Source organism: Shouchella phoenicis (assembly GCF_047238345.1).
Lineage (GTDB): Bacteria > Bacillota > Bacilli > Bacillales > Bacillaceae_D > Shouchella.
In genome coordinates, this window is record NZ_JBDFMQ010000001.1 from 1,716,482 (window position 1) to 1,774,152 (window position 57,671).

The window sequence follows — 57,671 nt, forward strand, 5'->3', positions numbered from 1 at the left end:
AAGTGGCCCGCGGACTAGGTCTAGACGATGTTGGTTTAGAAAAGGATGTGGAAGACTTAAGTGGTGGACAACGAACGAAAGTGTTGCTCGCAAAGCTCTTATTAGAGAAACCAGACATTTTGCTATTAGATGAGCCGACAAACTATTTAGATGAACAGCATATTGAATGGCTCAAACGTTATTTACAAGAATATGAAAATGCCTTTATTTTAATTTCGCATGACATTCCGTTTCTTAATAGCGTTATTAATATTATTTACCACATGGAAAATCAAGAGCTTAATCGCTATGTTGGGGACTATGATCATTTTCTAGACGTACATGAAATGAAAAAGCAGCAATTAGAGGCGGCTTACAAGCGTCAGCAACAAGAAATGGCACAGTTAAAAGACTTTGTTGCTCGTAACAAAGCGCGTGTCTCAACGCGAAACATGGCGATGTCGAGACAGAAAAAACTAGATAAAATGGATGTTATTGAACTGGCAAAAGACAAGCCAAAGCCAGAGTTTAACTTTAAAGAAGCACGGTCAACAAGCAAGCTTATTTTTGAAACAAAGGAGCTTGTAATTGGCTATGATGAACCTTTATCCAGGCCATTAGACTTACGAATGGAGCGAGGGCAAAAAATTGCTTTAGTTGGCGCAAATGGAATTGGAAAAACAACGCTTTTAAAAAGTTTATTAGGCATTCAAACACCGATTTCTGGCTCTGTTGAACGTGGGGATTATCAAGAAATTGGGTATTTTGAACAAGAAGCGAAAGTTTCCAATAATACGTGTATTGAAGAGATTTGGCAAGAGTTCCCTTCTCTTGGCCAAGGAGAAGTTCGCTCAGCGCTAGCAAAGTGTGGATTAACAACGAAACACATCGAAAGCAAGATGGTTGTGTTGAGCGGGGGAGAAAAATCAAAGGTTCGCTTATGTAAGCTAATCAATCGCGAGTCAAATATCTTGGTTCTTGATGAGCCTACGAATCACCTTGATGTGGATGCGAAGGAAGAATTAAAGCGTGCATTGCGAGCATATAAAGGCAGTATTCTGCTCATTTCTCACGAACCAGAATTTTATCAAGATATTGTCACAGAAACGTGGAACTGTGAAAATTGGACAACAAAACTTGTATAAAGAATAAAGCTAAGACCGGCTGAGGTCTTAGCTTTTCTTTTACTCGAAAATGAGTTGGTAAAACGCTAAGTCAAGCCAGCGATCAAACTTATAGCCAACTTTTTCAATCGTTCCATTGTGTGTAAAGCCAAATTTTTTATGCAATCCGATGCTCTGTTCGTTCGTGGCATCAATCCCTGCGATCATCGTTTTATAGCCATCTTGTTTGGCTAACGCAATCATTTCGGTTAGCAGTTGAGTAGCAATTCCTTTTTTTCGTTGATTGGGATCTACATAAATGGAATGTTCAATACTGTATTGATAAGCAGGCCACGCTCGGAACGAACCATATGTCGCGAACCCAATGACGTGATTGTCTTCTTCAAAAACGAGAATAGGAAACTTGTCTTCGATCTTTTGGTTATACCACGTTTCACGCATCTCGAGTGTATGAGGCTCGTACGAATAAACGGAGGTTGTATGTAGAATCGCATGGTTGTAAATGGTAAGAATCTCTTGTAAGTCTTCTTTCGTTGCTTTTCGTATCATGTTGTCAGAAACACCTCGTTATTCTGTTTTTTTACTCATTATAACGGTCGAGTTGAAAAAAGAAAATAGGAAAACAAGAGCAGTCGAAAATTGACGTAAGGGATTATTAAAAATATAATGAATTTGAAAACAATATATGACTAACTAGGGGAGCCCAATGAGCTGGGCTGAGAGGAAAGCGCGATGAGACTTTTTGACTCTTTGGACCTGATCTGGGCAATACCAGCGTGGGAAAGTTATGATGAATCGTCTTCTTTCATTCATTGTGCCGGGGCTAAAACAGACTCGGCACTTTTTTGTTTAGTCTTGATTCTATTAGTGAGAAAAAAAGGTGAGGCAAATGTAAAGATTGGTAGTGTTGAGCGGTTGAGATGTGTATAAAACGAAAAGGATAGGAGCGAAAAAAATGACAAGAACCGTATTAGTAACAGGTGGCAGCAGAGGTTTAGGTGCAACAATTGTAAAAACGTTAGCCAATCAAGGGTATCAAGTTGTGGTCAATTACTATAAAAGCAAAGAAGCGGCAGAGAAACTAGTGTCTGAGATTGGACAAGACCAAAGTATCGCCATTCAAGCAAATGTGACAAACCGAGAAGAAGTAGACACCATGATGGCGCAAGCAACCAATTATTTCGGTCAGATTGATGTAGTGGTAAACAATGCGCTAGTCGATTTTAAATTTGATCCTTCTCAACAAAAGTCTTTTATTAACCTTTCTTGGGACGATTATCAGAAACAAGTCGATGGCACATTAAAGGCAGCGTTTCATGTTGTTCAAAGTGTGCTTCCTCAATTTTTAGAACGCAAACAGGGTTCAATTATTAGTATTGGAACGAACCTTTTTCAAAACCCTGTCGTCCCCTACCATGAATATACAACGGCAAAGGCAGGGTTGATCGGCTTTACGCGCAATCTCGCCTCAGAATTAGGTGTACACGGAATTAACGCAAATGTCGTTTCAGGAGGGCTTTTAAAAACGACTGATGCAAGCGCCGTGACATCGCAAGAGGTGTTTGATTTAATCGCGCAATCCACACCATTAAAGAAGGTAACAACGACTCAAGATGTTGCGAATATGGTCGCTTATCTAGCTTCAGAAAACGCAAGTGGAATAACCGGACAAACGATTACGGTAGATGGTGGTCTCACGATGAACTAAAACAATGGAGGGGAAGGGAATGCATACGTTCGAAAACCAGATGCATCTCGGTGTCTTACTTTATGGCTGTGGACATCATCAAGCAGCGTGGCTTATGCCCGATTCTTACATAGAGGACATTGGGAATATCTCTTACTATCAGACTCTAGCACGATTGGCGGAAAAAGGATGTTTTGATGCGATCTTTTTTGCTGACAATCAAGCGTTTCGAGGAGCCGAGCCAACAGATATGCCAGCTTTTTGGTTTGACCCGATTGTGAAATTAACGGCTATTTCTCAAGTCACGAACTATGTTGGGCTCGTATCCACGGTTTCAAGCACATTTGCAAATCCATTCACAGTATCAAGACAACTGCTAAGTTTAGATCATATTTCTAACGGTCGTGTAGGTTGGAACCTTGTTACTTCAATGACAGATGGTGAAGCGTTTAATCACAGTATGGAGGCGTTACCAGCTCGAGGAGACCGTTACAAGAAAGCGGATGAATTTGCTGCGTTGATGGACAAATTATTTCTTTCATGGGACGCAGATACGTTTCAGCCAAGTCGTGAAGAACACACATTGATTGACCCAACGAATATACAAGCCATTAATCACAACGATGATTTCTTTAAGGTGAAGGGTCCTTCTACTACACCAAGTAGCCCACAAGTAAAGCCCGTTTCAATGCAGGCAGGTGCATCACCGCAAGGGATTGCATTAGCTGCAAAATATGCGGATGCTGTCTATTCAGTTTCGTGGAATTTCAAGCAAGCGAAAGAGTATCGGGAAAAATTAACGAACCAATTAATCCAACATGAACGTGAAGCGAAGCAAATTAAGGTGTTTCCCGGGCTCGTCACGTATGTAGGCCAGACTTATGAAGAAGCGCTTGAAAAAAAGCGAGTGTTAGATAAGCAATTACCGATTGAGGACGCGTTGAAACAGCTGAGTATGTTTGTAAGACAAGATTGTTTTCAATGGGAACTGGATGAAAAAGTCCCTACTTTGCCGCCTTTAGAAGAATTTGATGGACCCATTGGGCGTTACGAAACAATACTTGAAATGATACGTGATAAGAATCCGACGGTTCGAGAATTAGTAGGGTATCTGAATGCGGGTGGGGGGCATTTTACATTAATTGGCACTCCGAAAGATATTGTTGACCAAATGGAAAGGTGGTTTGATGCAGGCGTTGCAGATGGATTTAATTTAATGCCTCCTACTTTACCAGGTAGTTTGACGGATTTTGTTGAGTTCGTTGTTCCTGAGATGCAAAAAAGAGGCCTTTTTCGAATGGCTTATAGTGGAAAAACGTTTCGTGAACATTTAGGATTAACAAGATAGACCGATCTTCAGAATGAAGGGAAGCTTCTATCTACAGTTTGCTATGAGAAGAAAGAGGCAAGTAAATGGATATTCAAAAAGCAACAGATTTAGAGTATGCGGAGTTAGCTGACATTTGGTATCGTAGCTCCATCTACGCGCACCCATTTGTCGATCGATCATTTTGGAGAGGGAAAAAAGAAGAAATGAAAACGGCTTATCTTCCTTTTTTGGAAACTTATACCATTCGGCAGGCGTCCGGCATACAAGGTTTTTTATCTATGGTAGAAAATGAACTTGCTGCACTATTTATTGAACCTGCGTCAATAAGAAAGGGCTACGGGACAGCGTTATTATCATAGATCAAGAACAGGCGAACATGTATTGAGCTAAGGGTGTTTAAAGAGAATCAAGCAGCCATTCGCTTTTATAAAGAGAATCATTTCATTTGTAAAGGGACTGAAATCAATGTAGATACAAACAAGGAAGAGTATCTTATGAAATGGTCTTTACAGTAGAAACCTCTAGAAAGAAGTTGAAACCATTCAGCTTCTTTTTTTTGAGCGCACATATTATGACAAAGAATAGACAGAGTAATAAATGTACGTACATAAGGATGTGAGGACGATAAATCGAGCCGTTTTTTTAGATCGTGATGGTGTGATTAACGAAATTTTAACCAAGAGAGTGAAGTTCGTGAATGAGCCAGCTGATTTTTATATACTGAAAGGTGTACCTGAGGCCATTAAGCAAATAAATGATGCAGGATTTTATGTATTTGTTGTAACAAATCAAGGTGGGATTGGATTAGGGTTTCTTAAAGAAGAGATGTTGCTTCGCATCCATCACAAGATGATAAGTGAATTAAAAGAGATAGGTGCGAGGATTGATGATGTTGCTTATTGTGCACATAAGCCGAATGCAGGTTGCTTGTGTCGGAAGCCTGGGACACAAATGCTTAATGAATTAGCTAACACGTATAATATCAATCTCAATCATAGCGTGATGGTTGGGGATCGAGAGCCTGATATTGAAGCTGGCAAAGCCGCAGGGTGCAAAACCGTTCTTGTAGGAGAGCGAATTCAAAAAAGAGTAAGAGCGAATGCAATGTTTCAAACTTTGCAGGAGGCTACACCTTGGATTCTTGATGAGCTTCAACGATAACAAAAAAGTTGGCTTTATAAGCCAACTTTTTTAATGATAATGATAACCAACATCTCGATCTCCTAAATCTTGAACAGGGCGATAGTTTGACGGATAAATGGCTTGAAAGCGATCAATCTGCTCGCGTGACAGCTCAATGGGTTCATCAATAACAGACCATTTTACACCTTCATCGCACGGTGGTGTGGTTAACGAACCATTGTATTGAAACGAACGTAAATCTGCAGGAATAAGATCATTTGGATGAAGTTCGACCGTTTCAGCTGCTATTTCTTCATTTGACGGCATAATGGACCAAACGTCTTCTAGCACATCATTATGTTCTCCTTCTTCCATTAGAACACCTAACACAGCTAGATTATCGTTCGCATCTTTGTGAACGAAGTGAAGTTCCATCTCAAATGATTCATCATCGACCGTATGTTCACTAGGTGTATGAAAGTGAAATTGAGCTAGCGTATACAACGTTCCAGACAAGCGCAGAGAACTGTCCGTTGTGCCATACACATCTGCTTGAATCGTGTGACCATTATTTGTAACAGTAAATTCAGTCTGCTCGTATGTGTTTATAAGTGGCCATTTTGCCGATGAAAGACTGTTATAGGAAAGGGCAATAGGCGATTGTTGCTCTCCAATTGAACAGAGCGCAAACGATTCATCCAGTTCTCCCCAATGGTCTGGACCAGTTGATCCTTCGTACGACCAAGAGGCCTGCAAGGCTTCTAATGGAGTTTGATAGAATAGATGACTAGCTTGAGCAGAATAAGGAAAAAGTGTTGCAGCTAACGTTGCGAGAGTGAGAAGAGAAACTAGTTTTTTAATTGAAAACGCCTCCTTGTTAAGATACGTCCAAATTATCCCTCAAGCGCGACGAATAATCTACACAATGCGCTATTTTCCCAACCCGTTTCTTTTATTCTAGCAAGGCTAACACTTGCAACGGCTGTTGATTGGCTTGTGCTAGCATAGATTGAGCGACGTTTGCAAGCAGGTTTTGCTTAGTGACGTTTATTATTTCTTTTGCTACATCTGTATCTCGTATACGTGACTCTGCTGCCTGCAAGTTTTCGCTCGACTGATGAAGGTTTGTAAGCGTATGTTCCAGCCGATTTTGCGTGGCACCTAGCAGCGAACGCTGGCCTGATACGTACACAATGGCTTGATCGAGTTTTGTTATGGCATCATTAGCCGTTTCTTTTGATAATACAGATAAAGTTTTGGACATTTCATTGTTTTCATCAATGATAATGGATTGACCAACTGCTAAAGGCTTTGAAGAGGTAAAAAAAAGTGTGTTTTCTTTGTAATACCCTGCTTCACGCTCTTCTGTTGCCTCGAACCAACTGGCTTGGAGAACGTTGCCTGTAGAGTCGATGACATCTAAAGTAGGTGTAACCGTTGTGACCGTCTCATCACTTAACGTAATCTGATAAGACTTGCCTTCCCAGTAAACTTGGTACGTACCGTTCTTTTCTGGTAATGAAGCAGCATATTTAAGCTCATCTCCTATATAATAACCGGCTCCGTTTTTTCCTTCAGCATCATAATAACCAACAATTTCATGACCAGGATCACTTGGCGTTGTCGCTCGTCCGATTTGGGTGACTTTATTCGTTTGAATCTCGCCTGCAATGCCTATAACGTTTGTTGATTCAACTGCTGTTAAACCTAACTGCTTTGTTGAGATGCCGCTAAGATGCAAGGAAATGGTTTGACCTGCATTTGCACCAACTTGAAAAGAGAATTCTTTTTGACCAGTTAAAAGCGAATGGTTATTGAAGGTTGTCGAATTAGCAATTCGATTGATTTCTTCACTTAAGCTGTCAACTTCTTGTTGAATACCTTGTCGGTCACTAATCGTATACGTGTCATTCGCTGCTTGAACTGCAAGCTCGCGCATCCGCTGTAAGATTTGATGGGTTTCATTTAAAGCTCCTTCTGCGGTTTGAATGAGCGATAGACCATCTTGTGTGTTGCGGCTTGCTTGATCGAGCCCTCGAATTTGAGATCGCATTTTTTCGGAAATAGCAAGCCCTGCGGCGTCATCTGAAGCCCGGTTAATACGCAAGCCTGTTGCCAGCTTTTCTTGTGATCTTTTTGCTAACGCTTGATGGCTTCCCAACTGTTGATGCGCATATACAGCTGACGTATTTGTAAAAATTTTCATAGATTTGTAACTCCTCATTCGGGTATTTTTATTCAGTCTGCCGTATAAAATATGAAATTTATGTTAAAAAAATGTACGTTTAGACCACTTCTATAGTACGATTAATTTTATAAATATCCTTTTAAAAATTAATAGGTTTCTTTTTTTTACTTCATTTATGCGCAATTTTACATGTTTAGAAAAACCGCAACAGTACCAATCGTTCAAACCTGTCATACGTTATAGCAAATGAAAACATGTTAGGGTGGTGGGGATGTCAAGGGAATCAACGGAAGAAAAACTACACTTATCACAAGACCTTATTTATTACGAAAGCTTACTAGGAACCATTGCGGCAACGTTATTCTTCTTTGGTGTTAAGTTAAGCAGAGATATATCGAGGGCGGCTGAAGACACAAACGAACTATCTGAAGAAGAGATGGAAGAAATCGTTACGTATACTGCTGTAGCTTCGACAAGAGGGGCACTTCGGGACTATGAAGATTTAAATGATGTGCTAACCTCTTTGAAAGAAGAATTAAAGCAAGTCGATAACGAAATAAAGGAAATGCGTGCTATTTTGAAAAAATATTATCGATAAGTGATAAAATCATTGTATTCAGACTAAACCGAGGCTAAAATGCCTTGGTTTATTTGGGAGGAAAAGTGGCATGGAAACGATCGTCAAGTGTAGCAATGTTACGTGGGTTAGAGAAGGAAAGAGCGTGTTAAGTGAAGTTAATTGGGAAATGAAACAAGGAGAGCATTGGTGTATTCTTGGTCTTAATGGTTCTGGGAAAACAACACTTCTTAATTTAATCAATGGCTATGTATTTCCTACATCAGGAGAAATCTCCGTTATGGGGAAAGTCTCTGGAAAAACAAATTTTCCAGAACTGCGAAAAAAGATTGGGTATGTGAGTAGCTCGTTAGATTCCTTTTTACCAATGATGCAGAGAGAAGCGGTGGAGGAAGTCGTTGTTAGCGGTAAATTCGCTTCGTTTGGCTTATACGAAAAGGTATCAGGCCAGGATTGGCAAACAGCTGAAGAGATTTTACACTCTTTACGGTTACATCATTTAAGGGGGAAAACGTTCGGTGTGCTCTCTCAAGGAGAACAACGAAGGGTATTAATTGGACGAGCATTAATGAGCAGCCCTGATATGCTCATCCTTGACGAGCCATGTACAGGATTAGACGTGCGTACAAGGGAAGAAATGCTGAGCTTGATGGCAGAAATAAAAGCAAGAGGCTGCCACCTTATCTATGTAACTCATCATATTGAGGAAATCTCGCCTATTCTCACACACGTGCTCATGATGCAAGATGGCAAAGTTGCTGCGTCAGGGCAAAAGCAAGAGGTATTGACTTCATCTTTATTATCAGAGGTATTCAAACTGCCTGTTGATGTAGAATGGATGAATGATCGACCTTGGCTAAAAATTGTTAGAGGGTAGAACGGCCGGCTTGAATACTTGCACCATAAACAATAAACGCGCTCAATATTAAGACCCACATTAAATCGCGATACACATCGAATGTAAGCGTAAAGAGTCGATGTGTCACTTCTACAAGAAGCCAACCAATCGGAAAGATAGGAAAGGCATGTTTAGCGGCGCGTATATAGATGAATTTCCCTCGCTCATCTTTTGATTCTTCTGATTTTGAAAATTGGTATTCTTTATAAATGAAATAAATAAACAGAATTAAGACGATAAGACCAATGTACATAGGCATAAATTTAATTTCTCCTTTTCTTAGAAAATGCGACAATATCTTCATCTAGCAGAAACGATAACATATCTATCTGATTATGTAAAAAATAGGTATAAAAATCAATTTTCTTTGAACAAGGCATAACGACGATCAAACTTTTCAACTTTACGTATGTTGTATGGTTGAGTGAATCTCAACAAAATACGTTGAAAAGGTTAGGTGTTGCACGATGGCAATTACAATTCCAGTACCAGGTTTAGGGAATGTTTCTGTATTAACAGGACCGGGAGATTCTGTTAGTTTACGAGGATGTCAGCAATTTGTTGGAACAGGTGAGACGGTTATTCAAGTATCACCAACGGCGTTATTCAATGTGTTCTGTCCAAATGGAAATGCGATTCGCGTTGTCTATTTAACAAATCTTCAAGATTTAAATTTAATCAACTTAATTGAGCAAATTCTTGATCTTAACGCACAAGTCATTGAAGCAACAACAGAAATTACCACACTTGTTGCGGTTTAAAACATCCAAAAATCCCACTAGCTTTTTGCTAGTGGGTATTCTTCTGGCTAGGGTTATGAACAATATACTAAGTTCCAAATTTGGATAATAAAACCAATTATTCAGAGGACGGGCAGACAGACTAACGTATTGCTGCATCTTACATATATTGTAGTGTTGAGTAAAGCTCAGCAAAACGATATGAAAAGGCTAGGTGTTGTATTATGGCAATTTACAATTCCAGTACCAGGTTTAGGAAATGTTTCGATATTAACAGGACCGGGAGATTCTGTTAGTTTACGAGGATGTCAGCAGTTTGTTGGTACAGGCGAAACCGTTATTGAAGTTTCTCCAACAGCATTATTTAACGTCTTCTGTCCAAATGGAAATGCAATTCGTGTTGTCTATTTAACAAATCTGCAAGATTTAAACTTGATTAATTTAATTGAGCAAATTCTTGATCTTAACGCACAAGTCATTGAAGCAACAACAGAAATTACTACGCTTGCTGCGGTTTAAATGAATCTATATTCCTCTACTAGCTTTAAGCTAGTGGGAGTTTCTCTTATTTAATCTATACATATGCCAAAAAAATAGGAGTGTGCCAGAGTTTCTAAAAATATACGCTAGTCTACGTATTTCCCAATTGCAAAAACAATGGACAAGCTTTATCGATGTGTCATTAAAAATAAGAATAAAAAAAGATTGATAATGAGAATCTTTATCAGTGTTATAAAGAAAAGGAGATGTTTGTCTTGTCAAATAAGTTAGAACGATTTGATATAACGATTGTTGGCGGGGGACCGGCTGGACTCTTTGCTGCATTTTATAGTGGGATGCGTTCAATGAAAACAAAATTAATAGAAGCAAGTCCAATGCTGGGCGGAAAATTGAATAGTTATCCAGACAAGATGATTTGGGATGTAGGTGGCATGCCGCCACTTCAAGCAAAGCAACTAGTTAAGCAACTTATTGAACAAGCCAAAACCTTCGATCCGGTTATTGTATTAAATCAACAAATCCAAGGAATTGAACGGACAAAAGAAGGCGATTTCTTAATTAAATCTTCAACCGGTGAACAACATCTTACTCAAACGATTCTGTTATCAATCGGCTACGGTGCCAAAAATGTCGTTAAATTAGATTTAAAAGATGCAGATAAATACGAAAATACTAACCTTCATTATACGGTGAAAAATATTAAGCACTATCAAGGCAAACGTGTCTTAATTTCAGGTGGTGGCGATTCAGCAGTTGATTTTGCAAACGCATTAAGTGAAGTCGCGAAAGAGGTAATGATCGTTCATCGTCGTCATGAATTTAAAGGGCATGAGCAGAATGTAAAGAAAATGCTCTCAAGTCGCATTCAAGTAAAACGACCTTTTGCACTGAAACATTTAATTGGAGACGAAAGAAAGATCCATTCTGTGGAAATTGATCAAATTACGAATAAAGGAATCTTTTTAAATAAGAACGAGCGCGTTCAAGTTGATGCTGTTATTGTAAACCATGGAATGAAAGCGGATATTGGCCAAATTAGGCATTGGGGTCTACACACTGACGAGAGACATATTCTCGTTAACAATAAATTAGAAACGGGAATAGACGGCATTTATGCAGCGGGGGATAGTGCGAAATTCGCAAATAAAATTAATTTGTTGGCAGGAGCGTTTACGGATGCAGCAGTTGCCGTTAACCATGCAAAAACGTATTTGAAGCCAGAAGCAGCGATGGACATTTTTATCTCTTCTCATAACCCAGTATTTGACAAAAGGAACAAAATGATTGAAAAGGCTGTAAAATAGCGAAAAAGGTCATTGACTTTTAGAGAGGGCTACACTACTATAATTGATATCGATTATCATTATCAATTATATAGAGATGTACATAGGAAGAGGAGAACGTATTATGATTAAGCTTACCGATTCATCAAAACTATTTTTATTTTCTGCGGCGATGGTAACCGCACTTGCAGGCTGTTCAGATAGCTCGGACGATACGTCTTCAAATGATACTAGCGCAGACGGAGAGAACGGAAGCGGTACAGAGGAGCAAATTGTCATTGAGCACGCGTTTGGTGAAACAGTCCTTGAATCTGCGCCTGAGCGTGTTGCGACAGTACAGTGGGGAAATCAAGACGTCGCATTAGCATTAGGTGTTGTGCCAGTCGGATTTTCAGCAGCAAATTTTGGCGTGCAAGATGACAGCGGTTTATTGCCTTGGACAGCAGAGAAACTTGATGAGCTAGGTGAAAATGATCCGAATGTATTCCAAGATACAGATGGACTTGATTTTGAAGCCATTGCAGATTCTCAGCCAGATGTTATTTTAGCAGCTTATTCTGGTATTACAGAAGAAGATTACAATTTGTTAAGCGAGATTGCTCCGGTTGTCGCTTACCCGACTTCCCCTTGGACAACATCATGGAGAGATCATGTTCTCATGAATGCAGAAGGTATGGGCATGAAAGAGGATGGCGAACAGCTAATTGAAGATACAGAAACCCTCATTGATGAAAAATTAGCAGACTATCCAGAAATTGAAGGGAAGACCGTTGCGTGGGTAAACTTTTCCGCAACTGATATGTCTGACTTGCATTTATATGCACCGGCAGATACCCGTGTTGCCTTTTTAACAGAAGAGCTGAATATGGAATTTCCACAAGAGATCATGGATGAATTGCCGAATGAAGATGATTTCTCGTTAAGCTTAAGCGCAGAAAATGCCGATATTTTAAATGATGTTGATGTTATTCTTGGTTACGGGGACGACGAATTGCTCGAGGCACTACAAAACGATTCACGTCTTGGCCAGATCCCTGCGATTGAAAGAGGATCTGTCGCATTTATTAATGGAAGTTCTGAATTAGGCGCAGCTGGAACACCGAATCCATTGTCAATTTCTTATACGCTTGACGAGTACTTAGAGTTAATTGGAGAAGCATTAAGCCAGGCTGAGGAGTAATTCTTGTGAAGGCAGTTGTAAAAAGGAATCGCTACTCACCGAAGCACGCAACGGCAGTAATCGTTTTTTTACTAGCGATGCTACTTGTTAGCGTGCTTTCCTCTGTTGCTTTTGGCTCTCGAGTCGTGACATTAGACGAAATACTTTCAGCCATATTTCACTCTGGCTCAGATTCTTATAGCGTAAGCGTTGTGCGAGAACGAGTGCCACGAACGGTTTTTAGCCTCTTGTGCGGAGCTGCTCTCGGTGTATCAGGTGCACTCATGCAAGCTGTGACAAGAAATCCGATTGCTGATCCGAGCATTTTAGGTGTAAATACTGGTGCAGCATTATTCGTTGTCGCTGGGTTAGCTTTTTTTAATATTAGTTCAGCCAATCAATACATATGGTTTGCGATCATAGGTGCCATGCTAACAGCTGTTTTTGTATATGGAATTGGTTCCATGGGGAGAGCAGGGGCTACACCGTTAAAACTTGTCCTAGCAGGCGTCGCTACAAGTGCTGCCCTTTCTTCGCTTGTTAGTGCCATTATGTTAAATCGGACGTATGTCATGGATCAATTTCGTTTCTGGCAAGTAGGAAGTGTAGGCTCAGGAAGTTGGGATTCTATTACGACGTTTTTACCGTTTCTTGTCGTCGGACTCACGTTAGGAATTCTTTCTTCTTCTGCGTTAAACGCATTGGCATTAGGTGACGATGTTGCAACAGGACAAGGCGTTCGAACGGGCTTATTACGTATGACAGCAGCGTTTGCTGGCGTTGTTTTATGTGGAGCGGCTACAGCACTTGCAGGCCCGATTGGGTTTATTGGGTTATTGTCAGCACACCTGATTCGCCTCTTATTAGGAGCTGATTTACGCTACATTATTCCTTTGTCTGCGATTGCAGGCGCTGTGATTTTAACAATTTCTGATGTCGCAGGGCGCTTGATTGGTAGTCCGGGGGAATTAGAAGCTGGTGTTATTACGGCATTTGTAGGTGCTCCCTTATTAATTTTATTTGCTATGCGCATGAAGGTACGTTCATTATGATGAAACATTCAATTGAAAACATCCAAATAGGTCGAAAAAAAAGGCTCTGGCGCTGGTGGTTTGTAAACGGCATGTTATTCATTACCTCACTCATTCTTTGTGCAGCAATGCTCATGTTGGGAAATACCATTTATCCAGCAAACGAAGTAGTACGAGCACTATTGGGAGAACAGCTAGGTAGCGTGAATTTTGCAGTAAATACCATTCGGTTTCCACGTATGCTGGCAGGATTATTCGCTGGATTTGCGTTTGGCATTGCAGGGAATACGTTTCAGACAATGTTACGGAATCCTTTGGCAAATCCAGATGTACTCGGTATTACGGCAGGTTCTAGCGCAGCTGCATTGTTTTGTATTCTCGTACTTCAAGCGAGCAATAGCGTCGTATCAATTGTTGCGATTGTTGCAGGTCTCCTGACCGTTATCTTAATCTATAGCTTATCAAGGGGCCGAACCTTTTCGGTTGGCCGGTTAATTTTAGTCGGTATCGGCGTCCAAGCGATGTTAAGTGCAGTAATCTCTTATTTGCTAATGGTTGGTGCCCAAGAAGATCTTCCTACAGCAATGCGCTGGTTAAGCGGAAGTTTGAACGGAGCACAAATGGATGCGGTCTATCCACTGATGATAACGGTCCTTGTTTGCTCACCTGTTGTGATGATATTAAGCAAACATTTGAGTATTCTTGAACTAGGTGAGCAATCGGCAATATCCCTTGGCTTGAATACGGATCGAACGCGCGTCCTTCTGATCTTTGCATCAGTCTGTATGATTGCATTAGCCACTGCCACCACAGGACCGATTGCATTTGTAGCATTTTTAGCGGGGCCAATCGCTAAGCGCTTAGTTGGAGCTGGACTATCAACGGTCTTGCCTGCAGGTCTCGTTGGAGTGAATTTAGTCTTAGCGGCAGATTTAGTCGGACAATTTGCTTTTGAAATTCGCTTTCCTGTTGGGATAATAACGGGCATATTAGGAGCGCCGTTCCTCCTTTACTTACTCATACGAATGAATCGGAAGGGAAGTTTATAATGACAACGACTCATCGTTTTGAAACGGAGAACATTGAAGCAGGTTACGATGGAACGATTATTTTAAATGATATTAGTTTAGTTGTGCCAAATAATAAGATTAATGTCATCATTGGTGCAAATGCGTGTGGAAAATCCACACTCTTAAAAACAATGGCACGATTACTCAAGCCTGAGTCTGGTTCTGTTACCTTAGATGGAAAAGACATTACTCAAATTCCACCTAAAAAGTTAGCAAGAGTACTTGGTCTCTTGCCACAATCTCCCATTGTGCCAGAGGGGATAACGGTAGCTGATCTAGTTGGTCGTGGGCGCTTCCCGCATCAGTCTATTTTTAAAGGTTGGTCAAAAAAAGACTATGAGGCCGTTACTGAGGCGATGGAAATGATGAAGATAACGGAACTCGCAAATCGGAATATTGATGAACTTTCTGGTGGCCAAAGACAACGCGTTTGGATTGCGATGGCACTGACGCAACAGACGGATATTTTGTTTTTAGACGAGCCAACAACGTTTTTAGATATTACGTATCAAGTGGAAATCTTGGATTTATTAACGGACTTAAATCGCAAGCACGGGACAACGATTGTTATGGTGTTACACGATATAAATCTTACTGCTCGTTATGCGGACTATATCTTTGCTTTAAGACAAGGAAAGCTTATTGCAGAAGGGTCGCCCTCAGAAGTAATCACGAGTGAACTTGTTAAAGAGATATTCGAACTTGAATGCAATGTTATTGACGATCCAGTTTCCAAAACCCCCCTTGTTGTACCAAAAGGGCGCTACCATGTTCATGTATAAAAACCCACGATGATGGAAGATCATCGTGGGTTTTTCGTCTAATAACCAGCAATCCAAGGAGATAACAGTAAGTTTCCATCACTCGTATTAATGACTTGCCCTGTAACTAAGCCGTTAGGAATATTCTGAGCACGAAAATTAATAGGTGGACCATCTTGGGTCGTGCCTAATCCCGTTGAACGTCCTGCAACAGCAGATCCATTTACTTGATTGTAAATAATAAAATAATAGACGGCTGCCTCAACTAAAAATACAGGTTGTTGTAATGGAAGTGCAAAAATACCTCCAGGAATTGTTGTGACAATATCGGTTGTTGCAACAATTGTTGCCTCTGTACTGGATGTTGATAACGCAACAGCCATTTGATAGAGACCCGTACCACTTCCAACTTGGACAATGTAAGATGCTAGATTCGATATTGTTGAACCATCTCCAAAAACGAGTGCACCAATCGCTTGATTATTGCCTGCCCCGGCGTTAAATGGAATCGTAACATTGATGTCACCTAATTTTACGGTCTCATAGTTTATAGCAGATGTTCCGCCGCCACTAGGTCCGGTTGGCCCTGTTATACCAGTTGAGCCTGTAGCTCCTGTCACACCAGTTCCGGTAGCTCCGATTGAGCCCGTTGCGCCAGTAAGGCCCGCTGGTCCAGTTGCACCGGTGTTCCCTGTTACACCTATTCCTGTAGGTCCAGTTGCGCCGGTCGGGCCTTGGGGTCCTAATGGCCCAGGCCCAGTAGGACCAGTGGGGCCTGTTGATCCCGTCGGAGAACCAGGTATACCTTGCGGGCCAGTAGGACCAGTGTTCCCTGTTACGCCAGTCGAACCAGTGTTTCCTGCTGGTCCAGTTACCCCGTCGATGCCCGTGACTCCAGTTGTTCCAATTCCTGTATTCCCAGTAGTACCTGTAGGTCCAGTCGGTCCAGTAGGTCCAACTGCACCTGTCTCCCCACGAGCTCCTGTTAAACCTCTAGCACCACTTCCTGGAGGACCAGTTGGGCCTTGTAAACCTGTAGCTCCTGATATTCCTGCTCCTGTTGCACCTGTATTCCCGGTAGCTCCTGTAGGCCCAGTCGGTCCAGTTGCGCCAGTTATCCCAGAAGGGCTGCCAGGTCCTGGTGGTCCAGTCGGCCCAGTTATTCCTATGCATGTACAGCGATTAGCATTTTTCTTGAAATGCGTTACACCAGTGCGACAACATTCACAAAAAGAATGATTTTGATTTTGAAAATAATGCATCATTTCCTCCTACTTGTTGTTTTCACATATCCTATGAAAAAAATAGGGGTTTGGGTAAACAATTCAAATATTTTTTTTATTAAAGATGCGTTAACCTTAAAAAATGCTTTATAAATGAGAGTGGCTATATTTGATGTTGGTAGCCTGACCTTAAAGGGTTGTTAAACGTAAACGTCTTCAAAAAGAGGAAGAAGATTTGCTAATGACTGGATGATAAACTTTAAGAAAAATCGTAAGCGGTGGCTTGGATTCTCACAAAGGAGCGTTTCGAAACGATTAAGCGGAAATGTTAAACATATGCACCGATAGCGGTTGATGAATCGCGTTCCCCCTCAATTTAAGCATTCTATAATTATTATCGGCTTCTATGTTTTTCTTGCAACGATGAGTAAGGAGACTCACCTTATTGAACGCCTAAAAAATCGCAATGCTTAACAACCATTTGTGAATTTGTTATCGCACATTCTTTTTTGTATACATAGTCTAAAAAAAGGGCGAATGAAGAGGGTGCAGCAACATTGAATTTCTACGAAGAGTGTTCAAATTTTCAGCGCTTCAAGCGAACATTAACAAATGGAAGGGAGTTGTACAACGGTTCGTTCCCTGCCAACGTGACAGGAGCAACTGGTGTAACCGGTCCAACCGGTCCTCCTGGTGGAGGAATAGGACCGACTGGTCCAACTGGCGCAACTGGAATTGGATTGACAGGAATTGTTATGTATAATGCCACACTTGCCCCTACTTATAAAGTAGGGCAAGTTGTCACTTATGATGGTGCCACATATCTCGTCATAACCTCACCACCAACCGGCTTGCCCAGCGAGTCCGAAGATTATCTGCTTCTTGCAGCTTCCGGTAACACTGGTTCAACGGGAATGACAGGAGCAACAGGGGTTGGATTTGAGAGTACGGTTCCTTATGATCCTGCTCGTGCACTTGGTTATGAGGTGGGTCAAGTTGTGACATTTGAGGGAAGTGCGTATGTCGTAAACACCGCACCTCCATTCGGATTGCCATCAACTTCACCTGATTACACCTTGCTTGCTATTAGCGGGTCAACAGGAATAACAGGAGCAACCGGATCGACCGGAGCAACAGGATCGACCGGAGCAACGGGATCTACTGGAGCCAACGGAGCAACAGGAGCAACCGGGTCAACAGGAGCAACGGGAGCAACCGGATCGACGGGACCTACTGGAGTGACAGGAGTAACCGGAACAACCGGGCCATCAGGAACAACCGGACTGACAGGAAGCACCGGATCAACGGGAACAACAGGATCGACCGGAGCCACAGGAGCAAGCGGAGTCACTGGAACAACAGGAGCAACTGGAGTAACGGGAGCCACAGGAGCAAGCGGAGCCACAGGAGCAAGCGGAGTCACTGGAACAACAGGAGCAAGCGGAGTCACTGGAACAACAGGAGCAACGGGAGCAACAGGATCAACAGGAGCCACCGGAATCACTGGAATTACTGGAATTACTGGAACGACTGGGGTCACTGGGACGACGGGATCGACGGGAGTCACCGGAACAACAGGAGCAACAGGATCAACCGGAGCAACAGGATCAACTGGAGCCACCGGAATCACTGGAATTACTGGAATTACTGGAATTACTGGAACGACTGGGATCACTGGGACGACAGGATCGACGGGAGTCACCGGAACAACTGGAGCAACCGGAATCACCGGGGCAACAGGAGTCACAGGAGTCACAGGAGCAACAGGGCCGACAGGAGGAACGGGAGTAACAGGAGTTACAGGAGGAACGGGAAACACAGGAGCCACAGGGGCAACGGGAATCACTGGAACAACAGGATTCACAGGAGCCATCGGATCAACTGGAGCCACCGGAATCACGGGATCGACAGGAAGCACTGGAACGACGGGATCGACCGGAGCCACAGGAGCAAGCGGAGTCACTGGATCAACTGGAGCCACCGGAATCACGGGATCGACAGGAAGCACTGGAACGACGGGATCGACCGGAGCCACAGGAGCAAGCGGAGTCACTGGAACAACAGGAACAACCGGATTAACGGGAACTACCGGAACTACCGGAGCAACTGGTTCAACAGGGTCAACCGGAGCAACAGGGGCAGCAGGAGTCACGGGAAGCACTGGAGCAACAGGAATCACTGGAGCAACCGGAGCAACAGGAACTACAGGCTCAACCGGAGCAACCGGAGCCACAGGAGTAACGGGCTCAACCGGAGCAACCGGAGCCACAGGAGTAACGGGCTCAACCGGAGCAACCGGAGCCACAGGAGTAACGGGGTCAACAGGAGTCACAGGAGCCACAGGAGTAACGGGGTCAACAGGAGCCACCGGAGCAACAGGATCGACCGGAGCAACGGGAATAACTGGAGCAACGGGAGTAACAGGAACAACAGGGTCAACAGGAACAACAGGAATCACCGGAGCAACCGGAGCAACCGGAGCCACAGGAGTAACAGGATCGACCGGAGCAACAGGAATCACCGGAGCAAGTGGAGCGACCGGACCAACAGGAATAACAGGAGCCACAGGAGTAACCGGGTCAACTGGAGTAACAGGAGTAACCGGAGCAACAGGAGTGACCGGATCAACAGGATCGACCGGATCAACGGGAATAACTGGAGCCACGGGAGTAACAGGATCGACCGGATCAACGGGAATAACTGGAGCCACGGGAGTAACAGGATCGACCGGATCAACGGGAATAACTGGAGCAACGGGAGTAACAGGAACAACAGGGTCAACAGGAACAACAGGAATCACCGGAGCAAGTGGAGCGACCGGACCAACAGGAATAACAGGAGCCACAGGAGTAACCGGGTCAACTGGAGTAACAGGAGTAACCGGAGCAACAGGAATAACAGGAGCAACAGGATCGACCGGATCAACGGGAATAACTGGAGCCACGGGAGTAACAGGATCGACCGGATCAACGGGAATAACTGGAGCCACGGGAACAACCGGAGCAACAGGAGCAACAGGAGTAACTGGAATAACAGGAGCAACAGGATCGACCGGATCAACCGGAGCAACAGGAGCAACAGGAGTAACTGGAATAACAGGAGCAACAGGATCGACCGGATCAACCGGAGCAACAGGAGCAACAGGAGTAACTGGAATAACAGGAGCAACAGGATCGACCGGATCAACAGGAGTAACAGGAGTAACAGGAGTAACCGGAGCAACAGGAGTGACCGGATCAACAGGATCGACCGGATCAACGGGAATAACTGGAGCCACGGGAGTAACAGGATCGACCGGAGCAACGGGAATAACTGGAGCAACGGGAACAACCGGAGCAACCGGAGCAACAGGAGTAACTGGAATAACCGGAGCAACCGGAGCCACAGGAGCCACAGGAGTAACGGGGTCAACAGGAGTCACAGGAGCAATTGGAGTGACAGGAGTAACCGGAACGACAGGATCAACAGGATCGACCGGAGCAACGGGAATAACTGGAGCAACGGGAGTGACCGGATCAACAGGATCGACCGGAGCAACGGGAATAACTGGAGCAACGGGAGTAACAGGAGCAACCGGAGCAAGTGGAGCAACAGGAATCACCGGAGCAACCGGAGCCACAGGAGCCACAGGAGTAACGGGGTCAACAGGAGTCACAGGAGCAATTGGAGTGACAGGAGTAACCGGAACGACAGGATCAACAGGATCGACCGGAGCAACGGGAATAACTGGAGCAACGGGAGTAACAGGAGCAACCGGAGCAAGTGGAGCGACTGGATTTACTGGAATTTCATCGGTTGAACCCTTTTTCAATAGCAATGTTCAAGCTCAAACAGTCGCGGCTGGCGCACCAGTCATATTATTAACTCCAGGTGCATATTCGGGCTTAACATTTGTTGCAGCAACTGGATTATTTACCATCGTTACTCCTGGGATGTATTATATAAGTGTTGGCTTGAACAAGACAGCTGGAACGACTACAGGAGCAGTTTTTGGTTTGACGGTAAATGGGGTGGCAACACCGAGTGCACCAATTGCATGTTCAGATACAGCAGGCTTGTCTTTAGTCATTCGGGCACAGAATTATAATGCGGGTGATACGATTCAAATTACGAATTTTTCAACATTTGCTGTAACGCTTGCGAATGCACCTAACCAAGCGAATAGCGCAGGACATGTGACCATTCATCGTTATGCGAGTGGCCCATCAGGGACGGTGATTACAATTTAGCTAAAAAGACTCTTTCAAAGAGTCTTTTTATTTTGCTGAAATATGCAAACATGTATGGTGACAGAAGAAACCATTCATCTTATAGAATGTTCTTGCTCAATAGACATGTTTTTGTTATTATATAAAAATATTTATAAATACTTTGATCTTTTTTAGGAAAACATGAACATACTTGAACAACGTTAGTCTAGTGAATTGTCAGAACAAGCAGACAGTCTTTATTTGTCTGTTTGCAGTGGACATTAATTTTTGAACGCTAACGAATGTTTTCATCTGGGTCTAGACAAGGAGAAACATCACAACATGTCAACATCGCAACAGTGGTCTTCAAAAATAGGATTTTTATATGCAACGGCAGGGAGTGCGATCGGACTCGGCGCTATTTGGAAATTTCCATACATGGCGGGAACGAGTGGAGGAGGCGCTTTTTTTGTGCTTTTCTTAGGGTTCACGCTTCTTATAGGGATTCCACTTTTAATTGGTGAATACATTTTAGGGCGTCACTCTCAAGCTGATGCGGTAACGACATTTCAAAAGTTAGCACCGCGCTCGTTATTTCGGTTTACCGGTTGGTTGGGCGTCATCGCATGTTTTCTTATCCTCTCGTTTTATAGCGTTATAGGTGGGTGGTCCATCCTTTACCTTGGTTCATCTCTAACAGGACAATTAGGTCAACTAAATGCAGACGGATATGCAGCGCATTTCAGCGAATTAATAGCAAACCCTTACTTGGCAATTGGCGCGCAAGCATTCTTTTTAGCTTTGGCTGCTGGCATCGTGTCAAGAGGGGTTCAAGAAGGAATTGAAAAAGCGTCAAAATGGATGATCCCTACTTTATTTATTTTGCTTGTCATTTTGGCGGGTTATTCGTTAACGCTAGATGGCGCACAGGAAGGGTTAGCATTTTTATTTTCACCAGATTGGGGCACAGTTTCTAACGATGTTGTGTTAGTTGCGTTAGGTCAGTCTTTTTTCGCTCTATCCTTAGGGGTTTCAATTATGGTTACATTAAGTTCTTATGCATCAAAAAAGCAAGATCTCCCTATTTCTGCTATTACGTTAGGTGGGATGAATATTGTTGTCGCTATCCTTGCAGGAGTAATGATCTTTCCAGGTGTCTTTACATTTAACTTAGAACCGAGTGAGGGTCCTACTTTAATTTTTGCGGCTGTGCCAACGATCTTCTCACAAATTCCATTTGGTCAAGTACTCGTACCATTATTCTTTATACTCTTTTTCTTTGCTGCATTAAGTACAGCGTTTTCGTTGCTTGAAATTGTTGTGGCAGCATTTATAAAGAAGGATGTCAGTAAGCGTCAAAAAAGCAGCTGGATCGTTGCAGCACTCGTTCTTATAATGGGTATCCCATCTGCTTTATCATTTGGTGTGCTGGCAGATTGGTCGCTATTTGAGTTTTCCTTTTTTGATCTTATTGATTATAGCGTATCAAATGTTTTGATGCCGATCGGTGCTTTTCTCATTAGCTTATTTCTCTTAATTAAAATGCCAAAGACTGTTTTACGTGATGAATTCAAGCAAGGGAGTCGATTTGGGCGAAAGCTGTTTGTAGTGTGGTACAGCATGATGGTTTTTCTTGTCCCAATTGCGATTGCGATTGTATTAATTGATCAGCTCTTTGGGTTAAATGTGCTCGCCATTTTTGCATCTCTATTCTAATAAAACCGCTCAGCATCTACTGAGCGGTTTTTCTTTATGAAGGTTTGATCTCTCTTTTCTTAAATACATATAATGCAACACTTAAAAACAGTAACCAATAGACAAACAAAACAATCGCAGAAAAAAGTGGGTTCGTTAATGAAGAAATTGGACCCCCTTCTGTTACATATTGGCTTAAATCATTCACAAAAGGGAGGAAAATAGCCCAATCATAAAATTCAAGAAGCATCACATTTGCAACTAAACCTAAAAATTGGCTCGCAATGCTGATTGCAATTGCCATGATATCGCTTGAAAACATGGCAGAAATCGCAAAAGCTAACGTAGCAAGTAACATCGTCATCGGCAGGTGCGCAACAAAAACGAGCATCGATTGGAGTCCATAGCCTCGTTCTTGAACGTCTCCATCTACAATATGAAGGAAGCTCGCTTGTTCATCAAAGCCGAAGAACATGGCCCCGAAAAGAAGGGAAGAAAGCCAGAGCGTGGTGACAAATACAAGCATATAGATTAGCACCGTTATGTATTTTGACAAAAGGATCTTAATACGTGAAGGTGGTCGTACAAGTAAAAGTTTAATGGTCCCCTGTTTAAATTCAGAAGAAACAATAGTGGCGGCGATCGCAATGATAAACAAACTAACAAGCATTAGTAACCCGTTACTATTTGTGACAAAAGTCCACGCACTATTCGGCATCGCATACGCTGGAGGCAGGTCGTTGTTTAATCGATATTCTGCTAAAAGAATTTGTTCTTCAGCGAATGGTTCTTCACCAGTAAACTCTTGGTAATAAAGGATGTCTGCTTCGAGATTATCCCGCCAGTTGCTTTCAAACATATCAAAGTTTGGGGCGTTATGTACAACGGTGGCTGTTAAAAAGGTTAACGCAACAATTAATCCTAACATAACCCATGTGCCAACCCGTCCATTTTGTTTCATAAGCTCGTTTTGAATAAGTCGTATCATGGCTTTACACCTTCTTTATTTGTAAGGTGAAGAAAGCGTTCTTCTAAGCTATCTTTCACGATGCTTACTTCTTGAACATCTATTTCAGCACTTAAATGGCGGATAAAAGAGGCAATTTGATCTTTATGTAGTGAGAGTGTAAAAGAATCCTCGTTTTTTTGCGTTTGTTCATCATAAGTTTTCATCAGGGAAAAAGCTTGATCATCGTAAATGTGGTTCACACGAATACGGTAGGTCATTCGTTTGTTCGCTTCACTATCTATAAGCGTTTCTTCATGCACCATCTTTCCTTCTTGAATAATGGCAAACCGATCACACATTAGTTCCATTTCACTCATTAAATGGCTAGATACGAGAACGGCTAATCGCTCTTCTTTTGCTAAACGTCTAAGATAAGTACGAACTAGGCGAATGCCTTCTGGGTCTAACCCGTTGGTCGGTTCATCAAGAATAAGTAGCTTTGGTCGATGGATCAGTGCTTGAGCAATTCCGAGTCGTTGCTTCATTCCTAATGAGAAGGTTTTTACTTTTCGATTGATTACCTTGGATAAACCGACAAGGTCAATTAATTGATTGATTCGTTCATGATTGACTTCTCCATTCATGCGAGCGAAATGAATCATATTTTTTCTAGCAGTTAAATGGTTGTACATCTCTGGATTCTCAATAATCACTCCGACTTGTTTAATGGCTTCACTATAGGCAGATCTGATACTGTGACCTGAAATAGAAAGATCCCCACTCGTTAATTCTGATAAACCAACCATCATACGAATGGTAGACGTTTTTCCAGCACCATTTGGTCCAAGAAATCCGAATACCTCTCCAGCGTTGACGGTAAAACTTACATCGTCGACAATCCTTTTGCCACGAATTGTTTTAGAAACATGCTGCAGTTCTAGAATAGCGGTCATGTCATCCCTGCCTTTCGGTCTATTTTAATAAAAGAAGACTTGTTTCATTGTACTATGAAAGGAACTGAAACAAATGAATTTTTTAAAATAGTTAAAAAGATTTTATCACGATAAAAAAGCTTGATAGATAAAATAAAGGGTTAACAACCAAATCGTTACAGCAGAGACTTTATGAATAGAATTGAATAACCAATCTGATTTTTTCCATTGTTTTAAATGTTTTCCTAAATAGGCTAACAAGAAAAAAGTGAGCCAGGAAACAAGGATACATGCAAAGGCAAAGCTTAACATTTCAAGACGAGTGTTGTAGTGAGTGGCATATGTACCAATAACGGCAATTGTATCTAAAATGGCATGGGGGTTAAACAAAGATACAGACAACGCGAGAAATACTTGTTTTTTTCCAGAATACGGACTTTGCTGAAACGTCTTCGGTTTAGAGTCAGTTTTCCAAATTGCCCAACCGATTACAACTAAAAAGCCACTGCCAACAAGATAAAGAAGTGGTTCTAAAAATGGAATTGCTTGTAAAGCAAATGATATACCACATACGGAAACAACAATAAGAAGGGTATCCGCTAAAGCTGATGTTACAATGGTCGGCATGCTTTTTTTATATGTCGGTTGAACCGCACCTTGATGAAAAATAAGTAAATTCTGCGGTCCTAACGGGATGATTAGCGCAGTCGCTAAAACAAACCCATTCACAAACGCACTGAACATGAGATCACTCCTTTACTTAAGAATAAGGATGCTTGTATAGTAAGGAAACAACCAATTGGTTGAATTCTTAACCAACCAATTTTATGGAGGAGGGAATGGTATGGGGTGGAAACCTAATCGTACGGAAGGGCAGACTTTAACTTTTCAAATCAAAGAATGGATGCTCGAGCAGGTCACAGGAGGCCATTGGCCCATCGGGATGCGACTTCCTTCGCAGCGAAAGCTTGCCAGTGAACTGGATGTAAACCGAAGTACCATTATTCATGTGTTGGAAGATTTAAAAGCAGATGGCGTGCTTGAAGCAAAACAAGGGAGCGGAATTTACGTAAAAGCAAGAGGATGGGAGTATATTCTTTCACAGCAAGTACCTGATTGGCATAAACGCATGAGGTATAGTACATATAAAGCGAATATTGATACGGTTCAACAGATAAACGAGTTTGAACAAGACGAAGCAATAATTCGATTGGGAACAGGGGAGTTGTCTCCAGATCTGATTCCAACTGAGGCACTACTGTCATCAATGAAATCATTGACAATAACAAATAAGGAATTTGGCTATTCCGAACCGTTAGGAAGTCTGACTTTACGAAATGTATTAACCGAATATTTGAAGAAGCGAGGCATTAATACGAGTGCGAAAAATATCGTTATTGTTTCTGGAGGTCTTCAAGCATTACAGTTAATTTCAATTGGCTTATTGCAATTAGGCTCAACCATAGGCCACGATTCACCCTCTTACTTACACTCTTTACCGTCCATACCGACTCGCTCGGTTCATCATGAATATAGGAAGCAGCAGAAGCATTCCATGTATTACACGATACCAACATTATCAAATCCAACTGGTAGCATTCTATCTCGCCAACAACGTCAATTAATTTTGCAGTCTTATCATGATCGCCACATACCAATTATAGAGGACGATGTTTACAATGAATTGACTTTTGCCGATGCCCCTCCAGCGTTAAAGTCTTTCGATCGAACTGGACAAGTACTTTATATCGGCAGTGTCTCTAAAGTGTTAAGTCCAGGTTTACGAGTGGGGTGGCTTGTTGGACCTCAATCAGTGATTGCTCATTTAGCTGATTTAAAAATGCAGTTGGATTATGGGAGTAGTACGTTGTCCCAACAAGTTGTCGCTCAATGGCTCCTTTCAAAACGGTTTGAAAAACATAAGATATTGTTACGAGAAGAGTTAAAAGCACGCGCTCTTTTTACCGAGGCGATCTTATTAAGAGGTTTTGCTAGCATAGCAACTTGGGAATCGTCAAAGGGAGGGTTTTATATTTGGTTACGTATCAAGCAACCTGTTGTCACAAAATCATTGTTTCTAACGATGTTGAAGCGGGGAATCCTTATTCATCCGGGTTATATGTATGAACCGAATGACTACCATCATATTAGAATTTCGTATTCGTACTGTCATAAAGAAAAGTTAGAAAAAGCGTTAATGATACTGGCAGAAGAAATCACAACACGAATCGTATAAAGTTGAGCACCTCACTGAATAAGTACGTACATAGACGGATAAAAGTGTATCGACCAGGTTAAGCTGTTGGTACATCGATCCAGCAAGATTTGGATTGAATAGTTCGAGCAAACAGAGGTGAATCTTTGGATATCTCAACAATTATTAATCTTTTAGGAGTCGCCATATTGATTGCGCTGACTGCTTTTTTTGTTGCTTCAGAATTTGCAATTGTGAAAGTGAGAAGCACACAGCTTGAGCCTCATCTTGAGGGTGGCGGAAAACGGGCTAGCGCAGCCAAACGAGTAACAGCAAATTTAGATGAATATTTGTCAGCTTGTCAATTAGGGATTACAATCACCGCTCTTGGAATCGGACGTTTAGCAGAACCGACTTTTGAGCGATTACTTCACCCAATAATTGGAGAGTTGTCAAACAATGAGGCTTTTGTTACTACGCTTTCGATTGCCATTTCATTTGCATTTGCAACCTTTTTACACGTAGTAATAGGTGAATTAGCTCCAAAAACAATTGCCATTCAAAAAGCAGAGCAAGTGACATTGCTACTCGCTCGACCATTAGTTTGGTTTTATCGTTTGCTTTACCCGTTCATATGGGTGTTAAATGGTTCCGCACGTTTACTTATTAAAGCACTAGGGTTTAAGCCTATGGGCGAACATGAAGTCCATCACTCAGAAGAAGAATTGCGCCTCATTCTGTCCGATAGTTTAAAAGGTGGGGAAATAAACGAATCGGAATTTCGTTTTGTAAGTAAAGTATTTGATTTTGATGAACGAATTGCGAAAGAAATTATGGTGCCCCGAACTGAGATGGTCACTGTTTCACTTGAATCTACGACTGACCAAATTTTATCTGTCATAAACGAACATCCTTTCACTCGATACCCGGTCATTAGTGAAAATAAAGATACGATCGTTGGAGTTTTAAACGTTCGTGATTTATTGACTTCATATATGACGAATCAGGAGAGAAAACAGCTTGAAGAGATTGTTAATCCAGTTATTACTGTTTTTGAAACGGTTCGAATCCGGGACATATTAATTGAAATGCAATCAAAACGCACACATATGGCCATTCTGTTTGATGAATATGGAGGAACAGCAGGACTTGTTACTCTTGAAGATATTCTAGAAGAGATTGTCGGCGATATTCGTGATGAATACGATGTAGATGAAAGGAATGATATCCAGCAGATGGGCGAGGGTCACTACCTTGTTCAAGGTCAAACACCGCTTCATGACGTAAATCAATTTCTATCGGTAGACTTACAATCAAAAGATGCGGAAACCATTGCAGGCTGGCTGTACGAACATCAGTATGATTTAGTTGAAGGAGATGAAATTGCGTTTGACGGATATCGTTTTTTTGTTCGCCATGTAAACGGCAATCAGCTTGAAGAAATCGAAATTAAAAAAGAATAACATCTTGGATCGTCAATTGTGACGATCTTTTTTTTACACAAATGTATTGTAAATTGGCTCAAACGTTTGTACGAATGTTCTTATCGAATCGTTTTTGAGTGAGGACATTCAAATGTATGAATTTTTTGTTAAATATTACCCGGTTTTTTTATAAACGATCCAAACAAGCTTTACAAGGGATTAATGTTTCTCTTATACGCTTAATTATAGAGGAGGAACAAATGAGAAAGTGAAGAGCAAACGACTTTTTCAGGAGGTACATACGAAGATGAGCCATGTAGAATTAGTAAATGTTTGCAAGAGTTATGATGGACAACTTTTTGCAGTCGAAGACGTACAAGTTTCGATAGGTGAAGGGGAGTTTTTTATTCTGGTCGGCCCTTCAGGTTGTGGAAAAAGCACATTGTTAAGAATGATAGCGGGTCTCGAACAGATTAGTGCTGGTGAGATAAAGCTCCATAATCAATTAGCTAATCACTTATTACCTAATGAAAGGCAACTATCGATGGTGTTTCAAAACTATGCGCTTTATCCGCATCTAACCGTAGAAGAGAATATTTTATTTGGCTTAAAAGTTAGAAAAGTAAAAAAGGAAGAGCGGAAGAAGCGTTGTCTTGATGCTGCAAACATGCTTGGCTTAACTGCATATTTAGACAGAAAGCCAAAGGAATTATCTGGTGGTCAACGTCAGCGTGTCGCTTTAGCGAGAGCTGTTGTAAGTCAGGCGAAGCTATGCTTAATGGATGAGCCACTCTCTAATTTAGATGCAAAATTGCGCGGGCAAATGCGATTGGAAATTCGTCAACTCCAAAAAAAGATTGGCATGACGCTGGTTTATGTGACGCATGATCAAGTCGAGGCGATGACAATGGGCGATCGCATGATGGTTATGCGTGATGGTCTTGTCCAACAGATTGGTAGCCCGATAGAAATCTATAATCAACCTGCCAACCGTTTTGTTGCAACATTTATTGGTGCTCCACCTATGAATGTTATTCGAGCTTCTGTCGACCGAATTCATCAACAGTTACATATCGGAGCGAATCATACCTTTCAACTTACAGAGAGTGAAATGGGGAAAATTTCTAGAGATGCCGTCTTTGTTGGTGTACGTCCAGAGCACTTAGTCATGGGACGTGCAGGAAAAGAGGCGTATTCTTTGCAAGCAACACTTGTAAATAGTGAACTTCTTGGTAGTGAAACGATGGTTTCTTTCTATGTTGGCGAAGCATTATGGAAGGCTAAATGGAGCGGACAATGGCCCATTCTCCCTGGAGAACGGATCACAATCTCATTTCCGAGAGAGCAGCTGTTTCTTTTTGACGCTGAAACGGAAGAAACGATCTTAGCTCCACTCACACATACGGAGTTGAAAACTGAGGTGAGGCAGATTGAATTTAGCTGAAACACATCGTGTTGAAACGAAAATCAGAGAAGGGAAGATTGTCCAAAAGACAGGGTTTTGGAAGCGTACGGGGAACGCTCGTTTTGCGTTTATCTACTTATTTCCATCGCTTCTCCTTTTTTCTGTGTTTTTATTTTATCCAATGATTCGCACGCTGTATTTAAGTTTTTTCCTAACTGATTCGCAAGGCGAGCCCTCATTGTTCGTCGCGTTTGAAAATTATCTTTATCTATTTCAATCAACTTCATTTCAGAAAAGTATAGGTTCTACATTGCTTTTTGTTCTTTACACGGTACCAATTGGTGTGCTAATTGCACTTAGTTTAGCGTTATTAGCAAATGAGAAATTAAAAGGAATCAGCATATTTCGAACAATATTTTCTTCAACGCTAGGGATGTCTGTCGCAGCATCAGCAGTCATCTGGTTGTTTTTATTTCATCCATCTGTCGGTATGTTAAACACGATCTTACAGTCTATCGGATTGTCGCCTATTCCGTGGCTATTAGATCCTACATGGGCACTTATTTCAATTGCCATCACAACGATTTGGATGAATACGGGGTTTTCCTTTCTTATTCTATTAGGAGGACTGCAAAACATTGATCAATCGCTCTATGAAAGTGCACGAATTGACGGTGCATCGTACACTTATAAATTACGACGCATTACAATTCCGATGCTGTCGCCAACATTGTTTTTCATTTTTACAATTACGTTTATTAACTCGTTTCAATCGTTTGGACAAGTTGATTTACTAACAGGTGGCGGCCCCGCAGAGTCTACAAACCTAATTGTGTATTCAATTTATCAAGATGCCTTTATCAACTATCAATTCGGAACGGCGAGCGCACAAGCCGTGTTGTTATTTTTGTTTGTGTTTGTACTGACATTTATCCAATTTCGATTTGGTGAAAAGAAGGTGCATTACCAATGAAGCTAGCCAAAAACTTTAGTTTATATATCCTGCTCACATGTGCTGCGCTCATCTTTTTCTTCCCAATTATATATGCTGTGCTCGTTAGTTTTATGGGGAGTAGCGACGTCATGAATCGTTCTTTTATACCGACAACTTTTGAGTGGAACAATTACGTGCGTGTCTTTCAAACTGTTCCATTAATTCAATATTTACTGAATAGTTTCATCGTGTCACTTGTTGTTATGATTGGGCAATTAATTGTCTGTTCTCTAGCTGCGTTTGTGTTTGCTTTTATCCCTTTTAAAGGCAGAGGTTTCATTTTTGCCCTCTTTTTATCTACATTAATGATTCCTTGGGAGGCTGCCATTATTCCAAATTTCTTAACGATACAAAGCTTAGGATGGTTAAATTCTTACTTAAGTTTAACGATTCCGTTCTTTGCTTTAGCGTTTGGGACCTTTCTTTTGAGGCAGCATTTTAAGACGATCCCCCATGAGTTACATGAGGCTTCGCAAGTGGAGGGATTATCAAGGTTTCAATTTTTTTATAAAGTCGTTCTGCCTTATGCAAAAACAAGTCTAGTGACTCTTGGAATTTATAGTTTCTTGACAACTTGGAATATGTATTTATGGCCGATGCTCGTGACAACAAATGACTCCGTTCGAACGGTGCAGATCGGTTTAAAACAATTGCAAACTGTTGAAGTTGCTACCGATTGGGGTGTGGTAATGGCGGGCGTCGTAATTGTAATCATTCCAACATTACTCATTCTTTTTATTGGTCAGAAGCAGTTGCAGCAAGGATTGACTCAAGGAGCGCTCAAGTAAATGAATGAAGGGGGAAAAGAAAATGAAGAAAATCATGCCGATCGTGTCTATGGGGTTTTGTGTTAGTTTATTAGCCGCTTGTGGAGGGTCAGATGAAGCGGCGAGTGATGGAACGTCTCCTCAAGTAACAGATGGCCCTGTTGAAGTTGAATTTTGGCATGGAATGGCAGGTGGATTAGGGGAAACGTTAGACGAGCTTGTGCAGGAATATAATGATTCACAAGAGGGTGTCATTATTGTACCGGAGTTTCAAGGGACTTATGAAGAGCTTTTAACAAAATTTCGTAGTGTGGGGGGAACTCAGGATTCACCGGGTCTCGTACAAGTATTTGAAATTGGAACAAAGTACATGGCTGAAAGTGGACATGTTACACCAATTCAAGATTGGATCGATCGTGACGGCTATGATATTACACAACTTGAAGAAAACATTTTGTCTTATTATACAGTTGACGATGATCTGTATTCGATGCCGTTTAACTCATCGACACCAGCTCTTTATTATAACAAAGATGCATTTACAGAAGCGGGGCTTGATCCAGAACAACCTCCGGAGACGTTAGCTGAAATCAAAGAAGCAGCAGAGGCTCTGACGAAAGACGGCCAGTATGGGTTTTCGATCTTAGGCTACGGATGGTTCTTTGAACAATTACTCGCCACTCAAGGTGTGGACTATGTCAATATGGATAACGGTCGTTCTGGTGATGCGACAGAAGCAACATTTAATGGGGAAGAGGGTCAACGTGTCTTTGAATGGATAAACGATATGCATGATGAAGAAACGTTTGGATATTTTGGACAAGTGTGGGATGATATTCGTGCTGCTTTTCAAGCAGAACAAGTTGCAATGATCTTAGACTCCTCAGCTGGAATAAAAGAAACCGTTGAAACTGCAACATTTGATGTTGGGGTGGGGTTCATTCCTCATGCAGACGAAGCAGAGCGTAACGGCGTAGTGATCGGTGGGGGTTCAATTTGGATGGCAAATGGCATTTCTGAAGAAGAGCAAGAAGCTGCATTTGAATTTCTGAAATATTTACAAACACCAGAAGTTCAAGCGGAGTGGCATGTGAATACAGGGTATTTTGCTATTCACCCAGATGCTTACGAACAATCAATTGTACAGCAAGAGCATGAAAACATTCCGCAACTAAGAGCGCCAATTGAACAACTTCAAGAAACGATCCCTTCTCCAGCAACACAAGGAGCGCTTATCTCCGTATTTCCAGAATCTAGACAACATGTCGTAACAGCATTAGAAAACATGTTGCAAGGCACAGCCCCTAAAGAGGCCCTTGATCAAGCAGCAGAAGGAACAAATCGCGCAATTGAAGTGTATAACCGATCGAATCAATAAAAAGTTTCCTTAAGGCAAGAAAATTGTTTACAGGAAAGATTAAAAAGGCTATACTGGTTATACTCCCTTCAAAATAAAGACTGATAAAAAGAGCATCCTCATTCAAATTGAGGATGCTCTTTTTTGAATCTATTGAATAATTTCATTGACCGTATTCTATACACCAATTATAAAAACAAAGAAACAAGACAACCCCTATTCACATCAACTAACCCGTGATCGGTAATCTTTAAAGCCGGACTAACGGGAAGGGAAAGGGTGGAAACCGACATAATCGGGTTGTAATGCTGATAGCCTAAGTCTTTCATTGCTTGTACAAGCTTTTTGACGTCTTGTCCAACTTCTGCAAGTGGTGCTTCGGAAAGAATACCGCCGACAGGAAGGGGCAGGAAAGCTTTCACGTCATCGTTCTCAACAACGCAGAATCCGCCATTGGACTCAATTACCGTATTGGCGGCTTTGACCATGTCTTGAACATTTGTCCCGATCACAAGGAGGTTATGATTATCATGAGAATACGTTGTTGCGATGGCGCCGCTCGTGATGATATCGCCAGAAATGAGCCCATGAGCGCGGTTGCCTGTTTGCTTGTGTCGTTCAAATGTGGCAATAAGACGGCAGTCGGAGCCTTGCCAGTTCAGTACGCCTTCAACACTTGGTAGCGTGACGTTCGTTTCTTTCGTAAAGGTCGAGCCGTCGGCAACGTTCATAACGCGCACGGTTTGCGCTTGCTCGGTTTGGATCATGAAGTCTTCTGCTGTTAAAAGCGGCAGGTGAACGCTTTTATAGAAGTGCGCTGGGAATTGGTCAGGTCGTACCTGTTGCCCATAATCGACGGATCGTTCAAACACCGAGACGCCGTTTTTATAAACAGCTTGGAAGGTGAAGGGCTGATCTTGCTCGACGATAGAGAAGTCAGCGATCTTTCCAACGGCGATCGCACCACGGTCAGTCATGTTCATCCGTTTTGCCGGGGTAGCTGTACAAGCATAAATGACGTCTTCGTAACGCATACCAGCCGCAACGGCTTTTTTCGCTAGAATGTTTAAGTGTCCTTTTTCAAGCAGAACGTCAGTCATAATATCGTCGGTGACAAAGCAAAAATGCTCGCTGACGTCGTTTTGAATTAAGAACTGCATGACCTCATCCGTCATTGATTTCTCTTGAATTTGTACGAACATCCCCGCTTCAATCCGGGCGCGTAACCCATCTTCCGTCTGGTGCGTATGATCAGATCCGATGCCCGCTAGCATGATTTGATCGAGCTCCAGACCGGTTAGTTTTGGCACATGGCCTTCAATCGGCGTATCTGGATACGTCTCACGAAAGTGACTTAAGATCTGATTTGTTTTCGAGTTCGGGTCATTGAGGACATCGACATAATTCATAATCTCCCCAAGGCACTGAATTTGTTCGGTCGCCATCAGCTCATCGATTTCCTTAATGCCGATTTCGCCACCCGTCGTTTCAAGCGAAGTGGCCGGAACGGAGCTTGGGATCGCGTACATCATATCAACGGTGCAAAAGTCACTTGCAGAAATCATTGCTCGAACGCCTTCAATTCCGAACACATTCGCCATCTCATGAGGTTCTGGCACAATGGTCGTAACGCCATTTTGCAAGAGCGCATAAGAGAAGGTTTCCGGTGTAACCATCGAGCTTTCAATATGAAGATGGATGTCAATTAAGCCTGGAATAAGCTGTTTTCCAGCCACATCAATCGTTTCTTTAGCAGTTATCCCTGCCAGCTCTTCTTTCGTACCAATTCCGACAAAGCGGCCTTCATTAATAGCCACATCGACCGCGCGAAACTGCTTCGTATACGTGTTATAGACGTGAGCATTTGTCAGTAGCGTTTCAACTTGCATATGAATCCTCCTTACTGAACCACGACAATTTTGTCTTCTGGGAACAAGAGCGTCACGGCTGTTCCAATAGCCAGTGGGTGAGCAATTGCCGCATTAACGGTAAACGTTCCAAGTGCCGTTTCAACCGTACATTGGTAGCTGCGACCGAGAAATGTGCAAATTTTGATCGTACCTGAAACATGATTCGGACGCTCTCCTTGACCAGCTTCCAACAATAGCTGTAAATCATCTGGACGAATCGCCCCCGTCATGCCAGATTCGCTGTTTTCGTGTTTTGCAACTTGGAATGTGTGGCTACCTGCCGTCATTAGCAACGTATCGCCTTGTTCTTGACGGTCTGAGAAAGAGATGAAGTTTTTAAACCCGATAAATTCAGCCACAAAGCGTGTTTTTGGATAGCGATAAATATGCGCTGGTGTGTGCAGCTGCTCAATTACGCCGTTGTTCATAATGGCTACCTGATCGGAAATCGAAAAACATTCTTCTTGGTCGTGGGAAACGTAAACCGTTGTAATGCCCAGTTCCTGCTGAATTCGGCGAATCTCTACGCGCATGCTTTCACGCAAGTTGGCGTCTAAGTTACTAAGCGGTTCGTCAAACAGCAGCAGATCTGGTTCAATGATTAGCGCCCGGGCAATCGCGACACGCTGGCGTTGACCACCTGAAAGCTCTTTCGGATAGCGGTTTTCGAACCCGATTAAATTCACAACCTCAAGCACATGCTTGACTCGTTTTTCAATGTCTGCCTTTGATTGTTTCCGTAGCTTTAAGCCAAATGCGATGTTGTCATAGACCGATAAGTGCGGAAAAAGCGCGTAATTTTGAAAGACGAAGCCAAAGTTCCGTTTCGAAACCGGCACTTTCGTATAATCATTTCCATCAAAGGTAAAGCGACCTGCTTTGGCATCAATAAAGCCAGCAATCAGTCGGAGCGTCGTCGTTTTACCGCAGCCGCTTGGGCCAAGCAAGGAGATAAGCTGGCCTTTTTCGATATTGAGCTGAAAATCTTTTAAGATATCTTGCTTTTGATAAGCAACGGTTACTTGATCTAAAGATAATAAAGTCATTGTCGATCCTCCATCGTTCATACTTAGCGTTTTGTAAAATGTGATAAGCCGACAAGCCGTTCAATCACGAACATAAACAAGGCGGTGAAAATCATCAGCAGCACGGAAATGGCCGCGACCGTCGGATCAAAGTAATGCTCGACATACGTTAACATTTGAATCGGTAATGTACTGAGGCCTGGTCCGGTTAAGAAAACAGAGATGTCCACGTTGTTAAACGATTCAAGGAAAGCGATCAGGACACCAGCGATGATTCCCGACTTGATATTAGGAATAATGACGCGGAAAAAGGCACCGATTCGACTTGAACCTAAATTCATGGCTGCTTCTTCTATTGAGAAATCAAAGTTGGCCATGCTTGAGGCAATGACACGAATGATAAACGGCAGCATCAAAATCGTATGGCCAACAAAAAGCGCGGCCTCAAGCGGTAAACTATAGCTGACAATTAAGTAGCGTAAGAACGTGAAACCAAGCACCGTTCCCGGAATCAAAATCGGTGAGACAAACAGGGCGTTTAACAGTCCTTTACCGCGAAAATCAAAGCGGCTTAAGGCATAGGCAGCAGGAATGCCAAGAAGTAAAGCACATAAATTACCTAGCAAACTGACAATCATTGAAAGTTTAAACGTGTCCATAAAGGCGGAGACGCCGAAGATATTGCGGTACCATTCAAGCGAAAAGCCTGTAGGTGGAAACTGGAGCACGCTTGTTGGTTCAAACGAAGCGATAAAAATGATTGCCAGTGGACCGAGCAAAAAGAGAAAGATCGCGAACGTTGTGATTCCTAATGCGAGATTCTTTGACTGATTCATCTTAAGCGCCTCCTGGATTCAACATCGTTGCGATTTTTTGGAATATGCCGGTGACAACAAACGTCAGTACAATCATGATCGTGGCAATCATCGCTGCCGTATTCCAGTCATTTAGTGTAATCGCATTTTGGTAAAGAAAGGTTGAAATCACACGTTGTTGACCACCAAGTAAAGCCGGTGTGGTATATGCCGTAAAGCTGCCGACAAATACAAGCGTGCTTCCAATTAATAAACCTGGCATACAGAGAGGAAACATTACTTTTAAGAAAGCTGTTGTTTTTGATGCTCCGAGGCTCTCTGCCGCGCGAATATAGTCAGAATCAATATTTTCCATCACGCCAACAAGGGTGACGATCATGAGCGGTAGGAACAAATGAACAAGACCAATTGCAACAGCCACTGGTGTGTAGAGAATCGTTAATGGTTCCTGAATGATGCCGATGGATAATAGGAGATCATTCAACAGACCGTTTCTTCCTAAAATAATCATCCAGCTAAACGAGCGGACAATTGGACTGACGAGTAAAGGAAAGATCGCCAGCATGAGCAAAAGCGCTTTTTTCGAGCCGTTGATTTTGGAAATGTAGTAGGCAACGGGGAACGCAAGCACGATGCAGAAAAAGGTCGTTGTTAAGGCGACAAACAGCGTTGTTGTTAAAATATCAAGAAAATACGCATCCGTTAAAAAGTTCATGTATCCAGCAATCGTAAAGCTGCCATCCTCAAGAAAGGTTGAAGAAATGGTCAGCACGAGTGGGATGATCATAAAGATTGATAAAAAAAGCAAGCCTGGAAGAAGCAAGAAATAACGTCCAGATCGTTTCAATACAGCCACCTCATTGCAACACAGGTCAGCGCGACCCGTGTTGGATTGTTGTTAGGAAATAAGATAAAAATGCGTCTGTCTCGAGCGTGAGTGCGACGTGGACATTGGGTTCTTCACCCAACCGGTTTTGCACGTCACAAATCGTTTGACCATCGCATAAACGGCTCGTTGTCTCAACGTCTGTGTGAAGTAAGGTCGTTTCACACAGCTCTGGTCGAATCGCATAGGCAACGGCAAGTGGATCATGTAAAGCGCATGCTGCTATGCCATTGCGCATCTCGTAGCGCGTCATATAATGCGCCGTGCATTCTTGAATAAACGCTTTTACAGGGGAGTCCCCTAATGAGTCGATATGTTCTTTATAAAGCAGCGCTTTGCGCGTCACGTCCAGTCCGATTTGCGTTAAGGACTCGAAGCCCGCTTGCAGTACGATCCGAGCAGCTTCGGGGTCAACAAACATGTTGTACTCAGCGGTCGGTGTAATGTTGCCGTAAGTGAAGGCTGCTCCACCCATATAGACGACGTTCTGAATGAGTCGTGGGAGCTCAGGGCATTTCTGTAACGCTAAGGCAAGATTTGTTAACGGACCAGTCATGACAAGGGTGAGCTCACCTGGGAAGCGTGAAGCTTGCGAAATAATAAAGTCTGGCGCGAATCCTGGTGTCGTAAGCATCGCAGGTTCAATATCTGCTAATGCGCCGCCGAGACCGTTTTCTCCGTGAACTGCTTTTTCAAAATGAGGCGCACGAAGAAGCGGTCTTGCCGCTCCTTGAACAACAGGCACACGGACATCCGTTAATGCCAAAACGTTTAGCGTGTTTGTGGTTGCTTGCTTAAGTGACACATTTCCATTCACCGTCGTAATACCTACTAATTCGGTGTTCGAATCGTTTGCCGCAAGGAGGATGCCAAGCGCGTCATCAATGCCTGTATCAACATCGAGCAGAAGCTTCTGTTTCATTAAAAAAACCTCCTTAATTAGCGATTTCGCGGTTCCAGCGGTCAATCCACTGAGCAGACTGTTCATTAACAAACTGCATATCAAGCAGCTTTAAGTCATTGATTGTTTCCTCGCCATACGTAATGCCGTCTGCTTCTTCAGCAGATAATTCAACCGTCTGGTTTACAGGAGAATCAATCTTTGCTTTTGCTGATGCTTCCTGAACTTCTGCACTGAGATGCCAGTTAATGAACGCTTCTGCTAGTTCCTGATTGTCGCTGTCTTCAACGACATTAACGGTGTTTAATACGGCATAAGCACCTTCTTCTGGCGTCACAAACTGTGTGTTCGGTACGGCTGCGATTAAATCATTTAAGTACATTTCCATAAATGGACCAGCAACAATTTCTCCTTGAGAGAACATGTTAACGAAATCAGATGTGCGGTCGTATTCTTTGACCACATTGCTTTTGAGTGCTGTTAATTCGGCAAATGCGGCATCTTCGTTAAAGCTTTCTTCGCCAGCAACGGTGGATGCAGCGTCTAAAAACATCGGTCCTGTTGTCGCTGTAATGTTTGGCAAAGTGATGTTATTAGCAAGGGACTCATCCCATAAATCAGCCCAGCTTGCAATATCTGCATCAACTTCATCAGGATTATAAGCAATGCCGAATTGACCAACAGTATAAGCAGGTCCGTACTCTTCTCCGAGGGGAGCTTGTGCTAACTCATACAGGTCATCAATGTTCGGGATGTTGTTTCGGTCAAGTGAAGCAAAAAGACTTTCATCGATTCCTTGTTGGGCATAATAATCGGATAAGTAAATCACATCAATATCCGCCGTTCCTTGACGGATGCGATTTAATCGCTCAGAATTATTTCCCACATCAACAATGATGTTGACGTTATGTTCTTCTTCAAACGGAGCGTACACTTCTTCATTAAAGAAATCCTCTGCAAACCCCCAAGTTGATACGACGAGATCCGTCGGTGCATCTCCACTGTTGTTGCCTGATTGGCCGCATGCACTAAGTGATGTAATGCTTACCAAGAAAATGGTCATTGTCGCTAATTTTTTCATTTTTATTCCTCCAATGTTATAAACTAAAAAAGGAAGACACACCTGTAGCAGCGCAAAAAAGCACGTTCTACAGACGCATCTTCCTTGTGTAAACACGCAGAAAAGCAGTCATTTCGCAGCTAAATCTCAAACCAGAGCATGTCCAATTTGTTCATTTAGTCTATTAAATTATGGTGAAGAAGAATGGTGGTAACAGCCCATTGCGTTTGAGCATCGTAATCTCGTAATACAACCTCAATTAGGTCAGGAAAATGCAATTCTAAACGTTCAGCAAGCTTTCGTTTATAAAGAAGAGAGAGGTGAAAATCAACCTCTAGCTTTAATGACGGGATTTCACCTTCAAGTGCCATTGAGCGAGCAGCACGTTTATGTTTTGCCTGAATCGTAATCATGTTAGAAGCGATGGTCGTTTTTAACAGGGTTGTACCAACACCAAATAATTCTTTTGAAACATCATTGTAAAGTTGAGCAAGAAGTTTTTTTGTTTCGTTCACATCTATAGTCATTTAATCACCTTTAAATGAAAACTTGTAACGTCATTGTACATAAGTTCATTCTTTAGTGCAATAGTAATGTTCGGAAATTATCGATTTTATTTCAAAATAAGCTACTTATTTTGAATCGATTACTGTTAAGGACGAACGTTTGGGAGAGAGGGGAATTTTTTAAACATTATAACGTTATTTACTTTGCGGAATTTTTTATTTATACTGACTAACTATACACATTGTACGTTATTGATAATGGGGTGAATCATGAAGCAGACACTTAAAAATCTAAGGGTAGCTTCCGGAAAACGTATTGATCTTTCAATTCAAGACGGCATGATTCAAGAGGTGGGCACATTAAACCAATCTGATGCAAATGAGATCCATTTTCCTAAAGATTTATATGTTTCAAGTGGTTGGATTGACCTTCATACTCATGCTTTTCCACAATTTCCGCCGTACTGTGCAGACCCTGATGATATCGGGTTTAAAACAGGGGTAACGACGGTAGTCGATGCAGGCACGTGTGGGGCAGACCATATTGACAGTCTCTATGAGTTATCAATGAAACGAAAAACAAGAGTGTTATCGTTCTTAAACATTGCACGGTGCGGACTAGAAAAAACAAACGAATTAACAGACTTAAACGACATTTCTGAATGTGAAATAAAAAAAGCAGTTCAACAATATCCGGCATTCATTGTGGGCTTAAAAGCTCGAATGAGTGCGAGTGTGGTAGGGAGCAACAATCTTGAACCATTGCGTCTTGCGAAGGCGTTTACCCACAAATTAAAAAAGCCACTTATGGTTCATATCGGTAGTGCGCCACCCTTAATAAAAGATATTTTGGATTTACTGGATGAACGAGATATTATTACTCATTGCTATAACGGCAAAGACAATCAATTATTTACCGATGATGGAAAGCCAATCCTTGCGTTAACAGAAGCAAGAAAACGAGGCGTCTCATTAGACATTGGACACGGGTCAAAAAGCTTTTCGTTTCGGGTTGCCGAAGAAGCAGCTCGTGCTCAAATCCCATTTGATACGATTAGCACGGATATTTACAGCAACAATCAGTTGAATGGACCAGTTTTTGATATGGCTACGACACTAACGAAATGTTTAACCCTTGGCTATTCTTTAGCTTCCGTCATTCGTGCTGTGACTGAAACCCCTGCAAAAATAATTGGTCGAAACGATATTGGTCATTTGAAACCAGGAGCAAAAGCAGATCTAACGCTGTTTAAAGTGGAAAAAGAAACGTCAGTACCGCTCGTAGATTCTCATGGTGTTGTTAGACAATCAAAAGGCTGTATTAAACCAATTGCTGTTTTTTTAGGAGGACATTATTATGAACTTTAAACAGAATCTCCATAAAGCAATCAATGCAAGTGGCAGAATGACAATACTCGGGGTTTCCACATTATCTGACCGTGTCACAGAAGAGATGCGTTATGGCGGAAAGCACTATTTTGAAATGGCAGATCTGTATGAGCAGTCAGGAAAAGCCCTTGCAGCTTATCTCAAAACAGAAGACGCCATGATTACCAATTCGGCGTCCGCTTCTATAACACTTGCAATTGCTGGCCTCATAACAAAAGATGATCCGTTTGCAGTCGAACATCTGCATAAAGTTGCGCCGAACGTACCTCATGAAATTCTCTTAATGAAAGGCCACAATGTAAACTATGGTGCACCTATTGAAACGATGGTCTCTCTTGCTGGTGCAAAGGTGAAGGAGGTAGGCTATGCGAATGGATGTGACATCCCGCAAATCGAACAGGCAATTACGGAAAAGACGGTGGCACTTCTGTTTGTTCAATCGCATCACTGTGTTCAAAAAAATATGCCTTCCTTACAAGAAGTTCGAGAACTATGTCTCCAATACGATTTACCACTTCTTGTTGATGCAGCAGCAGAAGATGGTATTGATCAATTCGGCACACTGTGTGATTTGGTTGCGTTTAGTGGATCAAAAGCGATCGAGGGACCTTCAAGCGGAATTTTAGCAGGTGCTGAACCATTTATCTCCTATGCGAAAATGCACCGTTCTTACATTGGTCGGGCAATGAAAGTAGGGAAGGAAACCGTATTTGGATTATTAGCGGCTATTGAAGATTACGGAAAAAATACGATGACATTAAGCGAGCAAGAAGACGAATTACGTGTTTTTCTATCGCTCTCAACATTACCCGGTGTAGAAGCCGCGATTACTGAAGATCCAGCTGGACGTCCGATTAAAAGATGTCGGGTTTTCATCGATCCATCAAAAGCAAAGCTGAATGCCCGTCAACTTGTTCAAGCTTTAAAAGAAGGGGGTACCCCTATTTATACGAGGGACTACCATGCAAATGAAGGGCATATTGATTTAGATCCACGACCTTTATTAGCTGGTGATGCGACTATTATTGTTGAACGACTAAACGAGTTATTGGGGGATTCTGTCCATGTCTAATTTTTATAAAGATCGAATTTGTTTAAATGTATTAGCAGACGACCTTGACAATGCTGAAGCTTGTTATAAAGCGGCGAATGGGTACGTTCTTATCGGTGTTCTATCGAAAAACTATGCAACAGTAGATGAGGCTGTGCTCGATATGGAGCAATATGCTATGAAAACAAATCAATCGGTTTCTATCGGACTTGGGGCAGGTGATCCGAATCAATGGAAAGTCGTAGGTGAGATTGCGCGCAGATTTAAACCTAAGCATGTCAATCAAGTTTTTACAGGTGTAGGCTATACCCGTGCTGCATTAGACAATGAAACGACGATGGTGAATTGTTTGGTCTCACCGAGTGGAACTCCAGGATTTGTTACAATTTCGACTGGCCCGTTAAGTTCACAATCAACACCTGCCGCTATTCCAATTGAAACAGCAATTGCCATGATGAAGGATATGGGCGCAAATTCAGTTAAGTTTTTTCCAATGAAAGGGCTACGTACACTTCATGAATATAAGGTTGTTGCTCGAGCGTGCGCAAAAGCTTCTTTCGCTTTAGAGCCTACAGGGGGAATCGACCTTAATAACTTCGAGGAAGTAGTGCGCGTTGCCCTAGATGAAGGGGTTGAAAAACTAATCCCACACGTATACTCTTCTATTATTGACCCAGCTACGAATCAAACAAAGGTGAAAGATGTTGAAATGCTATATAGCAAAATGACAGCACTTGTTGATTCATATGAATAAAGGGGGCTGAACAATGGGAACAATCCTTTCATTTGGAGAGGTGATGATGCGACTTGAACCACCTGATTATCGCACGTTGGCACAGTCGGACCAATTATCTTATTCATTCTCAGGAACCGGAATGAATGTGCTGAGTGGACTAAGCCATTTTGGACATCGCACAGCATTAATAACCGTTTTACCTGAAAATAATCTTGGTCGCGCAGCATCTTCTGCGATTCGTTCACTTGGAATTCAAACGAATGCACTTACGTTTAAAGGCGATTATCTTGGCATGTATTTTTTAGAGAGAGGTTTTGGCAAAAGAGCTTCCGAGGTCACCTATAGCAATCGTATTGAAAGCTCATTTTGTCAATCGAATCTTACTGATTATGCAACCGATTGTTTTGACGATGCGACACATATTCATTTTTGCGGAATTAGCCTCGCGGTTTCAACACATACGCGGGAGATGACTTTAGCTATGGCGAAACGTGCAAAAACAGCTGGCTTAACGATCTCGTTTGATTGTAACTATCGAGCAAAGTTATGGAAAGGCGGATATGAAGAAGCAAAGCCTGCTTACGAACACATGCTGTCTCTGGCAGATATTGTCTTTATGAATGAACAAGATGCTCGACTTATTCTTGGGTTGGAAACGCAGCGTCTAAGTCGAAGCGAACAGGTAGAAGAGTTGTTGCCTCAAGTTGCAAAACTATACAGCATCTCCTTCATTGCAGGCACGTTACGAAACCGTCTCACGACTCATGAACAAACCATTCAAGGCTTTCTTGTAGATGAAAATCAAGCCCTCTTTTCAAACGTGCAAACGCTCACTATTTTAGACCGAATTGGTGGTGGCGATGGATTTGTTAGCGGAATGCTCCATGGCCTTTTTTCAAAAAAAGATTATCAAGCCATGATTGAATTCGCGACCGCCGCAGGTGTACTTGCTCACACAACGTATGGTGATTCTCCGCGATCCACTCGGCAACAAGTTGAACGATTTTTACGCAGTCCATTACAAGATTTAGAAAGGTAGAACCTATGAAATTACTAAAACAAAAAGGTCCGTTATACATCCAAGTGAAAGATATTCTTAAAGAGAGGATCGTTAGCGGTGTCTACCCTGTTCGTTCATTAATGCCAGCAGAGACACAATTAGAAGAAGAATTTCATGTAAGTAAAATCACCATTCGAAAAGCGGTTGAGCAGTTGACACAAGAGGGGTATGTAAAAAAGCAAAGTGGTATCGGAACGACTGTTTTGGATAATCGCGCCGTTATTAAATTATCAACAGGGCAAAATTTCTCCGCTTATTTACAGCAAGAAGGGAAGAGCGTTCGAAAAGAAGTATTACGGGTTAAAGAAGTCGAGCCACCAAGAGAACTAAACCAATTGAGAAGCGAATCGTTTTATTGTATTGAACGGCTGTACTATTTAGATGAGGAGCCATATATTTATTTTTTTCATTATATTCCGAGCGAGTATCGGCTTCCAACGGATAGATCACGCTTTGAGGACTCTCTCTATACAGTGTTAAGTGAGGTGGGTGTAACATTCAATCGTTTTCAAGATGCGTTTTCTGTTTCTACACCTGATGAACGTGTCAGAAACCACCTTAAAATGGAGTCGCTGCCAATGCTTCGGCGAACGCGACATGCGTTTGACCTCGACGACGTTCTTGTTGAATATTCCATTGCCTACTATCGCACAGAATTACAAGACTATGTCATTCCGTTTGATGTATAGGTGAAAATACGTAAGTTAAACATACGACTCTTCGTATGTTTAACTTGCTTTTTGTTGCTTTTGTTGAATCTTTTCTTGGGATCGCACTTCTCGAAATTTCTGCGTTTCACTCACAATTACACCAGACAAAAATAGTAAGGCAATTAAGTTTGGAATCGCCATTAACCCGTTGAATATGTCTGCGATGTTCCACACAATAGCGGCTTCTGTACCAGCGCCCACAAAAACAATCGCCACAAATATAATTTTATAAATAATGGTATTACGGTCACCAAATAGATAACCAAAGCATTTTTCTCTATAATAGGACCAGCCAATAATAGTCGAGTAAGCAAATAGTAAGATTGCAAAGACGACAATATAGTTCCCCACTCCCGGAAGGAAGTATTCAAAGGCTTGTCCGATCAACACACTTTGCACATTACCAATTTCATTTTCAGGCACGCCGATGTAAAGTTGACTCATCACAATGGTTAAGCCTGTAATCGTACAGACGATCATCGTATCTAGAAACGTTCCTATATTGATACAAGTGCTTGTCGGCCAGGATAATCTGTCTATGCAGCAGAGCTCAGCCCGGCTTCATTTGAGTACACGCCTCATGCTATCCCGTATCGAATGGCTAAATCGATCGTACCTCCTGGAGCAGCATCTGTATTAAAAGCTGCTTCAAAAATAATAGAAAAGGCTTGTGGTACAAGAGTAATATTCAAAACAGTAATAATTAATCCAACTAATATGTAAAATAAATCTTGACGAACACACACGTTTCTTGTCATAATATAGCTAATTTCATATGGTACCTTTAAACCAGTCCAGAGAGGCTGACAAGGACAGCGGGTATACGTAATCTTAAATAGGGATTATGTATGGTTGTAAGGATGTGTTTGTTTGAACATGCTTTCAATCAAAAAGAGACTAATTGTCAGTAAACTGATAATTAGTCTTTTTTTTCTGCCTTAGGTATCAGAAAACTTGGGGGATGATTGAATGAATCACAACGATCAGGAGTTTTCTTGGCAAGCAGTGCCAAAGACAGAACGAAAGCATTTTCTAAAAACACTAGCTGTTATGCTTGGGTTTACCTTTTTTTCAGCGAGTATGTTAGCTGGGGGCGAGCTTGGGACTCATTTAACATTTAGCCAATTTCTTCTCGTTGTATTAGGAGGAAACCTTTTACTAGGTCTCTACACTGGTGCGCTTGCCCATATTGCAGCAAAAACAGGTCTATCAACACATCTATTAGCAAAACATGCCTTTGGTGAAAAAGGCTCATACTTGCCTTCTTTTTTGCTCGCATTTACGCAGGTCGGGTGGTTTGGTGTAGGCGTGGCGATGTTTGCAGTTCCTGTTGCACAAGCGATGAATTGGAATGTCTATAGCCTTATTTTCGTATTTGGTTTGGCGATGACAGCTTCTGCTATTTTTGGCATGAAATCGCTTGTTTTGTTAGGGTTTATTGCGGTACCAGCTATTGCAGTTCTTGGTAGTTACTCGGTTACAGTTGGGATTGAAACAATTGGAGGCTTGCAACAATTGTTTGACTATGATCCAACAGCTACAATGGCAATTTCAGCAGCACTCGCTGTCTGTATTGGATCGTTTATTAGCGGGGGGACACTTACACCAGACTTTGCTCGGTTTGCAAAAACATCTAAACAAGCTGTAAGTGCAACAACGATTGCCTTTTTCTTAGGAAACTCACTTATGTTTCTATTTGGTGCAGTAGGGGCTATGGTGTACGGATTAGCCGAAATTTCTGAAGTGATGTTTTTACAAGGTCTTATGATCCCGGCTATTGTTGTACTAGGATTAAATATTTGGACTACAAACGACAATGCGCTTTATGCTTCAGGACTAGGTTTCGCCCACATTACAAAATTACCAAAGAAATGGATCGTCGTCGTCAACGGTATCATCGGTACGGTTTTTGCAATGTGGATGTACAACAACTTTGTAGGGTTTCTTACAATCCTTGGGATTGCAATCCCATCTATAGGAGCCGTCTTAATAGCAGACTATTTTTTTGTGAAGCGACGATACGATTCAGCCGTAAAAAAAGTGAATGGGTATGCCTTAGGTGCGTGGATTGCAGGCGTTACGATTGCTCAAGTTGCACCAGGTATAGCGCCATTAAATTCTCTAGTAAGTACAATTATTCTGTATACAGTCTTCATGAAACTTTCAGCTGTCATGGAAAAGAAAAAAGGATTGGTGATGACACATGATCATACAAAACGCAACATTGCGCAATGAAGAGGGATATTGGAACATAATCATTCAGGATGGAATTTTTTTGAGAATATTTAAGGGGCCTCTTGAAACCGATCAGGAAGACATACTAAACGTGAATGGCGCGCTCGTTTTACCACCATTTATTGAACCACATATTCATTTGGATACGACGATGACAGCAGGAGAACCTTCATGGAATCGAACTGGTACATTGTTTGAAGGGATACAACGTTGGTCTGAGCGTAAAGCTTTTCTTACGCACGATGACGTAAAAGAGCGGTCGACGAAAGCGTTAAAATGGCAAATTGCCCAAGGTATTCAACATGTTCGTACTCATGTTGACGTGACTGACCCTAATCTAACGGCATTAAAAGCGTTACTTGAAGTTAAAGAAGAGATGGCTTCTTATGTGAATCTCCAGCTTGTGGCTTTTCCGCAAGAAGGGATTTTATCTTATGAAAATGGACGAGAATTATTGGAAGAAGCTTTAGTGATGGGCGCAGATGTGGTTGGTGGTATACCTCATTTTGAGTTTACAAGAGAATACGGAGTTGAATCCATGAAGCTAGCATTTGATTTAGCGGAAAAGTATGATCGACTTGTCGACATACATTGTGATGAGATCGATGACGAACAGTCTCGTTTTGTGGAAGTAGTAGCAAAGGAAGCTTACGAGAGAGGCATGGGGGAGCAAACAACCGCAAGTCATACGACGGCGATGGGTTCCTATAATGATGCGTACACTTCTAAACTCTTCGGACTTCTAAAACGGTCAAATCTGAACTTTGTATCAAATCCTTTAGTCAACATGCATCTTCAAGGACGATTCGATTCTTACCCGAAACGAAGAGGCCTCACACGCATTAAAGAGCTTACGGAATCAGGTTTAAATGTATGTTTCGGTCACGATGATATCTTTGATCCGTGGTATCCACTAGGCACGGGCAATATGCTTCAAGTGCTTCATATGGGGCTACATGCATCTCAGATGATGGGGTACGATCAAATTGTGCAGTCGCTTGATTTTATTACAACGAATAGTGCTAAAACACTCCATTTATCAGATTCTTACGGTATCGAGGAAGGGAAATCAGCTGATTTTATTGTGCTTGACGCTAAAAATGAGTATGACACCATTCGTAAGCAGGCGATTGTGACACATTCGTTTAAAAGTGGCAAGCTCATTGCTGAAGCAAAAGCACCTGAATTATCCATTCGCTTAGGTGAAAACATAGAATCCATTACTTTTAATAGGTGAATAGTCGAAAAGTAGATGGGACAAAAGGAAATGCACAGCATGAAAAGACGAACGATCCAATGTTTTGGATGGCTCGTCTTTTCGTTTTTTATCTAAATTCTCTTGGAGTGGATTTGTAGCGGTGTTTTTCTAATGAGTTGTCTTTGCTGATTACCCGAACGAGGCGTAATCCGGTTGATTCCAATAAGCACTTACACATCTTTCGTAAATTCTACTCCAATCGTGGAAAGTAGGAGGAGAATGGACGTATAGAATATTGTCGTTTGAATGTGTAACCATAGGCATATCCGTCAAAATTAACGAATATGGACGACGATCTTTTGATTTTTTATGTTCAATGGCTGACGTTGATATCTCTAGTTGAAAAGGTACATAGCCGAGAATTTTTTCAGATAATGTATCTTCGTAAACGGGTCCTTCACTTGATAAAATGAGTAGTCGCATAGGTGGTTGAAACGTATTGATGTCGATAAATGTATAAAGCATGAGTAAATATCTCGTTTTTATCGTTGACAAGGTTTGTACGTTCGTGTGAGTAATTGCTTTCGCGAGTTTATCGACAATACTCATTAACAAGGGATGTTGTTTTTTTATGGCCTTAGCGTAAATGATATCTTTGTAGCTTAAGTAACTAGCAGAATGATAGTGATAGTTACAGTGTAGCTGTAATAAATGGCCTTTAATATGAATGAGATTTTCCTCATTTAATGCATCTGGAAATAAAGAAGATAGTGCTGTTGTAAACTTTTCTGTTGTGAACCACGCGTGCGTTTTTCTTTCCATATGTGTCTGGATAGTTTCTTCGAGAATCCAAGAAGGGTGATAGAGACAAGGTGAATTAACAACAACCATTAATAAAAAATCTTCTTCCCCTTTTCGATACTCAGCTGGAAATGACTCGAGAAAGTCTTGGCAACAGCCAATAAGCTTTTCTCTAATTGTGAACGGGAATGCTTGGTCATATTCTGGACTAAAGTGGTTTTGCTCGGTTCGATAATGTTGTACAGCAAGTAGATACAAGTATGCTTCTTTTTGTGTTGAAGAGAGCTGTAGTGATAATGCGCGAACAATTGCATCGAGACGACGTTCGATTTGTTCTCTGTCAAAAGGAAATGGCCATGTGATTTTTCCAGTAATTTCAAGCAACGTCGTGAAATAAAACTGTCTAATATGACGTTCATCGCCTTGCAATTCAAGCGTGCGTAAGTTAAAGGCTAATTCAAATTTCGCAAGCCATTGATTTAACTGTTTTAATTTCCGAAAAAAAGTTGCTCGACTCATATATTGTTCATCGACGAATGTTTTAGCTGATATTTTTTTTGAAATGGCGCCTAAAAAGAAACGAATCATATCATCTTGAAGGTAGAAATGATGAAGCAAGCGTTTAAGAAAGGCATCATCTTTTCCTGTTAATTGCATCGTCTGTCCATTCACAAAATCAATTTTCATGGAGGTTGAACCTTTTTCTATCTCTACTTGTAGTTCATTTAACGTTGCATCAACTGTACGCAAAGAACAGTTTAATTCACCGGCTAAATCTGCACGGTGGACAAATTCTTCCATGCTAAGCTTATATGTTAGTTTTATCAATCGTTCCATTCGTTTATCAGTTAACATCCCTTGATCCCTCTGCCAATTTGTCATAGTTACTTTATTGAACGAACTGTATCGCTTTTTCTGATTCATTGTCGTAGGTATACGTAGAATCAAGTGTTGCCCGAACCATAAACCGATTTGTCGTTGGTTGACTCGTGTCACATGTAAACAATGTTAGGGCTGGTTCATCTGTTGGCATAAGAAATTGTGTATCACGCTCGGAAATAACGTTTGTTTCTGTAATGACATATTCATAAATGACTTGTTTGTCTGTGATAAAAATTTTCATTTCTGGTTGTACTTTGAGCAAAGGCCCAAATAATAATGATGCGTTCGTTAAGTGATGACCAAACAATACATAGTTTCCAGAACCTATTTCTTGTTTCGAGATCAGCGTTGCTGCGCCAGCTAACAAGTTTTCATTTGTTAATCCATCCATAATGGGAAGCAATACGTCTACGTCAGGTATTGAAATCGCACCAACAACTGGCAGCTCGTCGCTATTTATCGTTTGCCGGAGAACATCCATTAAATGAGGACGTTCAATAACGAAATCTTCCAGTGGTTCATCCAAAGTGGATGCATGGAGATTATTTTCAGAGAATGTAGCTTGGGCCCGTGCAATCTGAGATTCAATCCCGTAATCTCGAATGAAAGGAGAGCACACTAAGGCAATGCCAACCCCTAAAAATACAATAATCGTACCGAGTGTGAGAAACTCCTTTAATCGATTCACCATGCTTTAACTCGCAGAAGCACGCTGTTTATCCATTGCGTCAATGAGAAGCTTTTTGTGCTTTTTCCGTTGATAAAAAAGGATTAGGAAGAATGCGATCACTAGACATGCAATGCCAATTGCCACGTAAAGCCACGTATAGTCTGGAGCTGGAATTGATACGTCTGTCTCATTTAATGCAGCAGCTTGATCTTCTTCAATACTGAAAGGTTCCGTCCAACGCCACTCTTCGCCCATGGCAGATGCGGTCAATTCCATTATGTATTCACCAGCTTCAAGGGGTTGACCGTTGAGAGAAAGTGGGTATGAAAAATTTGAATTAGGAGCCATTTGCATACTCTCTGTTTCAGATTCGTACAACACCTCTCCAGAATCGTCTTTCACTTTTGCCTGAACAGAAAGTTGATTCACATACATTGGCTGTGCATTTTGAATGGTCGACATGATGACATTTCGCGCGTTTAATTGATCAGCATAAACATCATGTAACATTAACTCTGGCTCAATCTCTGATTGGTTTTGCTGTAAGACGATGCCAACGACATAGGCATATTGATTATCGATTGACAATCCTTCCTCAGCAGATTCATTCTGATTTTGTTCCAGTGTCTCTTGCAGTGTAATACCCCCAGCTAGTACTCCATCAAACGCCTCGTCAGGCATTGAGATGTGCAAGGGGAGGGTGTACGTTCCATTTGCCGGCACAGTGATTTCCTCATCTGTCGTTACCAAATCTTCTAATGGATAGAGAAGAGAAGGGTCTGGCTCGTCATGTGATTCTCCGTATTCCACGACACCGTTTGTATTCGTTGAAGCGGCATGTACGGCAGGAGCAATGATTACATCTGCATCCGTGTCGTTACGCAACACTATCTCGACTGTTTGTTCTGCACCAGGCTCCATTAAAAGGTCATAATAGGTTTTATTTGGATCGATTTGATTTTCTGGGATGACGGTTGTGACAGAGAAGTTAAACTCTGATGCTTGTACGTTTGGAATTCCTGTGAGTAGGAGCGCGAAAGTAATGAGAAGGGCAAAGCTAAGTCGTTTCATCAAAATCATCCTTTCTTGAAGAGAGGGCATGCATAACGTCTATGCATACCCATTTTTTTACTTATTTTCATTAGCTGGTGTATCAGCAAGTGTCCACGTTAAGGTTGTTGAATACGCCTGCGCATATTTCGTTGTTGCGCCTGGAACATTTAATTCAACGCTCGAGTCAGCTGTTTCACTTGTTCCAAATCGATACGTAAATGTCCCAGCGCCTTCACCATTTTTAGCAGCTAAAGGTGTGCTTTCCGCTCCAGGTGTTAGCGTGAAAGATTCTGCTACTTGCGAAGGTTTTTGAGAGTTTGAAATAGACTCAACCGCAGCATTATTCACAGTAATCGCCGCGCCATCTAAAACTTGACCTGCTTCCGTTTCAAACTGCCCATTTTGGACAACGGATAACGACCAGCCGCTTTCAAGTCCACGGTTATCCGTCACTTGTACATAGAGCGGGCTTACGTTCTCTGAATTCTTGTAGGTTTGGGGAGCAGCGTAGTATGTTTCGTCTGCTGAAGTAATCTTATGCTCGCCAAACTGAAATGATGACGCATAATCAATACTCAATGGACCGGGTGTACCAGGATTTGGCCCTTCAGGATCTGTGGGATCAACTGGATCAACTGGATTTTCTGGATCAGGGTTTTCAGGGTCAACTGGCTGTGTGACGTCATCATTTGGCTTAAACTTAATTTTTGCATTTGAATCATAGTCTACTGATTTTGACTCTGCTAATGCGATATTTCCTGTTGAGAGAAGGGCAAAAGCTAAAGTAGCAGCAACGGCAATGCGCGATATTTTTTTCATAGTTCATCCTCGTTTCGTTTTTTTAATGTTAGTCGTTACCAGGGACGTCAGATAAATTCCAGGTTAATGTTGTACGGTACTCAGTGCTATCTTTTGGTGTTGCACCAGGGACAAAAAGTTCAATAGCTGGTGTTAGGTTTGTTGCTTGATTTACTTCACCAAAGTGGTTGAGCCACGTTCCTGCACCCTCACCCTCATCAGCAAACATGACAATCGACGAATCGCCTTCAGGATCTAGTGAAAATGAAGCTGTGGCTGTAGGCGGATCAACGTTATTCAACGTACCATTCACAGTTGGATCGCTAAATGTAATTTCAGCACCTGTTAATGTGTCATGTTGTGTGTTTTCATTTTTAAATTGACCATTTTGTTGAACGCTCAAAACCCAACCAGTGTTTGTTCCGCGATTATCAGAAATTTGTACATAGTTCGGAACATAGCGGCCGTCACGCAGTTGTTGTGCTTTGGCTGGGTAAATGCGATCTTGTGATGAAATCTCATTCTCACCAAAATCTAAACTTGACGCATAGTCAATACTTAAAGGTCCTGTCGTGCCCGGATTCGGTCCTTCAGGGTCTGTCGGATCAATTGGATCAACCGGATTTTCTGGATCAGGGTTTTCTGGATCTAGTGGATCCGTGACGCCATCATAAGGGGTAAACTTCACTTTTCCGTTCGAATCATATGTAGCCCCGTTACTTTCTTCAGCATGGGCGATGTTGCTAAATGACATGGTAACGGCTGCTAAAGCCACTAAAAGAAGTGCTTTTTTCATTTTGTATCCTCATTTCACTTTGGATTTTGGTTGTTTCAGTCGTATGAATAAAACAATTGCAATTGCGATACTGACGAAGCCACTCAAGATGATTAAAAGAGGGGAGCGGTCGCCTGTTTGTGGCAAAACATCTAAAGGACTATCAATGACTTGTTCCACCGGTTGCTCGGGGTATTCGCCGAAAAATCCAATACCAGCGTCTGTCTCGGTATCTGCTTTTGTTATGAAGGGAGAGAAGGTAAATGCCACACTTAGCAACAGTCCGATAAGAAGCAGCGGTGTTTTCCGTTTAACATCCTCACCCCCTTTCATAAGGGAGTACTTTTTAACATTACTCATTGGCAGGCACATCCTGTAAGGTCCACGTAATTTCAGTCTCATAAGAACGATTGACGTTACCAGTACCCGCAGGAACATCGAGAAAGAAACCAATTTTTGAGTGCTTGTTATTTTGCCAACGTTCAGAAATGATGGCCGTTGATCCGCTTGTGATTTGCCCTCTCGCGATGACAGCCGCATTCTCATTAATCGGTTGTTGGCTGTTATTGTCGATATAGAATAAATTTGCTGATAATTCTGCCCCCGAGGTTTTATCTCGAAACGGTTGTTGTTGTTCCACCGTTAATGACCAACGATTTTTCACATAACGGGTGTCGGTAATCATAAGTTCTCCATTATCGACTTCACCAAAATAGCGTTCGTGCCTTGAGGAAATCGTTTGCGTGCCAAAGTCTAAATCGGGAACTACTAAAGATAAGGCACCATCAACAATTGTTACAGGTACTTGAATAATTTGTGTGACGTTGGAATAGATGGTGCTTTCCATTTTTACACCGACAGAATATACGCCAGGCTTGGATACGTCAGGGAAAGCTCCTGCAAAACCGACAACACGTATCGATTGATTTAACAAGTCTGGTTTAATTCGGATGTTTTTTACAAAGTCAGTGGCTTTCCAAGTTGTTGGGTCCGTACCAGCGGAAAACGTTTGCGGAACAGCATCAGCTTCAATGCCAATTTTGTTTAATGCGATCGTCGATTCATTTGTCGACACCTGCCCTTGAAACGCGCCGCTCGTCGCAGTAGCATAGGCTTGATTAATGAGTGAACCCGATGCTCGGTCATCTACTTGAACGCGAAATCGTATGGTTTTTGATTGACCAACTCCAATATCTCCTGGATTAAAAGTGAGTCGTTGCCCGTTAATTTGGCTTGGTTTATCTCTGGAACCATTTGCAACATACGTCAATCCGTTTGGAAGAGGGTCTGTCACTTGGACATTCGGCCACACAGCACCTAAGCCGTTTTCAGCTGGGTTTTCAAGTGTAAGTTCATATTCTAAAATATCTCCCGGGTATGCAGTCGACTGTTCTTGGAATCTGGTTTCGCCAGTTGTCACGTTTCGTACGGTTTTTTGTGCTCTTGGACGCTGAGGCAAATCAGCGTAGGCGATGGCATACATCCCCACTTCTTGACCGGTCGCTCCGGTAAAGCCCCAGTGAACACGATTACCCCCAAATAGTGTTTGGTAATTACTTACTTCGTAACGAGTTGTTTGACCGGCAAACGTGTACGAGAGGGTGCCGCTATTCCGAGAGCCCTTTTGCCACTGAACGGTAAACGGTTGCCAGCTGCTGCTAATAATTTGACGGTAATTTACATTTGAGTGCACCATTTTTCGGTTCTGCGGCCACCACCAATTACCTGCATCAGTATCATTCGGTCCAACAACGGCTGTATGACTTTGGTTTCGCATTCCTCGGTCACTAAAGTCGCCATTATGATACGTATCAAATTCGAATGAAAGCGCTTGTCGGATAAACCCTGTATAAGACGAGTTTCGTATTGTACCGTAAGCGCCTAAAGATTCACCATTATGCCCAATTGCTTGTAAACCTCGACCATCCCCATGCATGGTAAACGTAAGCCCATCCGCAATTTGCGTTTGGTTTGGTGTGGCACCGTTAATATACAAGTACATCGATGTCTGGAAGGATTGATTTAAGTCCACTTGTTCGTTAAACCACATGGCTGATGATTTATTGCGGGTGCCGTCTGCAAGGACGCGAACATTTGAACTACGATGTTGCGCAACATTCTGATCTCCAGCAAACGTAAATAGCTCACCGACGTTCGGTCCGCTAACAGGTGGGTTCGGAATTGCGTTAACGTTAGAAACCTCTATGGCTGATGTTGTAAACCGGTTTTTCACTTCTTCGATTTGCTGCTCAAGGTCGCTAGCCTGTTCTTCTTCAACAAAAGAGGGAAACGTTTCTTCATGTACTACGGTTTCCTCATCGTTGCTCGTTGTGTTCTCTTCAACAGACTTTTGTTCTTCCGGCGGAGCCTCTGCTTGTTTTTCCTCATCGTTTTCTTTAACTGTATCTTTCTGATCCTCTTCTTCGACAATAGGAGAGGATTCAGGAGCTTCCTCTTCGATTTGTTCTGACTGATCAGGTGCAGGAACGATTGGGTCTGGTTCGGTTGATTCATCTGGTTCAATGTTGTCGATTTCTTCTTCTGCTATTTCGTCAGGTTCTGTTTGTTCAACTTCTTCGACTTCTTCAACTTCTTTAACTTCTTCAACTTCTTCGACTTCTTCATCGGTCTCAATAGGCGGGGCTTCTTGTTGAGCACGTTCAAAAACGAACGCTTCGTAAATGATTTCTTCTTCATTCAAATTAAAAGAAGAAACAGCAAGGGTATACGTTCCAGGATGTTCGACTTGAAAGACGAATGAGTGTTTCTCTGTTAAAGCTTTACTATGTAGTTCAGATTTTTCAGCTATGTATTCTAGGTGTTCATCATCCTCTTCATTTACCCAAATTAGCCCTTCGGGTAGAGTGAGCACCCAGCGACTTTCGCTTTCTGCTATGGATGGATCAAGCTCAATTTCGATAAGGTTATCTGGACTGATCCTGTCATCGTTTTTAAGAGACAACGGTGCAGGCAGCTCTTTCGTTTCCTCTTCCGCATCTACAGCGATCTGTTGAAGAGGGATAGATGAAATGATAAGTAAGCATGCTAAAACGATGCAAAGATAACGACGATGAATGAACTGACGGTTCTTTAATTTATGATTGTACATAGCGCGCATCCTTATGATGTTGGTTTTCACTGTTATAATCGTCAGGATCGAAAAAAAGCGCTTGTCTCACTTCTTTAAGAAAGTGAATTTGTGCTGGTGATATCGTTTCGAAATTCATCAAATCATGGCGCAAATAATTGAGATGCCATAAACGATCAAGTTCTTCTTTTGTTAATGAATTGTTAAAAGCAAGTACCGCTTTATCGATGACTTCTCTAGCAGGAAGATGCGCTGGAAGGTTCATTTTTTTTCGTAAGCGTTTGTCAATTTCTTGCATTAATCGATAGGCTTTTACATTTGTACTCATCTAACCAACTCCGTTTCAAGACAATTGAACTAGGAACTAGTCATCATGATACGCGAAAATCTACCAAAAAATGGTCTCAACTTTTTCTTTCATTCGGAAAAAAATGAGATCATATACCTTATATATTAGCGCATAGCTTAAAAGTTGAGGGGGATTTTATGATAGTAAAATAGTTGTGTTTTCACAAAATATACATTAAAATCTGTTATTTATACTTAGAAATGTGTTTTTATTCATTTTCATAGAAGGAAAAAGAGATTTCGTGACGTGTTCGAATTGTTAAATCATTATTAAAATTATGTGTATAGGTGCTTTAACGCTTGACAATTTGGTATGATAAGCATGCTTAACGGTTTGATCATAACGTAGAGGAGATGTATGACATGCGGTTTGGAAAAGCAGTTGTAGCCGTTACGATAGGATCTTGTTTCGTTATAAGTTCCTATCAACTTGCAGTTGCAGAAGGTCCTAATGATTCTGCCCCAGTGTTGGAGCCGGACAATCCTAATGGAATGACGATCTTATTTGATAACAGTCACGGTCAAACAGCTGGGCAATCGGATTGGGTTATTGATGGTGCCTTTTCTGATTTTGCGGATGCTTTAGTGGAAGAAGGGTTTTTAGTGAAGGAACATCGAAGCTTAGAACCATTGTCTCAAGATGATTTAAACGACGTAGATGTTTTTGTTATCCCAGAAGCGCAAATTCCTTTTAAAGCCGTTGAGCAAGATGCAATCGCAAGTTTTGCGGAGAATGGTGGCGGAGTCTTTTTTATTGCTGATCACTATAATGCAGATCGTAATTTAAATCGCTGGGATTCAAATGAAATTATGAATGGATGGCGAAGAGGGGCATTTGATGATCCTACACAAGGGATGACAGCTGGAGAAATTGACGCAATGGAAGGTGTGAAAAGTTCAGATTGGTTAAGCGAGGAGTTTGGTGTTCGCTTTCGCTTTAATGCGATTGACCATACAGTAGGGGACGTTATTGTGCCTTCGGATGAAACGTTTGGAATAACAGAAGGAATTGAAGAAGTATCCATTCACGCTGGCTCGACGATGGCGATTATGAATGAAGAAATCGCAAAAGGGATTGTCTACTTACCAGAAGGATTAACAGAACAAGATCATAAATGGGGAAATGCCGTTGATGAAGGCGTATATTTTGGCGGCGGCATTGACGAAGGCCCGTACGTGGCTATTGGTAAAAAA

55 protein-coding genes and 1 riboswitch (2 of these 56 running past the window's edge) are annotated in these 57,671 nt (G+C 42.0%); of the genes, 30 read left to right on the plus strand and 25 right to left on the minus strand.

Translation table 11 applies throughout. The annotated features are described in order from the left end of the window. On the plus strand, positions 1–1,124 hold the 3' portion of the coding sequence (locus ABC361_RS09315) for an ABC-F family ATP-binding cassette domain-containing protein (RefSeq protein WP_413073724.1). The gene continues 430 nt to the left of window position 1, outside the view; the window shows 1,124 of its 1,554 coding nt (coding positions 431–1,554); its start codon lies beyond the left edge, outside the window; its stop codon occupies positions 1,122–1,124. A 39-nt stretch (positions 1,125–1,163) separates the two neighbouring features. Here ABC361_RS09315 and ABC361_RS09320 read toward each other — a convergent pair whose 3' ends face one another. Beyond that, the gene (locus tag ABC361_RS09320; RefSeq protein WP_413073725.1) at positions 1,164–1,652 is read right to left on the minus strand and encodes a GNAT family N-acetyltransferase; all 489 of its coding nucleotides are present in this window, start codon (positions 1,650–1,652) and stop codon (positions 1,164–1,166) included. Between the two features lie 136 nt (positions 1,653–1,788). Beyond that, positions 1,789–1,903: riboswitch (TPP riboswitch) on the plus strand. A gap of 155 nt (positions 1,904–2,058) precedes the next feature. Between ABC361_RS09320 and ABC361_RS09325 the strand changes: the two genes are divergently transcribed. From ABC361_RS09325 to ABC361_RS09340, 4 genes are all read left to right on the plus strand, one after another. Next, on the plus strand, positions 2,059–2,811 hold the full coding sequence (locus ABC361_RS09325; RefSeq protein WP_099300661.1) for a 3-oxoacyl-ACP reductase: 753 nt from the start codon (positions 2,059–2,061) through the stop codon (positions 2,809–2,811). A 19-nt stretch (positions 2,812–2,830) separates the two neighbouring features. Beyond that, complete coding sequence (locus tag ABC361_RS09330) at positions 2,831–4,138, plus strand: LLM class flavin-dependent oxidoreductase (RefSeq protein ID WP_413073726.1); 1,308 nt, start codon at positions 2,831–2,833, stop codon at positions 4,136–4,138. Positions 4,139–4,203: 65 nt separating this feature from the next. Next, complete coding sequence (locus tag ABC361_RS09335; RefSeq protein WP_413073727.1) at positions 4,204–4,479, plus strand: GNAT family protein; 276 nt, start codon at positions 4,204–4,206, stop codon at positions 4,477–4,479. Positions 4,480–4,744: 265 nt separating this feature from the next. Further along, on the plus strand, positions 4,745–5,281 hold the full coding sequence (locus ABC361_RS09340; protein WP_413075746.1) for a D-glycero-alpha-D-manno-heptose-1,7-bisphosphate 7-phosphatase: 537 nt from the start codon (positions 4,745–4,747) through the stop codon (positions 5,279–5,281). 30 nt (positions 5,282–5,311) lie between these two features. Here ABC361_RS09340 and ABC361_RS09345 read toward each other — a convergent pair whose 3' ends face one another. Continuing rightward, entirely contained in the window at positions 5,312–5,998 is a 687-nt protein-coding gene (locus ABC361_RS09345; protein ID WP_176554217.1) for a carbonic anhydrase, read from the minus strand. Positions 5,999–6,194: 196 nt separating this feature from the next. Continuing rightward, complete coding sequence (locus ABC361_RS09350; protein WP_413073728.1) at positions 6,195–7,448, minus strand: flagellin N-terminal helical domain-containing protein; 1,254 nt, start codon at positions 7,446–7,448, stop codon at positions 6,195–6,197. 253 nt (positions 7,449–7,701) lie between these two features. On the opposite strand from ABC361_RS09350, the gene ABC361_RS09355 reads away from it, so the two are divergent. Continuing rightward, the gene (locus tag ABC361_RS09355; RefSeq protein ID WP_413073729.1) at positions 7,702–8,028 is read left to right on the plus strand and encodes a hypothetical protein; all 327 of its coding nucleotides are present in this window, start codon (positions 7,702–7,704) and stop codon (positions 8,026–8,028) included. Positions 8,029–8,098: 70 nt separating this feature from the next. Next, complete coding sequence (locus ABC361_RS09360) at positions 8,099–8,884, plus strand: ABC transporter ATP-binding protein (RefSeq protein WP_413073730.1); 786 nt, start codon at positions 8,099–8,101, stop codon at positions 8,882–8,884. Here ABC361_RS09360 and ABC361_RS09365 read toward each other — a convergent pair. Continuing rightward, on the minus strand, positions 8,874–9,164 hold the full coding sequence (locus tag ABC361_RS09365) for a hypothetical protein (protein WP_413073731.1): 291 nt from the start codon (positions 9,162–9,164) through the stop codon (positions 8,874–8,876). The two genes, ABC361_RS09360 and ABC361_RS09365, sit on opposite strands and share 11 nt — an antisense overlap. Before the next feature lie 208 nt (positions 9,165–9,372). Here ABC361_RS09365 and ABC361_RS09370 point away from each other — a divergent pair, with 208 nt between their 5' ends. The 7 genes from ABC361_RS09370 to ABC361_RS09400 all read left to right on the plus strand — a co-directional run bounded on the left by ABC361_RS09370 (position 9,373) and on the right by ABC361_RS09400 (position 15,471). After that, positions 9,373–9,666 carry a hypothetical protein gene (locus ABC361_RS09370; RefSeq protein WP_413073732.1) on the plus strand — a complete coding sequence of 98 codons (294 nt, stop codon included), beginning with the start codon at positions 9,373–9,375 and terminating at the stop codon, positions 9,664–9,666. Between the two features lie 156 nt (positions 9,667–9,822). After that, positions 9,823–10,164, plus strand: coding sequence for a hypothetical protein (locus tag ABC361_RS09375; protein ID WP_413073733.1), 342 nt, complete (start codon positions 9,823–9,825; stop codon positions 10,162–10,164). Between the two features lie 236 nt (positions 10,165–10,400). Further along, complete coding sequence (locus tag ABC361_RS09380; RefSeq protein ID WP_413073734.1) at positions 10,401–11,450, plus strand: NAD(P)/FAD-dependent oxidoreductase; 1,050 nt, start codon at positions 10,401–10,403, stop codon at positions 11,448–11,450. Positions 11,451–11,553: 103 nt separating this feature from the next. Beyond that, positions 11,554–12,609, plus strand: coding sequence for an ABC transporter substrate-binding protein (locus ABC361_RS09385; protein WP_413073735.1), 1,056 nt, complete (start codon positions 11,554–11,556; stop codon positions 12,607–12,609). A 5-nt stretch (positions 12,610–12,614) separates the two neighbouring features. Next, complete coding sequence (locus ABC361_RS09390) at positions 12,615–13,640, plus strand: FecCD family ABC transporter permease (RefSeq protein ID WP_413073736.1); 1,026 nt, start codon at positions 12,615–12,617, stop codon at positions 13,638–13,640. Continuing rightward, entirely contained in the window at positions 13,637–14,668 is a 1,032-nt protein-coding gene (locus tag ABC361_RS09395) for a FecCD family ABC transporter permease (RefSeq protein ID WP_413073737.1), read from the plus strand. Before ABC361_RS09390 ends, ABC361_RS09395 begins: the two co-directional genes overlap by 4 nt. After that, positions 14,668–15,471 (plus strand): ABC transporter ATP-binding protein, encoded by an 804-nt coding sequence (locus tag ABC361_RS09400; RefSeq protein ID WP_413073738.1) that lies wholly within the window; start codon positions 14,668–14,670, stop codon positions 15,469–15,471. The genes ABC361_RS09395 and ABC361_RS09400 overlap by 1 nt, the downstream gene beginning before the upstream one ends. A gap of 38 nt (positions 15,472–15,509) precedes the next feature. On the opposite strand, the gene ABC361_RS09405 is transcribed toward ABC361_RS09400, so the two are convergent. Further along, complete coding sequence (locus ABC361_RS09405) at positions 15,510–16,712, minus strand: hypothetical protein (protein ID WP_413073739.1); 1,203 nt, start codon at positions 16,710–16,712, stop codon at positions 15,510–15,512. An 875-nt stretch (positions 16,713–17,587) separates the two neighbouring features. Between ABC361_RS09405 and ABC361_RS09410 the strand changes: the two genes are divergently transcribed. Next, positions 17,588–20,902 carry a beta strand repeat-containing protein gene (locus ABC361_RS09410; protein ID WP_413075747.1) on the plus strand — a complete coding sequence of 1,105 codons (3,315 nt, stop codon included), beginning with the start codon at positions 17,588–17,590 and terminating at the stop codon, positions 20,900–20,902. A 303-nt stretch (positions 20,903–21,205) separates the two neighbouring features. Further along, complete coding sequence (locus ABC361_RS09415; protein WP_413073740.1) at positions 21,206–22,579, plus strand: sodium-dependent transporter; 1,374 nt, start codon at positions 21,206–21,208, stop codon at positions 22,577–22,579. Positions 22,580–22,613: 34 nt separating this feature from the next. On the opposite strand, the gene ABC361_RS09420 is transcribed toward ABC361_RS09415, so the two are convergent. The 3 genes from ABC361_RS09420 to ABC361_RS09430 all read right to left on the minus strand — a co-directional run bounded on the left by ABC361_RS09420 (position 22,614) and on the right by ABC361_RS09430 (position 25,183). Then, positions 22,614–23,546: a DUF2705 family protein gene (locus ABC361_RS09420; RefSeq protein WP_413073741.1), complete on the minus strand. Its 933-nt coding sequence runs from the start codon at positions 23,544–23,546 to the stop codon at positions 22,614–22,616. Beyond that, on the minus strand, positions 23,543–24,460 hold the full coding sequence (locus ABC361_RS09425) for an ABC transporter ATP-binding protein (protein ID WP_413073742.1): 918 nt from the start codon (positions 24,458–24,460) through the stop codon (positions 23,543–23,545). Before ABC361_RS09425 ends, ABC361_RS09420 begins: the two co-directional genes overlap by 4 nt. Before the next feature lie 105 nt (positions 24,461–24,565). Next, positions 24,566–25,183, minus strand: coding sequence for a LysE/ArgO family amino acid transporter (locus tag ABC361_RS09430; RefSeq protein ID WP_413073743.1), 618 nt, complete (start codon positions 25,181–25,183; stop codon positions 24,566–24,568). Positions 25,184–25,283: 100 nt separating this feature from the next. Here ABC361_RS09430 and ABC361_RS09435 point away from each other — a divergent pair, with 100 nt between their 5' ends. From ABC361_RS09435 to ABC361_RS09460, 6 genes are all read left to right on the plus strand, one after another. After that, positions 25,284–26,675 (plus strand): aminotransferase-like domain-containing protein, encoded by a 1,392-nt coding sequence (locus tag ABC361_RS09435; RefSeq protein ID WP_413073744.1) that lies wholly within the window; start codon positions 25,284–25,286, stop codon positions 26,673–26,675. Between the two features lie 125 nt (positions 26,676–26,800). Beyond that, complete coding sequence (locus tag ABC361_RS09440; protein WP_413073745.1) at positions 26,801–28,096, plus strand: hemolysin family protein; 1,296 nt, start codon at positions 26,801–26,803, stop codon at positions 28,094–28,096. Positions 28,097–28,364: 268 nt separating this feature from the next. Next, positions 28,365–29,501 carry an ABC transporter ATP-binding protein gene (locus tag ABC361_RS09445; RefSeq protein WP_413073746.1) on the plus strand — a complete coding sequence of 379 codons (1,137 nt, stop codon included), beginning with the start codon at positions 28,365–28,367 and terminating at the stop codon, positions 29,499–29,501. Between the two features lie 22 nt (positions 29,502–29,523). Further along, entirely contained in the window at positions 29,524–30,435 is a 912-nt protein-coding gene (locus ABC361_RS09450; protein WP_413075748.1) for a carbohydrate ABC transporter permease, read from the plus strand. Next, positions 30,432–31,244: a carbohydrate ABC transporter permease gene (locus ABC361_RS09455; protein ID WP_413073747.1), complete on the plus strand. Its 813-nt coding sequence runs from the start codon at positions 30,432–30,434 to the stop codon at positions 31,242–31,244. Before ABC361_RS09450 ends, ABC361_RS09455 begins: the two co-directional genes overlap by 4 nt. A gap of 22 nt (positions 31,245–31,266) precedes the next feature. After that, positions 31,267–32,601 carry an ABC transporter substrate-binding protein gene (locus ABC361_RS09460; protein ID WP_413073748.1) on the plus strand — a complete coding sequence of 445 codons (1,335 nt, stop codon included), beginning with the start codon at positions 31,267–31,269 and terminating at the stop codon, positions 32,599–32,601. A 167-nt stretch (positions 32,602–32,768) separates the two neighbouring features. Here the strand turns inward: ABC361_RS09460 and ABC361_RS09465 are convergent, their stop codons facing one another. The 7 genes from ABC361_RS09465 to ABC361_RS09495 form a co-directional block, all read right to left on the minus strand. Next, positions 32,769–34,469 carry an adenine deaminase C-terminal domain-containing protein gene (locus tag ABC361_RS09465; protein ID WP_413073749.1) on the minus strand — a complete coding sequence of 567 codons (1,701 nt, stop codon included), beginning with the start codon at positions 34,467–34,469 and terminating at the stop codon, positions 32,769–32,771. 11 nt (positions 34,470–34,480) lie between these two features. Next, positions 34,481–35,536 carry an ABC transporter ATP-binding protein gene (locus ABC361_RS09470; RefSeq protein WP_413073750.1) on the minus strand — a complete coding sequence of 352 codons (1,056 nt, stop codon included), beginning with the start codon at positions 35,534–35,536 and terminating at the stop codon, positions 34,481–34,483. A 23-nt stretch (positions 35,537–35,559) separates the two neighbouring features. Next, a complete protein-coding gene (locus ABC361_RS09475) occupies positions 35,560–36,351 on the minus strand; it encodes an ABC transporter permease (protein WP_413073751.1) in 792 nt (263 codons plus the stop codon). A 1-nt stretch (position 36,352) separates the two neighbouring features. Next, a complete protein-coding gene (locus tag ABC361_RS09480) occupies positions 36,353–37,177 on the minus strand; it encodes an ABC transporter permease (protein WP_413073752.1) in 825 nt (274 codons plus the stop codon). Between the two features lie 25 nt (positions 37,178–37,202). Further along, the gene (locus ABC361_RS09485; RefSeq protein WP_413073753.1) at positions 37,203–38,138 is read right to left on the minus strand and encodes a nucleoside hydrolase; all 936 of its coding nucleotides are present in this window, start codon (positions 38,136–38,138) and stop codon (positions 37,203–37,205) included. Between the two features lie 13 nt (positions 38,139–38,151). Then, entirely contained in the window at positions 38,152–39,198 is a 1,047-nt protein-coding gene (locus tag ABC361_RS09490; RefSeq protein ID WP_413073754.1) for an extracellular solute-binding protein, read from the minus strand. 155 nt (positions 39,199–39,353) lie between these two features. Further along, on the minus strand, positions 39,354–39,704 hold the full coding sequence (locus ABC361_RS09495; RefSeq protein WP_413073755.1) for a DUF2294 domain-containing protein: 351 nt from the start codon (positions 39,702–39,704) through the stop codon (positions 39,354–39,356). A gap of 249 nt (positions 39,705–39,953) precedes the next feature. On the opposite strand from ABC361_RS09495, the gene ABC361_RS09500 reads away from it, so the two are divergent. The 5 genes from ABC361_RS09500 to ABC361_RS09520 are packed head-to-tail and all read left to right on the plus strand — an operon-like array spanning position 39,954 to position 44,608. After that, positions 39,954–41,051 carry an amidohydrolase/deacetylase family metallohydrolase gene (locus ABC361_RS09500; RefSeq protein WP_413073756.1) on the plus strand — a complete coding sequence of 366 codons (1,098 nt, stop codon included), beginning with the start codon at positions 39,954–39,956 and terminating at the stop codon, positions 41,049–41,051. Further along, a complete protein-coding gene (locus tag ABC361_RS09505) occupies positions 41,041–42,144 on the plus strand; it encodes a DgaE family pyridoxal phosphate-dependent ammonia lyase (protein WP_413073757.1) in 1,104 nt (367 codons plus the stop codon). The genes ABC361_RS09500 and ABC361_RS09505 overlap by 11 nt, the downstream gene beginning before the upstream one ends. After that, entirely contained in the window at positions 42,137–42,877 is a 741-nt protein-coding gene (gene dagF / locus ABC361_RS09510; RefSeq protein ID WP_413073758.1) for a 2-dehydro-3-deoxy-phosphogluconate aldolase, read from the plus strand. The genes ABC361_RS09505 and dagF overlap by 8 nt, the downstream gene beginning before the upstream one ends. Positions 42,878–42,890: 13 nt before the next feature. After that, positions 42,891–43,898 carry a sugar kinase gene (locus tag ABC361_RS09515; protein ID WP_413073759.1) on the plus strand — a complete coding sequence of 336 codons (1,008 nt, stop codon included), beginning with the start codon at positions 42,891–42,893 and terminating at the stop codon, positions 43,896–43,898. Between the two features lie 5 nt (positions 43,899–43,903). Then, positions 43,904–44,608, plus strand: a complete 705-nt coding sequence (locus tag ABC361_RS09520) for a GntR family transcriptional regulator (RefSeq protein WP_413073760.1) — start codon at positions 43,904–43,906, stop codon at positions 44,606–44,608. Positions 44,609–44,647: 39 nt separating this feature from the next. Here ABC361_RS09520 and ABC361_RS09525 read toward each other — a convergent pair whose 3' ends face one another. Continuing rightward, positions 44,648–45,109: an alanine:cation symporter family protein gene (locus ABC361_RS09525; protein ID WP_413073761.1), complete on the minus strand. Its 462-nt coding sequence runs from the start codon at positions 45,107–45,109 to the stop codon at positions 44,648–44,650. Positions 45,110–45,207: 98 nt separating this feature from the next. Then, complete coding sequence (locus ABC361_RS09530) at positions 45,208–45,387, minus strand: alanine:cation symporter family protein (protein ID WP_413073762.1); 180 nt, start codon at positions 45,385–45,387, stop codon at positions 45,208–45,210. Positions 45,388–45,598: 211 nt separating this feature from the next. Here ABC361_RS09530 and codB point away from each other — a divergent pair, with 211 nt between their 5' ends. Next, the gene (gene codB, locus ABC361_RS09535; RefSeq protein ID WP_413073763.1) at positions 45,599–46,864 is read left to right on the plus strand and encodes a cytosine permease; all 1,266 of its coding nucleotides are present in this window, start codon (positions 45,599–45,601) and stop codon (positions 46,862–46,864) included. Then, positions 46,833–48,101, plus strand: a complete 1,269-nt coding sequence (codA, locus tag ABC361_RS09540; protein WP_413073764.1) for a cytosine deaminase — start codon at positions 46,833–46,835, stop codon at positions 48,099–48,101. Before codB ends, codA begins: the two co-directional genes overlap by 32 nt. A gap of 150 nt (positions 48,102–48,251) precedes the next feature. On the opposite strand, the gene ABC361_RS09545 is transcribed toward codA, so the two are convergent. Genes ABC361_RS09545 through ABC361_RS09580 form a run of 8 tightly spaced genes read right to left on the minus strand, consistent with a single transcriptional unit; the run spans position 48,252 to position 56,457 of the window. Beyond that, positions 48,252–49,718, minus strand: a complete 1,467-nt coding sequence (locus ABC361_RS09545; protein WP_413073765.1) for an AcpB/EbpR/MafR family transcriptional regulator — start codon at positions 49,716–49,718, stop codon at positions 48,252–48,254. Positions 49,719–49,752: 34 nt separating this feature from the next. Then, positions 49,753–50,436 carry a class A sortase gene (locus tag ABC361_RS09550; RefSeq protein WP_413073766.1) on the minus strand — a complete coding sequence of 228 codons (684 nt, stop codon included), beginning with the start codon at positions 50,434–50,436 and terminating at the stop codon, positions 49,753–49,755. Between the two features lie 3 nt (positions 50,437–50,439). Continuing rightward, on the minus strand, positions 50,440–51,486 hold the full coding sequence (locus ABC361_RS09555; RefSeq protein WP_413073767.1) for a WxLIP family cell surface protein: 1,047 nt from the start codon (positions 51,484–51,486) through the stop codon (positions 50,440–50,442). A 57-nt stretch (positions 51,487–51,543) separates the two neighbouring features. After that, positions 51,544–52,287: a WxL domain-containing protein gene (locus ABC361_RS09560; RefSeq protein ID WP_413073768.1), complete on the minus strand. Its 744-nt coding sequence runs from the start codon at positions 52,285–52,287 to the stop codon at positions 51,544–51,546. 28 nt (positions 52,288–52,315) lie between these two features. After that, positions 52,316–53,062 (minus strand): WxL domain-containing protein, encoded by a 747-nt coding sequence (locus tag ABC361_RS09565; protein WP_413073769.1) that lies wholly within the window; start codon positions 53,060–53,062, stop codon positions 52,316–52,318. A gap of 9 nt (positions 53,063–53,071) precedes the next feature. Continuing rightward, a complete protein-coding gene (locus ABC361_RS09570; protein WP_413073770.1) occupies positions 53,072–53,401 on the minus strand; it encodes an LPXTG cell wall anchor domain-containing protein in 330 nt (109 codons plus the stop codon). Next, a complete protein-coding gene (locus tag ABC361_RS09575) occupies positions 53,394–56,150 on the minus strand; it encodes a lectin-like domain-containing protein (RefSeq protein WP_413073771.1) in 2,757 nt (918 codons plus the stop codon). Before ABC361_RS09575 ends, ABC361_RS09570 begins: the two co-directional genes overlap by 8 nt. Beyond that, positions 56,137–56,457, minus strand: coding sequence for a hypothetical protein (locus tag ABC361_RS09580; RefSeq protein ID WP_413073772.1), 321 nt, complete (start codon positions 56,455–56,457; stop codon positions 56,137–56,139). The genes ABC361_RS09575 and ABC361_RS09580 overlap by 14 nt, the downstream gene beginning before the upstream one ends. 383 nt (positions 56,458–56,840) lie before the next feature. Between ABC361_RS09580 and ABC361_RS09585 the strand changes: the two genes are divergently transcribed. Then, on the plus strand, positions 56,841–57,671 hold the beginning of the coding sequence (locus ABC361_RS09585; RefSeq protein WP_413073773.1) for a motility-associated ABC transporter substrate-binding family protein. The gene runs 1,158 nt beyond the window's last position; 831 of the gene's 1,989 nt are visible here — the first part of the coding sequence; its start codon is at positions 56,841–56,843; the stop codon falls past the right edge of the window.

What these genes read in the sequence shown, in the direction of transcription:
- ABC361_RS09320 (WP_413073725.1), bottom strand. Translation starts at nt 1,652, where the DNA reads ATGATACGAAAAGCAACGAAAGAAGACTTACAAGAGATTCTTACCATT.
- ABC361_RS09325 (WP_099300661.1), top strand. Translation starts at nt 2,059, where the DNA reads ATGACAAGAACCGTATTAGTAACAGGTGGCAGCAGAGGTTTAGGTGCA.
- ABC361_RS09330 (WP_413073726.1), top strand. Translation starts at nt 2,831, where the DNA reads ATGCATACGTTCGAAAACCAGATGCATCTCGGTGTCTTACTTTATGGC.
- ABC361_RS09335 (WP_413073727.1), top strand. Translation starts at nt 4,204, where the DNA reads ATGGATATTCAAAAAGCAACAGATTTAGAGTATGCGGAGTTAGCTGAC.
- ABC361_RS09350 (WP_413073728.1), bottom strand. Translation starts at nt 7,448, where the DNA reads ATGAAAATTTTTACAAATACGTCAGCTGTATATGCGCATCAACAGTTG.
- ABC361_RS09355 (WP_413073729.1), top strand. Translation starts at nt 7,702, where the DNA reads ATGTCAAGGGAATCAACGGAAGAAAAACTACACTTATCACAAGACCTT.
- ABC361_RS09360 (WP_413073730.1), top strand. Translation starts at nt 8,099, where the DNA reads ATGGAAACGATCGTCAAGTGTAGCAATGTTACGTGGGTTAGAGAAGGA.
- ABC361_RS09365 (WP_413073731.1), bottom strand. Translation starts at nt 9,164, where the DNA reads ATGCCTATGTACATTGGTCTTATCGTCTTAATTCTGTTTATTTATTTC.
- ABC361_RS09370 (WP_413073732.1), top strand. Translation starts at nt 9,373, where the DNA reads ATGGCAATTACAATTCCAGTACCAGGTTTAGGGAATGTTTCTGTATTA.
- ABC361_RS09385 (WP_413073735.1), top strand. Translation starts at nt 11,554, where the DNA reads ATGATTAAGCTTACCGATTCATCAAAACTATTTTTATTTTCTGCGGCG.
- ABC361_RS09395 (WP_413073737.1), top strand. Translation starts at nt 13,637, where the DNA reads ATGATGAAACATTCAATTGAAAACATCCAAATAGGTCGAAAAAAAAGG.
- ABC361_RS09400 (WP_413073738.1), top strand. Translation starts at nt 14,668, where the DNA reads ATGACAACGACTCATCGTTTTGAAACGGAGAACATTGAAGCAGGTTAC.
- ABC361_RS09405 (WP_413073739.1), bottom strand. Translation starts at nt 16,712, where the DNA reads ATGCATTATTTTCAAAATCAAAATCATTCTTTTTGTGAATGTTGTCGC.
- ABC361_RS09410 (WP_413075747.1), top strand. Translation starts at nt 17,588, where the DNA reads ATGACAGGAGCAACAGGGGTTGGATTTGAGAGTACGGTTCCTTATGAT.
- ABC361_RS09415 (WP_413073740.1), top strand. Translation starts at nt 21,206, where the DNA reads ATGTCAACATCGCAACAGTGGTCTTCAAAAATAGGATTTTTATATGCA.
- ABC361_RS09420 (WP_413073741.1), bottom strand. Translation starts at nt 23,546, where the DNA reads ATGATACGACTTATTCAAAACGAGCTTATGAAACAAAATGGACGGGTT.
- ABC361_RS09425 (WP_413073742.1), bottom strand. Translation starts at nt 24,460, where the DNA reads ATGACCGCTATTCTAGAACTGCAGCATGTTTCTAAAACAATTCGTGGC.
- ABC361_RS09430 (WP_413073743.1), bottom strand. Translation starts at nt 25,183, where the DNA reads ATGTTCAGTGCGTTTGTGAATGGGTTTGTTTTAGCGACTGCGCTAATC.
- ABC361_RS09435 (WP_413073744.1), top strand. Translation starts at nt 25,284, where the DNA reads ATGGGGTGGAAACCTAATCGTACGGAAGGGCAGACTTTAACTTTTCAA.
- ABC361_RS09445 (WP_413073746.1), top strand. Translation starts at nt 28,365, where the DNA reads ATGAGCCATGTAGAATTAGTAAATGTTTGCAAGAGTTATGATGGACAA.
- ABC361_RS09455 (WP_413073747.1), top strand. Translation starts at nt 30,432, where the DNA reads ATGAAGCTAGCCAAAAACTTTAGTTTATATATCCTGCTCACATGTGCT.
- ABC361_RS09460 (WP_413073748.1), top strand. Translation starts at nt 31,267, where the DNA reads ATGAAGAAAATCATGCCGATCGTGTCTATGGGGTTTTGTGTTAGTTTA.
- ABC361_RS09465 (WP_413073749.1), bottom strand. Translation starts at nt 34,469, where the DNA reads ATGCAAGTTGAAACGCTACTGACAAATGCTCACGTCTATAACACGTAT.
- ABC361_RS09470 (WP_413073750.1), bottom strand. Translation starts at nt 35,536, where the DNA reads ATGACTTTATTATCTTTAGATCAAGTAACCGTTGCTTATCAAAAGCAA.
- ABC361_RS09475 (WP_413073751.1), bottom strand. Translation starts at nt 36,351, where the DNA reads ATGAATCAGTCAAAGAATCTCGCATTAGGAATCACAACGTTCGCGATC.
- ABC361_RS09485 (WP_413073753.1), bottom strand. Translation starts at nt 38,138, where the DNA reads ATGAAACAGAAGCTTCTGCTCGATGTTGATACAGGCATTGATGACGCG.
- ABC361_RS09490 (WP_413073754.1), bottom strand. Translation starts at nt 39,198, where the DNA reads ATGAAAAAATTAGCGACAATGACCATTTTCTTGGTAAGCATTACATCA.
- ABC361_RS09495 (WP_413073755.1), bottom strand. Translation starts at nt 39,704, where the DNA reads ATGACTATAGATGTGAACGAAACAAAAAAACTTCTTGCTCAACTTTAC.
- ABC361_RS09500 (WP_413073756.1), top strand. Translation starts at nt 39,954, where the DNA reads ATGAAGCAGACACTTAAAAATCTAAGGGTAGCTTCCGGAAAACGTATT.
- ABC361_RS09505 (WP_413073757.1), top strand. Translation starts at nt 41,041, where the DNA reads ATGAACTTTAAACAGAATCTCCATAAAGCAATCAATGCAAGTGGCAGA.
- dagF (WP_413073758.1), top strand. Translation starts at nt 42,137, where the DNA reads ATGTCTAATTTTTATAAAGATCGAATTTGTTTAAATGTATTAGCAGAC.
- ABC361_RS09515 (WP_413073759.1), top strand. Translation starts at nt 42,891, where the DNA reads ATGGGAACAATCCTTTCATTTGGAGAGGTGATGATGCGACTTGAACCA.
- ABC361_RS09520 (WP_413073760.1), top strand. Translation starts at nt 43,904, where the DNA reads ATGAAATTACTAAAACAAAAAGGTCCGTTATACATCCAAGTGAAAGAT.
- ABC361_RS09525 (WP_413073761.1), bottom strand. Translation starts at nt 45,109, where the DNA reads ATGATCGTCTGTACGATTACAGGCTTAACCATTGTGATGAGTCAACTT.
- ABC361_RS09530 (WP_413073762.1), bottom strand. Translation starts at nt 45,387, where the DNA reads ATGACAAGAAACGTGTGTGTTCGTCAAGATTTATTTTACATATTAGTT.
- codB (WP_413073763.1), top strand. Translation starts at nt 45,599, where the DNA reads ATGAATCACAACGATCAGGAGTTTTCTTGGCAAGCAGTGCCAAAGACA.
- codA (WP_413073764.1), top strand. Translation starts at nt 46,833, where the DNA reads ATGATCATACAAAACGCAACATTGCGCAATGAAGAGGGATATTGGAAC.
- ABC361_RS09545 (WP_413073765.1), bottom strand. Translation starts at nt 49,718, where the DNA reads ATGTTAACTGATAAACGAATGGAACGATTGATAAAACTAACATATAAG.
- ABC361_RS09550 (WP_413073766.1), bottom strand. Translation starts at nt 50,436, where the DNA reads ATGGTGAATCGATTAAAGGAGTTTCTCACACTCGGTACGATTATTGTA.
- ABC361_RS09555 (WP_413073767.1), bottom strand. Translation starts at nt 51,486, where the DNA reads ATGAAACGACTTAGCTTTGCCCTTCTCATTACTTTCGCGCTCCTACTC.
- ABC361_RS09560 (WP_413073768.1), bottom strand. Translation starts at nt 52,287, where the DNA reads ATGAAAAAAATATCGCGCATTGCCGTTGCTGCTACTTTAGCTTTTGCC.
- ABC361_RS09565 (WP_413073769.1), bottom strand. Translation starts at nt 53,062, where the DNA reads ATGAAAAAAGCACTTCTTTTAGTGGCTTTAGCAGCCGTTACCATGTCA.
- ABC361_RS09570 (WP_413073770.1), bottom strand. Translation starts at nt 53,401, where the DNA reads ATGAGTAATGTTAAAAAGTACTCCCTTATGAAAGGGGGTGAGGATGTT.
- ABC361_RS09575 (WP_413073771.1), bottom strand. Translation starts at nt 56,150, where the DNA reads ATGTACAATCATAAATTAAAGAACCGTCAGTTCATTCATCGTCGTTAT.
- ABC361_RS09580 (WP_413073772.1), bottom strand. Translation starts at nt 56,457, where the DNA reads ATGAGTACAAATGTAAAAGCCTATCGATTAATGCAAGAAATTGACAAA.